General features: G+C 45.7%; 53 protein-coding genes (1 of these 53 running past the window's edge). 20 read left to right on the top strand and 33 right to left on the bottom strand.

Translation table 11 applies throughout. The features are described 5' to 3' along the window. Positions 1-235: 235 nt before the first annotated feature. The 17 genes from FS666_RS06855 to FS666_RS06935 all read right to left on the bottom strand — a co-directional run bounded on the left by FS666_RS06855 (position 236) and on the right by FS666_RS06935 (position 17,370). Positions 236-463, bottom strand: a complete 228-nt coding sequence (locus tag FS666_RS06855; protein WP_144460868.1) for a group-specific protein — start codon at positions 461-463, stop codon at positions 236-238. Positions 464-480: 17 nt separating this feature from the next. Continuing rightward, positions 481-1,458, bottom strand: a complete 978-nt coding sequence (locus FS666_RS06860) for a 5-oxoprolinase subunit C family protein (protein WP_144460867.1) — start codon at positions 1,456-1,458, stop codon at positions 481-483. 1 nt (position 1,459) lies between these two features. Continuing rightward, on the bottom strand, positions 1,460-2,350 hold the full coding sequence (locus FS666_RS06865) for a 5-oxoprolinase subunit B family protein (RefSeq protein WP_235870329.1): 891 nt from the start codon (positions 2,348-2,350) through the stop codon (positions 1,460-1,462). Positions 2,351-2,352: 2 nt separating this feature from the next. Continuing rightward, complete coding sequence (locus FS666_RS06870; protein ID WP_120072179.1) at positions 2,353-4,386, bottom strand: sigma 54-interacting transcriptional regulator; 2,034 nt, start codon at positions 4,384-4,386, stop codon at positions 2,353-2,355. Positions 4,387-4,440: 54 nt separating this feature from the next. Beyond that, entirely contained in the window at positions 4,441-5,061 is a 621-nt protein-coding gene (locus FS666_RS06875; RefSeq protein ID WP_120072176.1) for a nucleotidyltransferase family protein, read from the bottom strand. Beyond that, positions 5,058-6,176, bottom strand: a complete 1,119-nt coding sequence (locus FS666_RS06880; RefSeq protein WP_120072174.1) for an XdhC family protein — start codon at positions 6,174-6,176, stop codon at positions 5,058-5,060. Before FS666_RS06880 ends, FS666_RS06875 begins: the two co-directional genes overlap by 4 nt. 5 nt (positions 6,177-6,181) lie before the next feature. Continuing rightward, positions 6,182-7,375: a vWA domain-containing protein gene (locus FS666_RS06885; RefSeq protein ID WP_186306478.1), complete on the bottom strand. Its 1,194-nt coding sequence runs from the start codon at positions 7,373-7,375 to the stop codon at positions 6,182-6,184. A 13-nt stretch (positions 7,376-7,388) separates the two neighbouring features. Continuing rightward, positions 7,389-8,321, bottom strand: a complete 933-nt coding sequence (locus tag FS666_RS06890) for an AAA family ATPase (protein ID WP_244943861.1) — start codon at positions 8,319-8,321, stop codon at positions 7,389-7,391. A 539-nt stretch (positions 8,322-8,860) separates the two neighbouring features. Next, the gene (locus FS666_RS06895; protein WP_144460865.1) at positions 8,861-9,718 is read right to left on the bottom strand and encodes an FAD binding domain-containing protein; all 858 of its coding nucleotides are present in this window, start codon (positions 9,716-9,718) and stop codon (positions 8,861-8,863) included. Further along, the gene (locus tag FS666_RS06900) at positions 9,715-12,063 is read right to left on the bottom strand and encodes a xanthine dehydrogenase family protein molybdopterin-binding subunit (RefSeq protein ID WP_144460864.1); all 2,349 of its coding nucleotides are present in this window, start codon (positions 12,061-12,063) and stop codon (positions 9,715-9,717) included. The genes FS666_RS06895 and FS666_RS06900 overlap by 4 nt, the downstream gene beginning before the upstream one ends. Continuing rightward, a complete protein-coding gene (locus FS666_RS06905; RefSeq protein WP_144460863.1) occupies positions 12,063-12,590 on the bottom strand; it encodes a (2Fe-2S)-binding protein in 528 nt (175 codons plus the stop codon). Before FS666_RS06905 ends, FS666_RS06900 begins: the two co-directional genes overlap by 1 nt. A gap of 30 nt (positions 12,591-12,620) precedes the next feature. Next, entirely contained in the window at positions 12,621-13,073 is a 453-nt protein-coding gene (locus tag FS666_RS06910; protein ID WP_144460862.1) for an SRPBCC family protein, read from the bottom strand. A gap of 23 nt (positions 13,074-13,096) precedes the next feature. Continuing rightward, entirely contained in the window at positions 13,097-13,864 is a 768-nt protein-coding gene (locus FS666_RS06915; RefSeq protein WP_144460861.1) for a LamB/YcsF family protein, read from the bottom strand. 6 nt (positions 13,865-13,870) lie between these two features. After that, on the bottom strand, positions 13,871-15,220 hold the full coding sequence (locus FS666_RS06920; protein WP_244943862.1) for an acetyl-CoA carboxylase biotin carboxylase subunit: 1,350 nt from the start codon (positions 15,218-15,220) through the stop codon (positions 13,871-13,873). Between the two features lie 34 nt (positions 15,221-15,254). After that, positions 15,255-15,497 (bottom strand): acetyl-CoA carboxylase, encoded by a 243-nt coding sequence (locus FS666_RS06925; protein ID WP_120072156.1) that lies wholly within the window; start codon positions 15,495-15,497, stop codon positions 15,255-15,257. 2 nt (positions 15,498-15,499) lie between these two features. Beyond that, a complete protein-coding gene (locus FS666_RS06930) occupies positions 15,500-16,486 on the bottom strand; it encodes a 5-oxoprolinase subunit C family protein (RefSeq protein WP_120072154.1) in 987 nt (328 codons plus the stop codon). Next, a complete protein-coding gene (locus tag FS666_RS06935; protein ID WP_164876310.1) occupies positions 16,483-17,370 on the bottom strand; it encodes a 5-oxoprolinase subunit B family protein in 888 nt (295 codons plus the stop codon). Before FS666_RS06935 ends, FS666_RS06930 begins: the two co-directional genes overlap by 4 nt. Positions 17,371-17,583: 213 nt before the next feature. Between FS666_RS06935 and FS666_RS06940 the strand changes: the two genes are divergently transcribed. Further along, a complete protein-coding gene (locus FS666_RS06940; RefSeq protein ID WP_144460859.1) occupies positions 17,584-18,111 on the top strand; it encodes an RNA polymerase sigma factor in 528 nt (175 codons plus the stop codon). Beyond that, the gene (locus tag FS666_RS06945) at positions 18,104-19,390 is read left to right on the top strand and encodes a DUF4179 domain-containing protein (RefSeq protein ID WP_144460858.1); all 1,287 of its coding nucleotides are present in this window, start codon (positions 18,104-18,106) and stop codon (positions 19,388-19,390) included. Before FS666_RS06940 ends, FS666_RS06945 begins: the two co-directional genes overlap by 8 nt. Before the next feature lie 77 nt (positions 19,391-19,467). Here the strand turns inward: FS666_RS06945 and FS666_RS06950 are convergent, their stop codons facing one another. Continuing rightward, a complete protein-coding gene (locus FS666_RS06950; RefSeq protein WP_120072148.1) occupies positions 19,468-20,349 on the bottom strand; it encodes a sulfite exporter TauE/SafE family protein in 882 nt (293 codons plus the stop codon). A gap of 149 nt (positions 20,350-20,498) precedes the next feature. On the opposite strand from FS666_RS06950, the gene modA reads away from it, so the two are divergent. From modA to FS666_RS06970, 4 genes are all read left to right on the top strand, one after another. Then, positions 20,499-21,284 carry a molybdate ABC transporter substrate-binding protein gene (modA, locus tag FS666_RS06955; RefSeq protein ID WP_144460857.1) on the top strand — a complete coding sequence of 262 codons (786 nt, stop codon included), beginning with the start codon at positions 20,499-20,501 and terminating at the stop codon, positions 21,282-21,284. Positions 21,285-21,304: 20 nt separating this feature from the next. Beyond that, complete coding sequence (gene modB / locus FS666_RS06960; protein WP_144460856.1) at positions 21,305-21,979, top strand: molybdate ABC transporter permease subunit; 675 nt, start codon at positions 21,305-21,307, stop codon at positions 21,977-21,979. 13 nt (positions 21,980-21,992) lie between these two features. Continuing rightward, on the top strand, positions 21,993-22,646 hold the full coding sequence (locus tag FS666_RS06965) for a sulfate/molybdate ABC transporter ATP-binding protein (protein ID WP_144460855.1): 654 nt from the start codon (positions 21,993-21,995) through the stop codon (positions 22,644-22,646). Between the two features lie 201 nt (positions 22,647-22,847). Next, positions 22,848-23,753, top strand: coding sequence for a LysR family transcriptional regulator (locus FS666_RS06970; protein WP_144460854.1), 906 nt, complete (start codon positions 22,848-22,850; stop codon positions 23,751-23,753). A gap of 32 nt (positions 23,754-23,785) precedes the next feature. On the opposite strand, the gene FS666_RS06975 is transcribed toward FS666_RS06970, so the two are convergent. Continuing rightward, positions 23,786-24,340, bottom strand: a complete 555-nt coding sequence (locus FS666_RS06975) for a thioredoxin family protein (protein WP_144460853.1) — start codon at positions 24,338-24,340, stop codon at positions 23,786-23,788. 127 nt (positions 24,341-24,467) lie between these two features. Between FS666_RS06975 and FS666_RS06980 the strand changes: the two genes are divergently transcribed. The 5 genes from FS666_RS06980 (at position 24,468) to FS666_RS07000 (ending at position 30,431) form a co-directional block, all read left to right on the top strand. After that, positions 24,468-24,944: a PaaI family thioesterase gene (locus tag FS666_RS06980; RefSeq protein WP_120072136.1), complete on the top strand. Its 477-nt coding sequence runs from the start codon at positions 24,468-24,470 to the stop codon at positions 24,942-24,944. Positions 24,945-25,139: 195 nt separating this feature from the next. Further along, a complete protein-coding gene (locus tag FS666_RS06985) occupies positions 25,140-26,057 on the top strand; it encodes a proline dehydrogenase family protein (protein WP_144460852.1) in 918 nt (305 codons plus the stop codon). Positions 26,058-26,086: 29 nt separating this feature from the next. Then, positions 26,087-27,631 (top strand): L-glutamate gamma-semialdehyde dehydrogenase, encoded by a 1,545-nt coding sequence (gene pruA, locus FS666_RS06990; RefSeq protein ID WP_120072131.1) that lies wholly within the window; start codon positions 26,087-26,089, stop codon positions 27,629-27,631. A gap of 24 nt (positions 27,632-27,655) precedes the next feature. Continuing rightward, a complete protein-coding gene (gene putP, locus FS666_RS06995; RefSeq protein WP_120072129.1) occupies positions 27,656-29,122 on the top strand; it encodes a sodium/proline symporter PutP in 1,467 nt (488 codons plus the stop codon). A gap of 79 nt (positions 29,123-29,201) precedes the next feature. Next, entirely contained in the window at positions 29,202-30,431 is a 1,230-nt protein-coding gene (locus tag FS666_RS07000) for a PucR family transcriptional regulator (protein ID WP_120072127.1), read from the top strand. Between the two features lie 96 nt (positions 30,432-30,527). Here the strand turns inward: FS666_RS07000 and FS666_RS07005 are convergent, their stop codons facing one another. Genes FS666_RS07005 through FS666_RS07030 form a run of 6 tightly spaced genes read right to left on the bottom strand, consistent with a single transcriptional unit; the run spans position 30,528 to position 37,619 of the window. Then, positions 30,528-32,024, bottom strand: coding sequence for an aldehyde dehydrogenase family protein (locus FS666_RS07005; RefSeq protein WP_144460851.1), 1,497 nt, complete (start codon positions 32,022-32,024; stop codon positions 30,528-30,530). A gap of 16 nt (positions 32,025-32,040) precedes the next feature. Then, positions 32,041-32,940, bottom strand: a complete 900-nt coding sequence (dapA, locus tag FS666_RS07010) for a 4-hydroxy-tetrahydrodipicolinate synthase (RefSeq protein WP_120072123.1) — start codon at positions 32,938-32,940, stop codon at positions 32,041-32,043. Between the two features lie 44 nt (positions 32,941-32,984). Continuing rightward, positions 32,985-34,454: an alanine/glycine:cation symporter family protein gene (locus tag FS666_RS07015; protein WP_120072121.1), complete on the bottom strand. Its 1,470-nt coding sequence runs from the start codon at positions 34,452-34,454 to the stop codon at positions 32,985-32,987. Between the two features lie 23 nt (positions 34,455-34,477). Beyond that, complete coding sequence (locus FS666_RS07020; protein ID WP_144460850.1) at positions 34,478-35,413, bottom strand: proline racemase family protein; 936 nt, start codon at positions 35,411-35,413, stop codon at positions 34,478-34,480. Further along, positions 35,410-36,447, bottom strand: a complete 1,038-nt coding sequence (locus tag FS666_RS07025; protein ID WP_144460849.1) for a proline racemase family protein — start codon at positions 36,445-36,447, stop codon at positions 35,410-35,412. The genes FS666_RS07020 and FS666_RS07025 overlap by 4 nt, the downstream gene beginning before the upstream one ends. After that, entirely contained in the window at positions 36,447-37,619 is a 1,173-nt protein-coding gene (locus FS666_RS07030) for an NAD(P)/FAD-dependent oxidoreductase (RefSeq protein ID WP_144460848.1), read from the bottom strand. The genes FS666_RS07025 and FS666_RS07030 overlap by 1 nt, the downstream gene beginning before the upstream one ends. Before the next feature lie 165 nt (positions 37,620-37,784). Between FS666_RS07030 and FS666_RS07035 the strand changes: the two genes are divergently transcribed. Genes FS666_RS07035 through FS666_RS07050 form a run of 4 tightly spaced genes read left to right on the top strand, consistent with a single transcriptional unit; the run spans position 37,785 to position 41,295 of the window. Further along, positions 37,785-39,407 (top strand): sigma-54 interaction domain-containing protein, encoded by a 1,623-nt coding sequence (locus tag FS666_RS07035; RefSeq protein WP_144460847.1) that lies wholly within the window; start codon positions 37,785-37,787, stop codon positions 39,405-39,407. 52 nt (positions 39,408-39,459) lie between these two features. Further along, the gene (locus FS666_RS07040) at positions 39,460-39,735 is read left to right on the top strand and encodes a (2Fe-2S)-binding protein (protein WP_144460846.1); all 276 of its coding nucleotides are present in this window, start codon (positions 39,460-39,462) and stop codon (positions 39,733-39,735) included. Continuing rightward, a complete protein-coding gene (locus FS666_RS07045; protein WP_144460845.1) occupies positions 39,728-40,060 on the top strand; it encodes a (2Fe-2S)-binding protein in 333 nt (110 codons plus the stop codon). The genes FS666_RS07040 and FS666_RS07045 overlap by 8 nt, the downstream gene beginning before the upstream one ends. Further along, complete coding sequence (locus FS666_RS07050; protein WP_144460844.1) at positions 40,057-41,295, top strand: NAD(P)/FAD-dependent oxidoreductase; 1,239 nt, start codon at positions 40,057-40,059, stop codon at positions 41,293-41,295. The genes FS666_RS07045 and FS666_RS07050 overlap by 4 nt, the downstream gene beginning before the upstream one ends. 178 nt (positions 41,296-41,473) lie before the next feature. Here FS666_RS07050 and FS666_RS07055 read toward each other — a convergent pair whose 3' ends face one another. Next, positions 41,474-43,801, bottom strand: a complete 2,328-nt coding sequence (locus FS666_RS07055) for a glycerophosphodiester phosphodiesterase family protein (protein WP_144460843.1) — start codon at positions 43,799-43,801, stop codon at positions 41,474-41,476. A gap of 522 nt (positions 43,802-44,323) precedes the next feature. Here FS666_RS07055 and FS666_RS07060 point away from each other — a divergent pair. Genes FS666_RS07060 through FS666_RS07075 form a run of 4 tightly spaced genes read left to right on the top strand, consistent with a single transcriptional unit; the run spans position 44,324 to position 48,989 of the window. Further along, a complete protein-coding gene (locus FS666_RS07060) occupies positions 44,324-45,358 on the top strand; it encodes an ABC transporter substrate-binding protein (RefSeq protein ID WP_144460842.1) in 1,035 nt (344 codons plus the stop codon). A gap of 15 nt (positions 45,359-45,373) precedes the next feature. Beyond that, on the top strand, positions 45,374-46,504 hold the full coding sequence (locus FS666_RS07065) for an ABC transporter ATP-binding protein (protein ID WP_144460841.1): 1,131 nt from the start codon (positions 45,374-45,376) through the stop codon (positions 46,502-46,504). Beyond that, positions 46,501-48,198: an ABC transporter permease gene (locus tag FS666_RS07070; RefSeq protein WP_144460840.1), complete on the top strand. Its 1,698-nt coding sequence runs from the start codon at positions 46,501-46,503 to the stop codon at positions 48,196-48,198. The genes FS666_RS07065 and FS666_RS07070 overlap by 4 nt, the downstream gene beginning before the upstream one ends. 17 nt (positions 48,199-48,215) lie before the next feature. Next, entirely contained in the window at positions 48,216-48,989 is a 774-nt protein-coding gene (locus tag FS666_RS07075) for an HAD-IIA family hydrolase (RefSeq protein ID WP_120072097.1), read from the top strand. A gap of 41 nt (positions 48,990-49,030) precedes the next feature. Here the strand turns inward: FS666_RS07075 and FS666_RS07080 are convergent, their stop codons facing one another. After that, positions 49,031-49,594 (bottom strand): glycerol-3-phosphate responsive antiterminator, encoded by a 564-nt coding sequence (locus tag FS666_RS07080; RefSeq protein ID WP_120072095.1) that lies wholly within the window; start codon positions 49,592-49,594, stop codon positions 49,031-49,033. Between the two features lie 162 nt (positions 49,595-49,756). On the opposite strand from FS666_RS07080, the gene FS666_RS07085 reads away from it, so the two are divergent. Next, positions 49,757-51,340, top strand: a complete 1,584-nt coding sequence (locus tag FS666_RS07085) for a glycerol-3-phosphate dehydrogenase/oxidase (RefSeq protein WP_144460839.1) — start codon at positions 49,757-49,759, stop codon at positions 51,338-51,340. Positions 51,341-51,445: 105 nt separating this feature from the next. Here FS666_RS07085 and FS666_RS07090 read toward each other — a convergent pair whose 3' ends face one another. The 6 genes from FS666_RS07090 to FS666_RS20455 all read right to left on the bottom strand — a co-directional run. Beyond that, positions 51,446-52,027, bottom strand: coding sequence for a TasA family protein (locus FS666_RS07090; protein ID WP_390614911.1), 582 nt, complete (start codon positions 52,025-52,027; stop codon positions 51,446-51,448). A 267-nt stretch (positions 52,028-52,294) separates the two neighbouring features. Continuing rightward, a complete protein-coding gene (locus FS666_RS20450) occupies positions 52,295-53,920 on the bottom strand; it encodes a M28 family peptidase (protein ID WP_120072089.1) in 1,626 nt (541 codons plus the stop codon). 86 nt (positions 53,921-54,006) lie between these two features. Beyond that, the gene (locus tag FS666_RS07100) at positions 54,007-54,594 is read right to left on the bottom strand and encodes a CalY family protein (RefSeq protein ID WP_120072087.1); all 588 of its coding nucleotides are present in this window, start codon (positions 54,592-54,594) and stop codon (positions 54,007-54,009) included. Positions 54,595-54,654: 60 nt separating this feature from the next. Beyond that, positions 54,655-55,221: a signal peptidase I SipW gene (sipW, locus tag FS666_RS07105; RefSeq protein WP_120072085.1), complete on the bottom strand. Its 567-nt coding sequence runs from the start codon at positions 55,219-55,221 to the stop codon at positions 54,655-54,657. Between the two features lie 28 nt (positions 55,222-55,249). After that, positions 55,250-55,723: a hypothetical protein gene (locus tag FS666_RS07110; protein WP_144460837.1), complete on the bottom strand. Its 474-nt coding sequence runs from the start codon at positions 55,721-55,723 to the stop codon at positions 55,250-55,252. An 18-nt stretch (positions 55,724-55,741) separates the two neighbouring features. Then, on the bottom strand, positions 55,742-57,671 hold the 3' end of the coding sequence (locus FS666_RS20455; RefSeq protein ID WP_144460836.1) for a M20/M25/M40 family metallo-hydrolase. It continues 1,943 nt past the right edge of the window; the window shows 1,930 of its 3,873 coding nt (coding positions 1,944-3,873); the start codon falls outside the window, past its right edge — the gene reads right to left on this strand; it ends in the stop codon at positions 55,742-55,744.

The raw sequence follows: 57,671 nt of genomic DNA on the forward strand, positions 1-57,671 counted from the left end.
AATTACGGTAGGTGTCTTTGAGTTACTCTAAAACTTGAAAAAAGTATTTGACATTGTACGCTTTTACTTTGTAAAAATAAACTGAGCGGAAACTTAAACGTTTCCGCCCAGCACTTACTTCCTTATCCTTCATGAGACCCGTAAACTTCTACCTATCCCGCTATAATTTTTGAAAGAACATAAGATTATTTTCCTTTCACTTTTTAACTGTCATTTGGTCTGCATTATACCCTTTTTATTTGATATACTGCTCCAGCTTCCGATCCCTCTCTTTTCTCTCTTCCACAGAAGCCAGATCATATTTCTTCAATAAGTGAAATACTTCATTCAAGGTATCCTGCGGTTGATCACTGCTTAAAAATTGTCCCAGTTCTTCTGCCAGACCCCCAGGCAAAAATTCTGCCTGGCTTTCAAGCTTGGCAACCACACTTTCAAGAGAATGGTCAATATTGCATTTGCTCATTTCAATCACCTTTCTATTTATCTTTTTAACAGTTCTTCCAACCGCGCCAGCTTCTCTTTCCGCTCTCTCCTTACCTCGATAGCCTGGTCAAGTGTGATGGCTGTAAACCTGCATGTAGAAAGCGGACGGGACTGGGCAATCAGATCCAAATCTTGGCTGATGACCGTACCTATCGTAACAAATCCGCCGCCCGTCGTTGCATCATTTTGCAAAACGATCAGCTCTTCTTCATTCGGGAACATAATTCCGCCGATGGGATAGGCAAAGTCTACGACATTTGTAAAACTGCTGCCTGCTCCAAATGGGGGCTCTTCCTCTATAAAAGAAACCTTTGCCCCGGTATACCGATAGGCAACCCGATTTGATTCGGGCAAAACGGTCCATTCCGAATTAAGAAATGCCTTCAATCCCTGGTCGCTGATCATGTGTCCTTTGATCCCCATCGTTACCCTGATTTCCTGTGACCGGCTGAAACCCGGGATAAATTCTTGCGGAACGGATTTGCCAGCCTGTTTGAAAACTCCGGGTAACGGTTCATTCATGCTTACCTTGTCACCTTTCTCCAATTTTCTTCCTTTAAATCCGCCGATTTTACTTAATTCATAGGTCGATCGGCTTCCAAGCACTTCCGGAACATCAATCCCGCCGGACACACATAAAAAAGCTTTTACTCCCTCCCAGCATGCATTCAGGGTAAGGACATCTCCTTCCCGAACCTCCGCAGCTCTCCAAAATTCCATCGGACGCCCATTGATCAAGGCTTCCATCGGAGCCCCGGTCAAAGCGATGACTGTATTTTTGTGAAATACCATTCTCCCGCCGAATAAAGTCATTTCCAGCCCGGCGAAGTCAACCGGATTTCCTATAAGGAGATTTCCGGCCATGAATGAAAATTTATCTGCTGCACCTGATGGCGGCACACCTAAATGATAGTTTCCCAGCCGGCCCAGATCCTGCACGGTGGTCCATAGTCCCGGTTCAATGATTTCTATCATGTTAAAAGTCTCCTGTCAATTCACGGATGTATTCATTTCCTCTTTCAGCATATTCCAAGGGAGACAGGTCTATATTTTTCATCCGGTATTTATACGTCCCTGCCTCCACAGCTTCACGGATCCGCACGTATTCGGACTCGCCGACGGATCTGTATTTCCAAATGTCACCCGGACGTGCCAAAAAATAGGATTCCAGTTCAGGCAAATATTTTTCATGATCCACAACAGGGACAGCGGACATGCCGATAAGCTGGTAGCTTCCCGGTCCGTTAACAGGGTATATGACATTGAATGCTCCTCCGATCCCGATGCTTCTAGCAGGCGTATCCGTTCGGGGACTTGCGTACTTCGGTGCCTGGATCATATCTTCGGGCTGGATGCCAAGCGGAAAATGCCAAGCGGTTCCGGGAAGAAAGCCAACCATCGTAATCAGGTAGGGAGTGCTTGAATGTTTTTCTATAAAAGCCTCCTTACTCTTAAATCCATTTGTCCGCATCACATATTCAAAGTTTGTTATTTCGGGAGAATCATGCCTGCTTTTGAACCGTTCGGAATACTCCCCTGTCACCGGATCATCATACCAGACCGGAATCTCGACGATCCGCACTGACAGGTTCAATTCTTTCGGATCGCTTTTCGTCAAATCGATTTCCCTTAAAAAGTCCAGCAGATCCCGCGCTGAAATGATGTCAGGGTTATAGCGGACCAAATAAGAGGCGTTGGAGGAAACAATGTCCGTAATGCCCGGAATGTTTCTTTTTCTCAGTTCAGCGGTAATGGCCAATGCCTTAAAATTGCTCTCTACCCTCATGTCACGGGAAATCTCGGCATATATATACTCGTCACCGCCAAAATTAAAATTCGTTTCAGGCAATGTAAACAACGTCTCCACCTCTATTTTTTGATCTTTTTCATCCGTCTGCTGATGGTGGCGGGGCTTACCCCTAATATTTCAGACACTTTTGCCGCCGTTCCGTACTTTCTCATCCCCAGTTCAATCAGCTGCGTTTCCAGTTCGGCTACCGCCTCTTTAAGCGGCATCATCTCCAGTACGAGCGGCTGTTTCTTCTTAGCTTCTTCCTCACCATACAGAACCTTCAAAACAACTTCGCGGTCGATCCATTCTTCCTGGCTTAATACAATTAATCTTTCCACAATATTTTCAAGCTCCCTGATGTTTCCCGGCCATCCGTACATTTCCAGCACTGAAATCGCATCGGGAGTAAAGCTCTTTTCGATGTTGTACGTCCGCTTGAACTCCTCCAGGAAATAAACCGCCAGTGGAAAAATATCTTCTTTCCTTTCGCGCAGCGGAGGGATGCAAAAAGGAATGACATTCAATCGGTAGAAGAGATCTTCCCGGAAATCACCCTTTGCCACCATTGCTTTCAAGTCTTTATTCGTGGCTGCGATGATGCGGACATCAATCGGAATGGTTTCCGTGCCGCCAATCCGAGCCATTTCCCGTTCTTGTATGACGCGGAGCAATTTTACCTGCATATTCAGCGGAAGGTCGCCAATTTCATCAAGAAAAATCGTTCCCGTATGAGCCCGCTCAAACAGGCCTGCCTTCCCTCTGCGGTCAGCACCCGTAAAGGCACCTTTTTCATAACCGAACAGTTCGCTTTCGATCAGCTGCTCAGGAATGGCGCCGCAGTTGACCCGAATGAAGGGGCAGTCCTTCCGTTGGCTGGCAAAGTGGATTTCATGCGCGAAAATTTCCTTGCCTACTCCTGATTCGCCTTCAAGAAGAATCGTAGAATTCATCTTGGCGGCTCTCCGAAGGTTATTCAATAAGGAAGCAATTTTGCCTGAACGGTAAACCAACTGTTTTTTCTCCGTTTCAGTTTCAAAGAGCTCCGGATTCAACTCTGTTTCGGCATTAATTGGCGCCGTCGATGTGATATCCCGTGAAAGAATGACCACTTTTTCCAGCTTTCCTTCATGATAAACAGGCGTAGCTACGGACCAAATTCGGGTTTTTCCGGAGGACTGCTGAATGGAAGTGACCTTCTTCCCCTGTTTGACACATAATTCAAATATATTCGGCTGAAAAATATTCCGCCTTGTGAAATCCTCGATTTGCTTTCCGATGATCTGATCGGCTTCCTTCGTTTTCCAAAAGCTGCTCAAAAACTGACCGGCCACACGAAGGATTGTCCCTTTTTCGTCAATGACCAAAATCTGCTCATTGGAGGAATCATACACCGCCTGCAGGTCGGAATACAGATGCCTGACAAAGTCCAATTCCTGGACGGCCTCTTCGAATTCCTCCCGGAGGTAAAACATATGTACAAGTCCTGTGATGTTCCCATCTATTTTCAGCGGATAAAAGTTGCCGCTCATTTGTTTAAAATTGATCGTGCTGTTCACGCTTACAAGCGTTTCCCCATCCAGCACCCTCTGCAAATCTTTTTCCATCGTCAACAGTGCTTTATAATTGCGGGATAATAGAAAAGACCCGGGCAGCCCCAAAAATCTTTCCGCTGTTTCGTTCATAAATTCGATTTTAAATTGGCTGTTCGTCCTGATAATTCCTACACCCGCCCCATGGATGATCTCATTTAAATGGATCAATTGCAGTTCATTGATTTGATGGCGGGCATTCTTGACCGTACTATAACCGGTGACGCCTCCGCTTGAATCAACTCCGATGACCGTCGTCACATTATGAAAAAATTCGACCGGAAGCGAATCGGGAACCTTTAAAATATCTTCCTTATATTGGATCGGTTCATCAAGGCTTTGGCCTGCCCCAATCTGCTCAAGCAAATGGCTGTTTGTTATATAGCCTATCAGTGCGCCTTGCTTTTCAACAAAGGCGATATCGGTCCGCTCACTTGTAATCTTTTGAATGGCCGACTTGATAGAATAGTCGTGTCCGACCACTGCTGTAATCGGTTTCAGGATGTCTTTCCAAAGAATCAAAGGATCCCTCCTGTTCCGCCGAAGAGGTGTTTCATCTATTATATCTCTTTTCCATCAACTTTGCCGATAGTTTTGCAGAGCCGCCTCATATGCTTCAGGCGTATCGATGTCATATAAAACCCCCCGATCCTCAACGGGAACCCGTTTCCTTATTGAGAACCGGCCCATAATCGCTTTTGCACCCTGATCACCCTCAACCTGCTGGAACCATTCCGTTTTTACATGACCGAAAAAAACCGGATGGCCGGCGGTCCCTTGAAAGCTTGGCTGTACAACAAACGGTGCATCCATGTCTTGAAGCATGGCATTTCCCTGCGTATATATATCGTGAATCGTTTTTTGAGAAATAAAAGGAAGATCGGCAAGAAACACCATTACACTGGAATGGCGTTCGCTCATTTGGCTTATGCCCAATTTTAAAGAGGTTCCCTGCCCCTGTCTGTAATCTTCATTCAATATCCAGCGGAACCGATCATCCTTAACGGGAATCGCCCGCCGGATCGCTTCCGCCTCATGCCCGATTACAGCGATGACTTCAGAAAAGTTTTCTGCAAGCACATGTTCAATGACATGCGCCAGGATGGGGCGGTCTCCTAAAGGCAGCAATTGCTTCGCTGTTCCCATTCTGGATGAAGTGCCGGCGGCAAGAATGATGGCACTTGTCTGTTCCATCATAAGTTTACAGTTGCTCCTTGGTGGATCGTATTTGCATCTTGCAAAAATCCTCCATGATGCCCTTTTTGCACCGCGATGATTTCTGCCATGATGCTGATGGCAATTTCCTCAGGCGTTTCCGAACCGATATCAAGGCCAATCGGGCTGTGCATCCGCCGAAGCTGTTCCTCCGTAAAGCGGATCCCTTCCCCTTGAATGGCCTCAAGCATCCGGACACGACGCTTGCGCGGGCCGAGAACCCCGATATATGGAGACGGTGAAGGCAAGACATATTTCAGCGTTTCCCGATCCCTTTCAATATGGTGGTTCATGACGATCACATATGTATGCCCGCCGATTTTTACTTCATCCTTCAATTTGGAAGTGTCGACCAAAATCCTTACCGTTCCCGGAAATCTTTCTTCACTGTTATAGAAGGGCCGCGGATCGACTAAGATTGTTTTCCATCCGAGCGACACTGCGTATTGGGCCACTGGAATGGCGTCATGTCCGGCGCCGAAAATCACAAGCTCAGCCGGCGGCATATACACATCAATAAAAATATCAATCTCCTTGCCGTTCTCCATTGTAAAGGACTGGGAAAGAGACTTCGGATTTTTTTCTTTCATCTTTTGCTGTGCCATCGTGATGACATGCGCTTGAACCGTTGAATCCGAAAAATCCCCGGCCGGCGCTCCTTTTTTCGGAATGAAGATACGCTCGGAGTCGCCTTTTTCCAGTAAAATGGTCGCCAGAACGCAGGGCTGCTCTTCTTTTATAGTGGCCAACCAAAGGTCAAAGGCTGGATCCTTCTTTTGCGGAACCGGCTCGATATAAATATCGACAGTACCAGGACAGCCCAGCCCTAGCCCCCAGACAAGGTCTTCATCCATGTCATATGTTTTTAAAAGGGGAGTGCCGGAGCTGATCACCTGCTTCGCCACTTCTGCAACATCCGCTTCGAGGCAGCCGCCTGAAACCATGCCGATCCGATTTTCATGTTCATCTATCAGCATTTTGGCCCCTTCCCGGCGGTAAGCTGATCCGTACACGCGGACAACCGTTGCAAGGGCAGCTTTGACGCCTTTTACCCGGGTATCTATGACAGCCTGGATGATTTTCTCATTTTCAGTCATACTCTTTACCTCCTAATCTTTATTTTCTTTGCAAGCTTCAGGAATGAATGTGCATCGGAGGCTTCGGCAAAAAGATCGATATATTTAAGTGCCGCCTTCATTCCGCGGGCCGTCGGTTCATAGCCTTCAATTTTCAGCAACGGATTGAGCCAAATGACGGAAGATGTCCTTCTTTGAATCTCTCCCATCGACCACGCCATGCGGCTGATATCCCCGGCATCCAGGCCGTCGCTGGCGATTATGACGACCGTATCTTGATGGAGCATTTGCGGGCCGTAATCCTGTACAAACGAATAGATCGATTCACCGATGCAGGTTCCCCCGCCCCAGGAATTCTCAAGCTTGCTTAAAGCCGGGAGATCCGTACGTTTATCCAGCAGCTGATCCGTCACTCTTTTGATTTTTGTAGAAAAAAGAAACACTTCCACATGCTTCGTACATTTTAACAATGCATAAGCGAACTGCAGGAACCGTTGGGTATAAAGGGACATGGAACGGCTTGCATCGCATAAAAGCACAAACTTGGCACCCTGTTTTTTTCTTTTTTTCCAATATAGATGGACAGGATAGCCGCCTGTCTGAAGATTGGCGCGCATCGTTTTCCGAAAATCGAGCCTGATCCCCTTTTTCGCAGATTGCCAGGAGTGCGCTCTTGTCAGCGCAATTTTTCTCACAAGCATTTTAGCCGCTTTTTCCATATCCCCGAGTTCATCGGGAGGGATATAGGCCTGAAATTCATCGGACTGCTTAAAGGCTGCTCTTGAAGCAACCCATGATAATTTCCGTTCTTCTTTGGCGGTTTCACCGCCTTGTGATTGTATTCCCGGTGATCCTGAGGGAACCGTCCCCTGTTTACCCGCTGTTTCATTTTTGCGTTCATGCGGCTTCTCCTGATCAGATTTTTCTTTTCGTCCATTTTTTTCTTCATCACTTAGATAATGAAGCAATTCTTCACTTAATCTATTTTCTTTTATGTTAAAAAAGAACTCTTTGAACGCATGGTCGAAAATGGGCTGCTCTTCCATGCTGGAGCAGAGAACAAGCCGTAAACACGCCTGAAATTGGTCTCTATTGAAAATATCAATCGTCTGGACGGCGCGGATGCTGTCCATCGTTTCCTGCGGCCCGATCAAAAAACCCCGATCCCGCAAATGAAGGCAGAATTTTAATATATGGTTGGAAAGTGTCCGTGTCAGCATGTTCCAGCCTCCTTTAGACCTTGGCCATGGAAAGAAGATTCCCTTCATTGATCTCTTTTTCAACGGTTTCCCAATCTTCCTGATCCTTGATAAAGCAGCCCAATGTTTGAAGTACTGCCTCTTTGTCCAGCTCACTTTGGTTCAGTGCCATCAAAGCGAAAGCCCAATCAAGGCTTTCGGCTATTCCCGGAATTTTTGCCAGCGGCATCTTGCGGACAAGCTGCATCATATGGACGATCTGCTTTGTCAGCTGATCGTTGATATTTGGAATTCGGGCATGAAGGATGGCGGACTCTTTTTCAACATCCGGATATGTAACCCAATGATACAGACAGCGCCTGCGCAGCGCATCACTCAGTTCCCGGGTCCGATTGGACGTCAAAATGACGTATGGCGGATGCTTCGCCTGAATGGTGCCCAATTCCGGAATGGTGATTTGAAATTCAGCAAGGGCCTCCAGTAAAAAAGCTTCAAATTCCTCATCCGCCCTGTCTACCTCATCAATCAGAAGCACGGGTGAAGAGTGCTCATCTGTCAGAGCATCGAGAATGGGGCGCGTAAGGAGGAATGGTTTGCTGAAAATGGCTGCCTCTTTTTCGGCCAATGAAGTATCGCTGTTTTCAGTCAAACGAATATGGAGCATTTGTTTGGCGTAATTCCATTCATATAAAGCTGAACTGGCGTCAAGCCCTTCATAGCATTGCAGCCGGATCAGCCGCGTATTCAAAGACTTGGCCAGCACCTTTGCAAGCTCCGTCTTTCCGACGCCTGCCGGGCCTTCGATCAACAGGGGCTTGTTCAGCGCTGTTACAAGATGGAGTGCTGTTAATGTTGCCGGGTCGGTGATATACCCTTGTTCCCTGAATGCTTCTTCGATTGTTTGTGCATGACGGCCGATATAAATCACCTCGTTTGGAAAGTTAACTTGAAAATGAAGGGGCCGCACTGTTAAAGCGCAGACCCTGGTTAGAAAAGAAAAACACCTTGATCAAAGCGGGCAAATAGGACAACTCCCCAGGTTGACAGGAAATTGGCTTAATTCTTGTAATTTCCATTCTGATCAGAACAAATCGGCCAATGCCCGGTTTCGGTGAAAAAGCACCCGCGCGGGCGTTGACGGTCTGGACCAGTGACCGCGTTCTTTGAAATAGCGCCTGCGCGGGCATTGGACAGTCGGACCAGTGACCGCGTTTTTTGAAATAGCTCCCGCGCGGGCATTGGAGAGGCGGCCCAGTGACCGCGTCCTTTGAAAGGCACCCGCCCGGGCATTGGACAGTCGGACCAGTGACCGTGTTCTTTGAAATAGCTCCCGCGCGGGCATTGGCTCGCTCTGCCGTTGACCGCGTCTGCCGTTAAAACCCTTCTGCGGGCGTTGGCGGTCCGACCCATTAACTAAGTTCATTGAAAAAGCGGCGAATATTAGGAAATCTGCTCGTGATTATGTGTTGAATTTTTGAATTCATTTTTTATAGACAAAAAGCATTTTTACAGTAAAACGGATTTCAACGCGCGAGCTGTATAAATTTTACATAGCTGTTCCCTATATTCTTCCGATGCAAACAGGTCGCTTCCCATATCCGCGTTTTCCACCGCAAGACCGGCAGCCGAGTCGATGACGGATTCGGAAGGAACTTGCCCCATCAGCGCTTCTTCTACAGCTTCCGCCCGGAATACCATATCTCCTGCCCCGGTGATTCCCACCCTGACATAATCGATTTTCCCGTTACTATCTGTTCCGGCAACTGCGGCAACCCCTACGACAGGATAGCCTGATGCCGGGTGAAAATATTTCAAATACGCCGATTTTGTATGTGAAGGAGGAATAGCAAAAGATATACTTGTAACGATGCTGTTCTCAGGCATCATCGTGATCAACGGTCCGATGATGAAGCTGTCAAGGCTCATCGTTTCTTCGCCTTCTTCCCCTTGGATTGTCAGCTCTGCATCGAGAACAATCGCAGCTGCAGGCAGGTCTGCGGCCGGATCCGCATGCGCGATATTGCCTCCGACCGTTCCGCGGTTCCTGATTTGAATATCCCCGACTTGGCGTGCAGCTTCTGCCAATATTGGAATATGTTCTTTAATGACCGGATCAGTGGCCGCCTCGCGATGGGTGGTCATTGCTCCGACAACGACGCGGTCCCCATCTTTGTGCACTCCTTTTAATTCGGAAATCCGGCTGATATCAATCAAAGTCCCGGGTTCAGTCAGCCTGAACTTCATCAGGGGGAGCAAACTGTGCCCGCCGGCGATCAGCTTGCCTTCCCCATCGCTCTCCTGTAATAATTGAATGGCCTGTTCAATGGAATCGGCGCGAACATAATCAAATTTAGCAGGAATCATGCTTGTTCCCTCCCTTTTTGAATTACCCGCCATACTTTTTCAGGGGTAAGCGGCATATCAATATCGGTGATGCCAAACGGTGCGAGTGCATCTACCACCGCGTTCATAACGGCTGGAATGGAAGCGGTCGTTCCCGTTTCTCCCACACCTTTGGAGCCCAATGGATTGACAGGCGACAAGGTTTCCGTAAAAGAATTTTCAATTTCGGGGAAGAACCGTGCTTTTGGCATTGTATAGTCCATAAACGTACCGGACATAAGCTGTCCCTCATCGTTGTAGACAATGCCTTCCCACATGGCCTGTCCTACACCCTGGGCTATGCCGCCATGTACCTGCCCTGATGCTGTAAGCGGGTTAATGACACGTCCGACATCATCGACAGCTATATACCGTTTAAGCTCAATCTCTCCTGTATCCTGATCAATTTCGACCACAACAATATGCGTGCCGAACGGATAAACGAAGTTCTCCGGATCGAAGAAGGCTTGCCCTTCCAAGGATGGCTCCATTCCTTCCGGGAGATTCCAGGCATAGTTCGCCGATCTGGCGATTTCCTGGAACGTGCGCTCGCGGCCTGGAACGCCTTTTACTTTAAATACGCCATTTTCAAAATCAATGTCTTCGGCAGAAACCTCGAGTTCATGGGCAGCAATCTTTTTGGCTTTTTCAACGACGCGCTCAGCGGCAAATGCAACAGCGCCTCCACCCACAGCGGTTGAACGCGATCCATAAGTTCCCCAGCCCATGGAAACAGCTTTTGTATCATTGAAAACGAATTCAATATCGTCCATTGGGATGCCCAGCTTGTCTGCTACCACCTGTCCGAATGTTGTTGCATGTCCCTGCCCGTGCGGAGAAGTTCCGGCAAAAACAGTCACTTTTCCCGAAGGATGTACACGGACGGTGGAGTTTTCCCAGACGCCTCCCTGGAATCCGATGGCGCCGGCGACCGCCGATGGACCAAAACCGCACAGTTCCACGTATGTAGACAACCCGATGCCGATCAGCTTTCCTTCTTTGCGCAAGTTTTCCTGCTCTTTGCGGAGCTTTTCATAATCGATGATTTCCAAAGCTTTCTTCAATGGCTTCTCATAGTCTCCGCTGTCATATACAAGCCCTTGGGCATTCGTATATGGAAAAGCTTCCTTTGGAGCGAAATTCTTTTTCCGGAGTTCAAGCGGATCCATGCCGATTTCCCTTGCAAACAGATCGATGATCCGTTCAATCTGGTAGGTTGCTTCCGGCTTTCCGGCTCCGCGGTACGCATCCGTAGGCGTCGTGTTCGTATAGACTCCGAACGTTTCGCATGAAGCATGCGGGATATCATAGGCGCCTGTAATCATGAGGCCGAAATCAATGGTTGGAACCCCCGGGCCCATTGTAGAGAGGTATGCTCCCATGTTGGCTGTATTTTTCACCCGGATAGCCGATAATTTTCCATCGCGGCTCCCTGCAAGCTCCACCTCAATGATTTCATCCCGGCCATGATTCGATGCCATGAAATGTTCGTTGCGCTGTTCGATCCATTTGACAGGCTGCTGCAGATCGCGTGCGGCATAGCCGACGAGGGCTTCATCCGGATACACGCCGATTTTCCCGCCAAAACCTCCGCCCATATCAGGCACAATGATCTGAAGCTTGGTTTCCGAAATTCCAAGAACTCCTGAAAGAACCATCCGGTGGATATGCGGGTTTTGCGATGTACAATAAAGTGTCAATTCTCCCGTAGCCGGGTGATATTGTCCTACCGCTGCGCGTGTTTCCATCGGGCTTGGCGCGACCCGCTGAACATGGAAGCTCTCCTTGACGACCGCTTCCGCCGATTGAAAAACTTCTTCAGGGATCTCGCCGGCCTTCCAATGGAAAGCGATATTGTTTTCAATATCATCATGGACAAGCGGTGCACCATCTTCCATCGCCTTTTTCTGATGAACAGCAGGAGGCAGCACCTCGTATTCAACATCAATCAGATCAAGCGCATCGCGGGCAGCATACCTGTCTTCAGCAATCAGCATGGCGACACCGTCACCTACGTAACGGACACGGTCAATGGCAAGCGGATATTGGGGCGCTTCTTTTAAATTGCTGTCCGGAACAAGCCACGATGAAGGGATTCTTCCGATTTTTCCTTCCAAATCCTTGCCGGTATAAATTTTTACAACACCCGGTAATTTCAATGCTTCTTCCACATTGATGCTTTTGATTTTTGCATGGGCATGGGGGCTTCTTAATATGACGGCATGCAGCATGCCGGGCAATTTGATATCATCAGAGAAATATCCGGTCCCTGTAAGCAGCTTGGGATCCTCTTTTCTTTTCACACTGGTTCCAACTACAGTCGCCATTACGAGCGCACCTCCCCAACAGCTTCTTTTGCCGGTATCGGCCGATCGGTTTCCGCCATGATTTGTATCGCTTTTTGAACAGCCTTCACGATAAACTGATAGCCTGTACATCTGCAGATAACGCCTTCCAGCCCTTCCCGGATCTCTTTCTCAGTCGGATTGGGATTTTCGTTTAACAGGCCGATCATCGCCATCATGACCCCCGAAGTACAGTAACCGCACTGAAGCCCATGTTCCTCCCAAAATCCTTGCTGCATGGGGTGCAGATTGTCAACCGTGCCGATTCCTTCCACAGTCGTCACTTCTGCTCCGTCCGCCTGAACGGCAAGCATCGTGCAGGATTTCACGGCAGCACCGTCCACCATCACTGTGCACGCTCCGCATTGGCTCGTATCACAGCCGATATGTGTACCGGTCAAACCAAGCTCATCACGCAAAAAATGGGCAAGCAGCATCCGTGGTTCAGCTTCTGCACTCCGCTCCCGGCCATTGACGGTCATATTCACCTTCATTTTTTCGTTTGTCATGAACCGCGCCTCCTCATTTAGATATGATCATTACAGGTTTGCGATTTTTTTCGTTTCTTTTTCAATATCTTTGAAAAATTGTCCCAACAACAGCTTGGCTACGCCTCCCATGACACGCTGTCCGACAGAAGCAAGAATACCGGTCACTTTTACATCTGCGCTGCAAGTAAGAACCGCCCCTGCCTCTGAATCTTTCAATCCCATTTCAGCCACTGCATCGATTTCACCAGGTTTCCCTTTCCCATGGACTAGCAGCTTATAAAACTCCGGCTCCCTTTTTTCCACTTGCCGGACTTCCGCCGTGAACACTCCTTTAACTGGACCCACGTTGATGCCAAGCTCGGCATCATATACGTCATCTTCCACTTCATCAAACGATTTGCATCCCGGCAAAGCCCCTCGCAACACCTCCTTATTTTGCAGTGTATTCCAAAGTGTTTCGACAGAAATGCCTTTAAACGTATGAGAGTTTTCTATTTTCACAGTTGATCACTCCTAGTTCTCTATTAACCGATGACTTCCTTGACAGGTACAATATCCACATCATTTGCCTTCAATGCGGAAACAATCGCTTTGGCAAGCTCAGGGGCACCCGGTGTATCTCCGTGGATGCAAATTGTTTGCGCCTTGACGGAAGCCTCTTTTCCGTCGTGGGTAGTGACTTTCCCCTCTTTGACCATGCGGACAACCCGCTGGGCCATTTCATCATAATCCTGGATAGCCTGCCCCTTCCTCGTCAGCACGATCGACCCATTTTCTGTATGCTCACGGTCCGAATAAGTTTCAAGCGCAACCGGAATCCCCATTTTATTCGCTTCTTCCCATACTTCGGAATTATTTAGGGCAAAAACGACCGTTTCCGGATTCACGGCGTGGATTGCCTCCAAAACTGCCCGCGCAAGCTCTCTGTCTTCCATTGCTTTCATGAACAATGCGCCATGCGGCTTGCAATGCTGGATGTCGACGTCGGCTGCCCGGGCAAATTCCCTTAACGCCCCTGTCTGATACGTGATGTAGTCCTTCACTTCCTGAGCCGTGCACATCATATAGCGGCGTCCGAATCCAAGCAGATCAGGGAAGCCAGGATGGGCTCCGATGCCCACTCCGTGCGCTTTTGCCATTTCAACCGTCCGTCTCATCACCTGCGGATCTCCCGCATGGAATCCGCATGCAATATTTGCAGAGGTAATGTACTTCATCATTTCTTCGTCATTTCCCATCTCATAAAGAGCAAAACTCTCACCCATATCACAGTTCAAATCAACTTTGTACATTATCTATCACCTCACCTGGCGTTCCTTCTGGAATTCATCCAAAAATTTTGTTGTATACTCACCTTTTTTAAAAGTGGCATTTTCCATAATGTCATATAGAAGCGGAAGGTTTGTTGTAATGCCTTCAACTTCCAACTTTTCGAGTGCTGCCTGCATTTTTCCAATGGCTTGATGCCGATCGTCTCCATGGACAATGATTTTCCCGATCATCGGATCGTAAAACGGCGATACTTGGCTCCCTTCTTCAACGGCAAAATCGAGCCTTGCCCCGCCTGGCAAAATCAATCGCTTGATGGTGCCCGGTGACGGAAAATAGGTGTTCGGATCTTCTGCATACAGGCGGCATTCGATGGAGTGGCCGTGCTTTTTGATGTTTTGCTGCCCAAAAGGAAGCTTTTCGCCTGCAGCCAGCTGAAACTGCAGCTCCACAAGGTCCAAACCGGTAATCTCCTCGGTAACAGGGTGTTCGACCTGAAGGCGCGTATTCATTTCAAGGAAGTAGAAGTTTTTCTCACCATCGAAAATGAATTCCATCGTCCCGACATTCGTATACCCGATATGCTGGACACCGCGGATCGCCGTCTGCAGCAGCTCTTTCCTTAATTTTTCATCTAAAAACGGGGAAGGGCTCTCCTCCACCACTTTCTGGTTTCTCCTTTGGACGGAGCATTCCCGCTCGTACAGGTGGATGACGTTTCCATGTTCGTCTGCTGCGATCTGAACTTCGATATGACGGGGTTCATTAATCCATTTTTCCAGGAATAAATCCCCGTCCCCAAAGAAAGACTCGGCTCTTTGTTTCGTGGAATCGAAGGCTTTTTCCAGTTCTTCGGCATTATGGACAAGCTGCATGCCGATCCCGCCTCCGCCCGCGCTGGCCTTCAGCATGAGCGGATAACCAATTTCACCGGCAAGGCTCACGGCTTCTTCAACAGACTCCAACCGCCCTTCCGATCCAGGGACAACCGGAACTCCTGCCTCCTGCATCTGGGCGCGGGCTTCGAGCTTGCTCCCCATCAGTTCAATCGCTTTTGCTGCCGGCCCGATAAACGTGATCCCTTCTTCCTCACAGCGTCGCACAAATGCAGGGTTCTCTGATAAAAATCCGTATCCCGGGTGGATGGCATCCGCATCTGTCTCTTTGGCCGCCTGGATGATGTTGTCTATGTCAAGATAGCTTTTCTTGGCTTGAGTCGGGCCTACACAGACTGCGGCCGTCGCCTCTTTGACGAACGGCATTGCGGCATCCGCCTCGGAATAAACAGCAACGGATTCAATTCCGAGGCGGTTGCATGTACGTATAATCCTGCGGGCAATCTCTCCTCTGTTTGCTATTAATATTCGTTTAAAAAACACAGGCATTTCTCCTTTGTAAAAACAGGTTAATGGTTTATTTTAAAATGGCAATTTCCTGTCCGGCGTCCAAAAGCTGCTCATTATCCGCTAAAAAACGATCGATCACACCGTCCGCTTCCGCTTTGATTTCATAGTAATTTTTCATGACCTCGACCAAACCGATGACATCACCCGCTTTGACTGAATCTCCTTCATTGACGTACACCTCTTTGTCCGGGGCCGGCTTCCGGTAAAACACTCCCGGAATCGGTGAAATAATTGTTTTGTTCTCTTCCATGATTAAACCTCCTGTTGTGATTGGATTTGCTCTCTTATTTGTTCAATCTTGTCTTTTTCTGCCTTTCTTGCTTCAAGCGCCTCATCAATATTGACGGAGATGAAGCGTACCTTTTCATTCGTCTTTGCCTGGGCCATCTTATTCAGGTCTGTGCTGATGATCGTGGCAATTGTCGCATATCCGCCTCCTGTGACAGCATCATTCAGCAAAGCGATCGGCTCGACACCGTCCGGTACCTGAATGGAACCGATCGGGTAACCCAGATCCACAACATTGGAAGGGTTGCTCCCGGCGCCAAACGGCTGCTCTCTTTCCACGAAATTCAAGCGCTCCCCTTTAAAGCGGTAGCCGACCCGGTTCGCTTCAGGAGTGACCGTCCAGTCCAAAGAAAAGAAACGCTCCTTGCTTTCTTCTGTCAGACGGTAGCTGCATAGGCCCATGATGACCCGAATTTCATGCTCCTTCGAAAATTTGGGTATTATTCCGTCCGGAATGCGGGTCCCGATTTTCACCTGCTGTATGACATCATTTCCGACTTTCAGTTCGTCGCCTTCTTGCAGCGCACGTCCGTCCAAGCCCCCGATTCCGCATAATGTATAGGTTGATCTCGATTCCATGACCGGGGGAACGTCGATCCCGCCCTGTACGGCAAGATAGACCCTGGCTCCTCCTTTGACAAAGTCGAATGACAATGTATCGCCGGCCTTGAGCGATAATGTCTCCCACATGGGAACGGATTCCCCGTTGATCTTTGGAGGGATTTCCCCTCCTGTCAGCGCAATGACCGCGTCCTGTTCAAATTCAAGGACAGGCCCCATATATGTAATTTCCAGCGATGCCGCTCCATCATCATTTCCGACAAGAAGGTTGCCCACTTTGTATGAAAACTGGTCCATTGCCCCTGAAGGAGGCATTCCCACTTCATAATGTCCAATCCGCCCAACATCCTGAACGGTTGTTTGCAAACCGGGATTTTTCACTTTGATCATGAGTATAACCTCCTTAACACTTCTTCGGAAAACGCTTTCGGATTATCGAGCACTTGCTTCGGGGTAAAAGTGATCTCCTTCGTCAGATAGCGGAAGGTCCCATCTTCCACTTCTTTTCTGATTGAATCATATTCTTCCCTTGTCACACTCCGGTATCTGAAGATGTCACCCTGTTTAGGGAATGTCATCGTATCCTGGAAGTCGTATAACTTGCTGTCTTTTTCAAAAATCGGAGCAGCGGCAATTCCGAATAATTGGTATCCCCCGGCTCCATCTACCGGATAGATGACAGTGAATGCTCCGCCAAGTCCGAAAGCCCTTTCAGGTGTAAAAGTCCTGGGCCGGACATATTTCGGCGCTTCGATCTGCTGCTCTCTCGGAACCATCTGATAGCACCACGGAAGCCCGGGAACAAAGCCGATCATCGTGACAAGATACGGAGATCCTGTCATGGCATCGATCAAGGCATCCGTTGAATCGAAGCCATTGATCCGAGCGGTGTATTCCAAATCGGTCGAGTTTGGATCCTGGTGCCGTTCCCTAAACCTCATCACCGTTTCATGTGTCCACGGATCTTCAAACAAAACGGGAACATCGACCATTCTTGACGATAATTCAAAGTCATCGATGGAAATCGTTTGCTCCAAATCTTTCAATTTTGAAATCAGCTTGTCCGGATGGATTTTCTCAGGTTCAAATCGAACCATGTAGGAAGCGTTCGAAGGGCAAATATCCAGGATGCCCGGAATCTGTTCTTCCTTTAATTGTTTCGTGATCGCCATCGCCTGAAAGTTCACTTCAAGGCTCATCTCTTCTGCCAGTTCGACAAAAATAAACTCATCTCCGCCGTATTCGTAACGGGCCATAAACACTTCACCTCTCATTTACTCTATCTGCCATTCTTATGTTGCAATATCCATGCCAATGATTAAAAAGTGTTATTCATTCGTATTTTCAGTTTCCTCCGCCTATTAATATTTCAAAAATGAAATGTTACCTTTCGTTTTTGAAATTCAAATGAACCTTACCAAAAAATTTTATATAAAAATGAACTTTTTTCATCTATGATTACTCTTATAAGTAAGTGAGGTGAGGGCATGGATGCAGGTCGGTTGGTAAAAAGGGCAAAAAAGGGGGACAAAGAAGCATTGCTTCAGTTGGTCATGGCAGAAAAGGATGCTTATTATAGACTTGCTTTGACATACATGAAAAATGAGCATGATGCGATGGACGTCATGGAGGATATGATTCTTACATTGTACCAAAAAATTGATCAACTCAAAAAAGCCGAAGCTTTTTACAGCTGGAGTAAAACAATCTTAGTGAACATGTGTAAATCCACCTTCATTAAGCAACAGAAAATAATCCCGCTGGAAAGCGCATCGGATGCCCAACATTCATACCTGGCTCCTTTTTTAAGCAGTGAACAGCGTTTGGATATTCAGAACATGCTGATCCATCTGAATGATCATCAAAGGGAAGCCATCGAACTAAAATATTTTCATGATTTGGATTACAAAACAATAGCTAAAATAACCGGTGTTTCAATTGGGACGGCCAAATCGAGGATTTTCGTGGGTTTGAAGAAACTGAGGGAAATTTTTGGGGGTGATTCGAATGAATGATGTTGAAAAGCTGTTGAATGAAGAAAAGAGACGCCTGAACTCCATCACAGCACCAGAGGAATTAGAATCAAGGCTAAAAGACGTCCTGCAATCCGCACCTCCAAAAAGGTTGAAGCGCTCCCCAGTTTTATTGAAATTGGCGGCCATCGTCCTCGTATTCATAGTTGCTGCCGGGTACCAATATAATGCCTTGGCCTACTATGGAAAGAAACTGCTTGGCTTCGATGAAATCATGAACAGCACCTTACAAGAGCTGAACGACAACGGCTCGGGCCAAACCGTTGATAAGAAGGCAGCCCTTAAAGACGGAACTCAACTTACTATTGACGGAATCATAGCAGACTCAAATCAAATGATCATGTATTATACATTAAGGAATCCAAAAGGATTGGATGAAAAGACTATTGACTTTTTTCAACCACTTAGAATTACCGGGTTTTTAACGAATGCAAAATTCGAAAGCGGCCAATATATGTCCAATAATGAAAACACCGAAATCAAAGGAACGATGTATTTCGAGCCTGTCAGTCCTTTTTCAAAAAAACTGACCTTTCATTATTGGGAAGCTGAGGACGGTCCAATGGAAGTTGAAAGTATCACTTTCCCTTATGATCCGAACAAAGCCATGCAGACTGAGCTTAAACAAAAGATTAATAAGACCGTGAAAGTGGATAAAGGAACAATTACCTTCAAATCCATTACAGCTACCCCAACATTGACGGTTATAGACGGTAAACTTAATGTTGGAAATTTTGACAGGGTTCCTTTTCCATTTGACGGCATTGAATTGATCGTCAATGGCGTGCCGGTCGATTCAATCGGGAGCGGCTCTGAGTCGGGACCTAACGGCACAAAGTTTGACCTGCGCTTCGATGCATTACCGAAGAAGCTTGATTCACTTAAGCTTGTGGTAAACCAATTCGCCGGATATAAGAAACTTGGGAAGAAGATAAAGCTTGATACCGTGAAAAATAAACCTTTTATAATTGGCGGAAGGGATTTATTCGTCAAAAAAATCTCCTCGACTCCACAAGGTTTGGAAATTACGATCGCGACAGATGACGATGTCATGCTTGATGAAGTATCCGTAGAAACTATTAGCGGAGAGGTACCTTTATCAACCACCGTAAAACAAACCGAAGAGGAACAAAAAGATGGACGGATCATAAAAAAGCGTACCCTGCTATTCGAAACAAAGGCCGAACCTGAGTCGTTATTGATAGAAGGAATGCATTATATAAAGCACTATAGTAAAAAAATTGATATCCCCGTAAAGTAGATGCACGAAAACCTGTCTGTGGGCAGGTTTTTTTCGCCAGAAACAAAATGCTGGTTTGTTTTATGATTCGTGCAATGCTAATTAACATTTCCCTTATTGGTTTTCACACTGATTTTATTCAAACTAAAAATAAGCCATATGAATAACGCTGACATCGCCAATGCAACCGCCACAACAACCGGGATACCCACCATTAATGAATCCGCCAGGAATACAACGATCGTCTGGACGGCAATAGCTGCTATGATCAGGCACATCAAGAGGTTCAGCCATTTTTCGCTGATCAATGATGTTAACTTTCCTCCGATCAGAGCACCGATAATGCCGCTGATTGCGAGTGGTGCTATGACGTCCATCCGGATATATTCCCAGTTCAGTTTTCCCAAAATTGTTCCTACACAAAGCATCCCGCCCACAACCATGCCGGTGCCCACAGCCTGCCTTATCGTTAAACGAAACAACCGCAGGAATATCGGCATGTACAGAAATCCGGCTGCAACACCGATCATGCCTCCAATCGATCCGACGATGATGCTGAGAAAAATGGCAGTGAAATACGGAAATCCGCCTTCCGCTTCAAGTTCTTTTCCGCTGTTCGGTAAAAAGGTCGCCACCGCGGCCAACAGCGCAAAAAAGGAAAAAATCCCTTGCAGCACATTGTCGTTGAATGAGTTGGCCAGCAAGGATGAAATTAAGCTGGAAATCACTGCAGGGATACCAAAGTATATGACAATTTTACTGACAACCAGTTTTTGCAGCCAAAAATAGACTGCTCCGGAAATTGTTGTAAAAAGTGTATAAAAAGCAGTTGTCGTCACAATCTGTTTCATATTCAGTTTCAATTGAAAAACGGCTGATATCAAGATCAGCATGCTCGTAGCGATAATGCTTCCTCCAACCGATACCATGCCGGAAATCATTCCTGAAAATAAGCCGATCAAAAATGCTAAAATCCACATAAAACCACCCCAACCTATTGCATTTTCCCGGAGTTGCCTTGCCCCTGCATTATTTCAACATATTTCGGGGAGTGACAGGCACCATCGAACCAACTATAATTGGAAATAACAATTGCTGCTGTTGTAATCAGGCAAAAGGGGACCCCACGATGAAAAAGTTCACAATCTTAATCTTTATGTCTCTTATTTTCTCACTGCCTCTGGCAGGATGCAACAGCCAGGCAGGGGAAACAGATCTAAAAGAAGAAAAAATACCATTGACTGTTTCCGCCGCAGTTAGTCTTACTGACGCGCTGGAAGAAATCAAAGAACTATATGAAAAAGACCATCCAGTAGATTTGACATTTAATCTTGGCGGATCAGGCACACTGGCCCAGCAGATCCAGCAGGGAGCTCCGGTGGATATTTTCATTTCGGCCAACCGGGAATGGATGGATAAACTGGAAGAAGATGACCTTGTCAATACCTCAACCAGAGAGGATGTCACAGGCAATAAAATCGTTTTGATCACAGGAGAGGCCTCCAAAATCGATTACAAATCAGCCGATGAAATATCTGCTGCGGATGTGGATCAAATTGCTGTCGGAAATCCGGAAAGCGTTCCTGCCGGAAAGTATACGGAGGAAATTTTACATAACTTAAAAAAATGGGATGAGCTGGAAGGAAAACTCGTCCGGGCAAAGGACGTTCGCCAAGTGTTGACATATGTTGAAACCGGAAACGCTGACATCGGATTTGTCTATGAAAGTGATGCGATGACTTCCGATAAAATCAGGATTTTATCGACTGTCGATGAATCGCTTCACGATCCGATCATCTATCCGGGCGCTGTCCTTGCGGATACAAAGCACGAAAAAGAAGCGTCAGACTTCCTGAAATTCCTGAAGACTGAAGAAGCACAGAGCATTTTGGAAAAATACGGATTCAAGCCATAATTGTTGTAAGGTAGGATGTTATGAACTATTCTCCGCTTGTACTATCATTTAAAACAGCTGCCATCGCAACGGTCATCGTCTTTATCACGGGTGTTGTCCTGGCAAGGATCATCGGGCGCAACTCTTTTTATGGGAAAAGTGTTGTGGAAGCCATCATTTTGCTTCCGCTCGTACTGCCCCCGACCGTTGTCGGCTTTGGGCTCTTATATGTTTTTGGAAAAAACGGGTTCATAGGGAAGCTATTGCTCGACTGGTTCGACTTCCAGATCGTATTCACATGGTACGGAGTTCTCATCGCCGCGGTTGTTGTTTCTTTTCCATTGATGTACCAAAGTGCTGCCGCCGCATTTCAACAATATGACCTGAACGTTGAGAACGCGGCCTATACGATGGGCGCCTCGAAATGGAAAGTATTTTGGACCATCTCCTTTCCCCTTGCCTGGCCGGGGCTGCTGGCAGGAACCGTCCTTTCATTCGCCCGCGCCCTGGGTGAATTCGGCGCCACGCTGATGATTGCCGGCTATATCCCGAATGTGACGGACACGATTCCGCTCGCCATCTACTTCGCAGTGGAATCCGGAAATATGGATCTGGCCAAATTTTGGGTCATCATTATTGTTGCACTCGGATTCAGTGCTATCCTATGGCTGAACTGGTGGAGCAAAAGGAATATGATGAAACATTCGAAGTCCTGATGGAGGGTTGACTGTGCTCACCGTAGATATTCAAAAACAACTGTCTCATTTTGAACTGAATATACAATTCTCGGCCGCCAATGAAATTGTCGTCCTTTCCGGTCCTTCCGGTTCTGGTAAAACGACTATCCTTAATAGTATCGCAGGACTGAGCCATCCGGATTCCGGGATCATCCGTTTAAACGGAACAGATTTTTTTGACGACAAGCCCCTTGTACCTATCCAAAAAAGAAATATAGGATATCTTTTTCAAGATTACGCCCTTTTCCCGCACATGACTGTCTGGAAAAATATCGCCTACGGCATGAAAAATGAAAAATTTGCCAAATACTTGATGAAAGAGCTTCGGATCGAACACCTGGCAGCCAAGTATCCATCCGAAATTTCCGGAGGGGAAAAACAGCGCACAGCCATTGCGAGAGCGATCGCCACTGAACCTGACGCTCTTTTGTTGGACGAGCCATTCTCAGCTCTTGATGATGAAACAAGAGAAAAAAGCCATGAAGAACTGCTCCGTGTTCATCAGTTATGGCGGATTCCCATTGTTATGGTCACCCATAACCGTGAGGAAGCGAAAAAATTGGGGAATCGGATTTTATTTTTAAGAGCAGGCAAGATTGTAGAGAAGAAGCCAAGAAAAGATTCAGTCACCATTGCATCCCCATAAAGTTTCCAAACAAAAAGCCTCTTGGATTCGGGAGGCTTTTCTTATTTCAGTTTATCCCTTAGAAAAAGTATATTTTATAAAATTATTATTGAAAGCCCTTGCAAACCAACTGCAAATTTTCGTATTATTAAAAATATATAACACATATGAATTTAATATACATTATATATAGTTTTATCAATCAACCAGAGGAGAAGTTATATGGATTTGCATCGATTGCGCTGCTTCATAAAAATAGTGGAAGAGGGAAGTGTTTCCAAAGCCGCTGAAGCGCTAAATATGACGCAGCCGCCATTAAGCATCATGATGGCCAAGCTGGAAAAAGAATTGAAAGTTTCATTGTTTGACCGGTCTGGAAGGCGGCTGACTTTGACAAGGGACGGGGAATTTTTATATGTGCGGGGGAAAGAGCTGATTGCATCTGCTGAAAATATGGTGAAGGAGCTGATGGAACACAATGACGGAATGCGCGGGACAGTCACCGCGGGATGCATTACCTCTGCTAATCTATTCATCATTCCTGATGCAGTAAAAAAACTCCGGGAAGAAGCGCCGAACATCATCATGCGTGTAAAGGAAGGGAATTCTTCGTTCGTGCTGAATGAATTGAGAAATCATAGAATAGACATCGGTATCGTCCGCACAATATTCGAGGCGGAGGATCTCCATATATCCACTTTAATGACGGAACCTTTACTGCTGGCATTGCCCCCCGGCCACCCATTATTGGATAAGCCGTCGGTCAGCATTGCCGACCTTCGGGATGAAAAGTTCATTCTTCCCACCTCTTCGCACGGTTCGGGAATTGCCGAAGAGATCGTGGAAGCCTGTCATAACAGCGGCTTTGCCCCAGATGTGGTTTATTGGGGAACGGAAGTTTTTCCAATGCTCTTCATGGTGATGAAAGGAGTGGGAATCAGTTTTGCGCCTTATAATTTCAGCCGGTTCCATTGGCCCGGGCTGCCGGAACTCGTTCCTTTGGCGGAACCCAAACTGGAAACGAAATTAAGCTTGGTGACACTGCAACATCATTACCAACCGTCGATAGTCGAACGGTTTTTGGACATTACGAGAGATGTAGCCAAGGAACTGCAGCCCGATATTTAAATGGGCGGGATCGTTGGCCCGCCCATAAAAAATTATTTTACTTCATTTAAGGTTTCTTTCATGCTTTCATAGGAGTTGCTCCAGAAGTCAGGTTTTTCCTTGAATGTTTTTGCGACTATTTTAACCATCTCTTTGAATTTCTCATCATAGCTGTCATCGTCTTTCGGCGGCAGGTCTTTTTTGTGCTCATCGACAAACGCTTTCGTCGATTCAGTGATCGGTCCCCACTTGGCCACTTGATCGCCATTTTCATCGATGAAAATGAAAATGGGGATTACCCTTTTCCCGTTTGTCAAGTATTGGTCCATCAAATCCAGATGCTGATCACGCGGCAGAAGCCGGACGTCCATTTCTGTTTTTTCCGCCAGACGCAGCAAAACGGGGACATTTAACATGCAATGGCCGCACCAGACTTCAGCCAATGCCACAACACGCAGGTTCTTCCCCTTGATTTTACCGAAAAATTCGTCGTCAGCAGGCGGCTGGAAATTTTCATAGATATGTAAAAAGGCGTCTTTATGGTACTCCAGGTCATCCATATATTGCTCGGGCGTCAGCCCTTTTTCAAACCAATTGTTTAAATTCATTTCTCTCACTCCTTCGCTATTCTTATAAAAAAGCTTATCGAATCATGATTATTCTGTAAACAAAACTGCTCGTCTACTATAATATAGATAGAGATAGAAAAGTATGGAATTAGAGAGGAAGGTAAAGATGGAAAAAATCACTCATGCCATTCAAGATGAATATCCGGACGAATTTGCCCACTGTTTTGGATGCGGGAGGCTGAATGAAGCAGGACATCATTTCCGGACAGGCTGGGACGGCGACAAAACCATCACCATCTATGAACCGAAGGAAGAACACAAGGCGATTCCGGGGTTTGTTTACGGCGGATTGCTCGCTTCACTGGTCGACTGCCACGGAACAGGCTCGGCTGCACTTGCCCTACATAGGAAAAATGGCCACGAACCTGGCAGCGGGCACGCACCTCCCCGTTTCGTTACAGCATCATTGCATGTCGATTATTTGAAACCTACACCCCAAGGAACAGCACTAAAAGCGATCGGCACCGTCGAAGAGATCCACCCTAAGAAATGGAAAACCTCAGTAGAAGTCTTTGCCGGAGATACCCTGTGTGCAAAGGGCGAAGTGGTCGCTGTCGTCATGCCTGATACTTTTAAAATTTGAAAAAGCATCCTCCCGCGGGATGCTTTTTCAAATGTCAAATGTGCTCCTTCCAACGCGTATATATACCGTTTCCATCCCCCTTTGTCCCAAACCAACAACAAAAGCAGCCAAAGTTTGGTTTCTTCAGACGATGCCAGACATTATTAAAATTTATACAATAAAGTTAAGTCTAATATTCCTAAGGTGGTGAATAAAATGGAAGCGGTAACAAGAAATTTCTTTTTATTACTTTCCAAAAGCAATTGGCTGAATGAAATGGCAAGGAAAAGAGGCGGCAGTATCGTTACGGGAAAAATCATCGCCGGAACTGATTTTCCAAGCTCGGTCCAAATCATCAAAGATCTGAACAGTAAAGGACTGGCTACCACTGTTGACCATTTGGGGGAGTTTGTCAATTCAAAAGAGACAGCCATCGAAAGGACGAAAGAGGCCATTGAAACGATCGAAACGATTGGCAGGGAAAAGCTTGATTCCCACATGTCTGTCAAAATGACGTCGCTCGGCCTTGATATTGACCGAGATCTTGTCATCAGCAACATGACAAGCATTTTAGATACAGCGGAAAAGCATGGCGTTATGGTGACGATCGATATGGAAGATGAACCCCGCTGCGAGAAAACGCTGGAGCTTTTTAAACAGTTCAAGGAATCCTACAGCTGTGTCAGTACAGTCCTTCAAGCCTACTTGTACCGCACGGAAAAGGACCTGCAAAACTTAAGTTCTTTGAAACCGTTTTTACGGCTTGTAAAAGGAGCCTACAAAGAGCCGGCAGCCGTCGCCTATCCGGATAAAAAAGATGTTGACGCCAATTATAAAAAATTGATTGAGCAAAGTCTGAAATACGGGTTGTATACAGCTGTCGCCACTCATGATGACAACATGATCAATTATACAAAGGAACTGGCTGCAAAACTGCAGATTCCAAAAGATCAGTTTGAGTTCCAGATGCTGTACGGCATGCGGACTAAAACACAATTAGATCTTGTGGAGCAGGGATATAAGATGAGAGTCTACGTTCCGTACGGCCGCGATTGGTATGGATATTTTATGAGGAGACTGGCTGAAAGGCCTGCAAATATTTCATTTGCCTTTAAAGGGTTGGTAAAAAATTAATCATTTATTATGATAAGGAGTTGTGTCGGATGATCACTTATAAACACGAACCATTCACTGATTTTTCCAAAGAGGAGAACAAGCAGGCATTCAAAGCAGGGCTGGATTTGGTAGAAAGCTATCTTGGCAAGGATTATCCTTTAGTCATCGGCGGGGAGAAAATTACGACAGATGAAAAAATCGTTTCGATCAACCCTGCCAATAAAGAAGAAATCGTCGGACGGGTATCGAAAGCTGACCGCGAATTGGCCCAACAGGCAATGGACAGTGCGCTTGCAGCCTTTGAATCTTGGAAAAAAGTAAAACCGGAAATTCGGGCGGATGTCCTCTTCAAAGCGGCTGCCATTATTCGCAGAAGAAAGCATGAATTCTCCGCATTGCTTGTCAAAGAAGCGGGAAAGCCGTGGAATGAAGCGGATGCCGATACGGCAGAAGGCATTGACTTCCTGGAATACTATGGAAGACAAATGCTTGAACTGAAGGACGGCAAAAAAGTGGAAAGCAGGCCGGGAGAATACAATCGCTATGATTATATCCCGCTTGGCGTCGGCGTGATCATTTCCCCATGGAATTTCGCCTTTGCCATCATGGCCGGAACGACGGTGGCTGCCATCGTTTCAGGCAATACAGTCCTTTTGAAGCCGGCATCCACGACACCTGTCATCGCAGCGAAATTTGTTGAAGTGATGGAAGAAGCCGGATTGCCAAAAGGCGTGCTCAACTATATTCCGGGAAGCGGTTCCGAAGTCGGCGACTTCCTCGTCGACCATCCGAAAACACGTTTCATCAGCTTCACAGGATCCAGGGAAGTCGGAACTCGCATCTATGAACGTGCCGCCATTGTGAACGAAGGCCAAATCTGGCTGAAGCGCGTAATCGCCGAAATGGGCGGAAAAGACACAATTGTCGTGGATAAGGAAGCGGATCTGGAACTGGCAGCCCAATCGATCGTCCGCTCGGCTTTCGGGTTTTCTGGGCAAAAATGCTCCGCTTGTTCCCGTGCGGTCATCGTTGAAGACGTATACGATGAAGTGTTGAATCGTGCAGTTGAATTGACAAAAGAGCTGACCATCGGCGATCCTGCCGATCAGAACAATTTCATGGGACCGGTGAACGACCAAAACGCATTTGATAAAATCATGAAATATATTGAAATCGGCAAAGGCGAAGGTGAATTGATGATCGGCGGAGAAGGCGATGACTCTAAAGGATACTTCATCAAACCGACCATTTTTGCCGGGCTTGCCCCTGAAGCACGCCTTATGCAGGAAGAAATTTTTGGCCCGGTTGTGGCTTTTGCAAAGGCGAAAGATTTTACAGAGGCGCTGGAAATTGCCAATAATACAGAATACGGGCTGACTGGAGCAGTCATTACGAACAACCGCATGAACATGGAAAAAGCCCGCGAGGAATTTCATGTCGGCAACCTGTATTTCAACCGCGGCTGTACAGGAGCGATTGTAGGCTATCAGCCTTTTGGAGGCTTCAATATGTCCGGGACCGATTCCAAGGCAGGAGGTCCTGATTATCTGCTGCTTCATATGCAGGCGAAGACGACATCCGAGATGCTGTAGTCATCAGAACGGAGATGAGCTTTTATGACAGATGAAACTTTGAAACTTATAACGATTATTGTATATATGATTCTCATGCTTGTAATCGGCTGGGTCGCCTACAGGAAGACAGGCGACCTGAACGACTATATGCTAGGCGGGCGGTCTCTTGGACCGGCAGTCACCGCACTCAGCGCCGGTGCAGCGGATATGAGCGGATGGCTGCTTATGGGTCTGCCCGGAGCTGTCTATGCAAGCGGATTGACCAGTGTCTGGATTGCCATCGGCTTGACATTAGGTGCTTATTTAAACTGGATTTTTGTCGCACCGAGGCTGCGCACCTATACCCAGGTGAGCAATGATTCGATTACAATTCCGTCTTTCTTTGAAAACCGGCTGAAAGATAACACAAAATTGCTGCGTATCGTTTCTGCCCTTGTCATTTTGGTCTTTTTTACCTTTTACGTTTCTTCGGGTCTTGTCGCAGGGGCGGTTTTCTTTGAAAGCTCGTTCGGATTCGGCTATCAGAAAGGACTGCTTATCATTGCACTCGTTGTCGTAGCCTACACACTTTTCGGCGGGTTCCTCGCTGTAAGCTGGACAGACTTTGCACAGGGCCTGATCATGTTGATTGCACTTTTGATTGTACCGGCGTTGGCCGTCATGAAAACCGGAGGTCCCGCACAAACAGTGGAAACGATCCAATCCATTGACCCTGCCCTTTTCTCGTTTTTCAGGGATACGACGTTTATCGGGATTGTCTCCCTGCTGGCCTGGGGACTTGGTTATGTCGGACAGCCGCATATTATCGTAAGGTTCATGGCCATCAGTTCAGTGAAGGAAACAAAAGTGGCACGCCGGATCGGAATGGGGTGGATGATCCTATCATTGTTGGGAGCTGTTTTAACAGCCTTGATCGGAATCGCCTATTTCCACACGACGAATCACACGCTGCATGATCCGGAAGCCGTCTTCATCGAGCTCGGTCAAATTCTATTCCACCCATTGTTTGCAGGATTTGTCTTGGCTGCAATTCTTGCCGCCATCATGAGTACGATCTCATCTCAGTTGATCGTCACTTCAAGTGCCCTTACAGAAGACTTATACAAATTACTTTTCCGCCGAGATGCAAGCGACAAAGAACTTGTCTTTTTCGGAAGGATGGCCGTTTTGGCCGTTGCATTGGTCGCTTACATTCTCAGCTCCAATAAAACGGAGTCCATCCTGAACCTTGTAGCCCACGCATGGGCCGGATTTGGAGCTTCATTCGGGCCGGTCGTTGTTTTAAGCCTCTATTGGAGGAAGCTGACAAACTGGGGTGCAATCGCCGGAATGGTTGCCGGAGCGGTTACCGTGCTTGTATGGCAAAGCCTGGATTTCGCCCTTTACGAGATTGTACCGGGCTTTCTCATCAACCTTCTCGTAGCAGTTGTTGTCAGCCTGATCACCTATAAACCAAATGAAGAAATCGAAAAGGAATTTGATGAAAGCTTGCGTTTATTGAAAGAATAGAGTGTTTTTTCTGATGCGGTCAATGAAAAGTATGATAAACTTTTCATTGACCGCTTCTTTATGGATGGGGGGAATTTGAATGGACCGTCTTTTGGAAAAAATCCACTCTTTAACGAATATCGAAGAAATAACAGAGATGATCAGTGAATATTTAAAAAAACCGGTTGTCATAGAAGATGAGCAATTTTCCCTTTTGGCGTACAGCTCTTTTTATATTGACCAGTTTGACGAAGCCAACAGGCAAACCATTTTTAAAAAACGCTGGACGATTCCCATCCTGGAGAAATTTATGGATGAAGGCATTGTCGATCAGCTAAAAACAATTCCCGAACCCTTCAGAGTGGAAAAAATAGAGGAAATCGGATTGAACCAGCGCGTTGTTGTAAGCGCTAAATATAAAGAGCGCGTTTTGGGCTTCATCTGGGTGCAGGAAACGGACCGTCTGCTGACTGAAGACGAGCTCTCCTTTCTGTTGGATGTTTCCTTTCATGTGGGCAAACTCCTTTATCAAAATAAACAATTGAAGCTGAAGAAAGACGAAGAAAAGAATAATTTTTATAAAAAAATCTTGGAGGACGCTTTCCAAACGGAAGCTCAAATCAAATGGGAAGCCGCCAACGTCAAAATTTCCCTGCCGGATTCCTTTATTTCCATCGTCTTTACAGTCGGCCCCTCCAGTGAAGAAGCTTTTGGAGAACTGCTTGAAAAAGTGGGACTTTTCGCAAATGCACTGAAAATGCCTACCCACCTTTTTATTGATCAGCTGACGGTAATTGTCATGATCGGCAGCAGTATCTCATCCCCGAAAGATCTGTCCATACACGCAAACGCATTGGCATCGTCCGTGTTGGCACAGTTCAGCGGGGAGCAGGTATATGCGGGAATCAGCCGGGAACATACATCTGTCACCCAGCTTAGAAAAAGTTATCTTGAATCCATTGAGGTCATAAAGACAGCCAAATTCATCGGGCTGAAGGAACTCCCATCACTTGAGTATAAAAAGCTTGGGCTGTTCCGGTATTTGGAGGCGATTGCACAGCAGCAGAAAAAAATGGGTGACATGAATGAGGACCTGCTGAAACTGAAACAAAAAGATGAGGAAAGCCAAACGAACCTCCTTCAAACACTTGAAGTCTACTTAGAGGAAAATTGCCGGCTGAAGCAGGCGGCGGAAAAGCTGTTCATTCATACAAACACACTGAAATACCGATTGAATCAAATCAGTGAACTGACCGAGATCAGTTTTGATGATTTTCATGCTAATTGCCAGTTGTATATTGATTTGCAGATTTTGAAGGTGAAAGAGTAAGAAGCTGTTCTTCTTATGCTTTGCTTAATCAATTATACCGATAAGACTTAAAAAACTCTTGGAAAGCAAAAACAGCTTTCCAAGAGTTTGCTTTTATTATTTTTGTTTAATATTTACAAAGACGCTTTTTACCTCGGTATAGTTCGCAAGCCCATACTCCCCGCCCATTTCGCGGCCAATTCCGGATTGTTTATAACCGCCGAACGGCATTGTTTCCCATTCGAGGCCAAAGTCATTGATCCATACTGTTCCGGATTGAAGTTTGCTCGCGATGTAGTGGGCTTTTTTGACATTCTCCGTCCAGATGCTGGCTGCCAGTCCATAGTCGCTGTCATTTGCCCGACGGATAACTTCTTCCACTGTATCAAACGGAAAGACAGCCATAACCGGTCCAAAGATTTCCTCGCGGGCAATCGTCATATCATCTGTGACGTCGGCAAAAATAGTCGGCTGTACAAAGTATCCCTTGTCATAGGCACGTTCTCCTCCGGCTACAAGGCGCGCACCTTCTTTCTTTCCTTTTTCAATATAAGAAAGGACCGTTTCCAGTTGTTTTTTCGAAACAAGTGGACCCATTTCCGTATCTTCTTCAAGTCCAGGTCCAATTTTTAGTGAATTTGCCCGTTCTGCCAATCCCTGTAGCACTTCGTTGTACAAGGACCGGTGAACGTAAACCCTTGTGCAGGCGCTGCAATTTTGACCATGGTTATACATCGTTCCGGCAAAAGCACCGTCAATCGCTTCGCTTAAATCCGCATCTTCCAAAATAATCGCCGGGGATTTGCCGCCAAGTTCCAGTGTCACTCCCTTGATTTGATCCGCTGCCTGTTTCATGACCGTTCTGCCCACTGCCGTCGACCCTGTAAAAGCTACTTTATCGACATGTTTATGGCGGATAATCGCTTCTCCCGCTACCCGGCCGGATCCCGGCACAACATTCACCACACCGTCCGGGAAGCCGGCTTCCTTGAACAACTGTGCAGCATACAAAAGGGAAAGCGGTGTTTCGGTTGCCGGTTTGATCACGACTGTACAACCGACCGCCAGTGCCGAGCCCAGCTTCCATGCCGCCATGGCAAGCGGAAAGTTCCATGGGATAATTTGCCCGACTACCCCAACAGGTTCATGGACGATATAATTCAAATAATCCGGCGAGACTTGTACTGTTTTTCCCTCTATCTTCGTCGCCCAGCCCGCATAGTAGCGGAAATGCTGAACAGTGCCGTCCACGTCATCAGCCAATGCAACAGCATAGGGCTTCCCATTGTCCAGTGTCTCCAGTTGTGCCAGCTCTTCCCTGTGTTCTTCGAGCAAATCTGCAAATTTGTAGATCAGCCGTGAACGCGAAGCAGCATCCATCCTGGTCCATTCTCCTTCATCAAAAGCATGGCGGGCAGCGGCGACCGCTGAGTCGATGTCTTCTTCGCCCGCCTCATAGACTTCCGCAATTTTCTCCTCCGTCGCCGGATTCAGTACATCGAACGTCTTTCCACTTTTGGAAGGTACATATTCCCCATTCATATAAAGTCCCAATTTCTCTTTCAAAAAGGCCGAAACTCTCGGTTTTAACTCCACCGCCTTAACATTCGTCATTTTCTTACCCCTCCATTTATCTTGATACTTCTAAAACATCCAACTGTTCCATCAGTTTCTTTAGCGTTTCTTGTTCTTCGTGGCTCAATCCGAGACGCGGCCTGCGAGCTGGGCCTCCGGCGAGCCCTTTCAAATCCATCGCGTGCTTGGTAATTTGTACATATTTCCCGGAACCTTCAAGGAAATTGCAAAGCGGAAGCAGCTTATCATATAATTCCCACGCCCGGCTGATATCACCTTCCACATAAGCATCATACATTTCCTTGGAAGTTCGGGGAGCAATATTTCCTGCCACTGAAATCCACCCTTCTGCCCCGACCGTGAACGACTCAAGAACCATATCATCAGCTCCGCAGAAAGTTTTGATGAATCCCTTGCCTTGACGGGATATGTCGCGGACGTTCCGGATTTCTCCGCTGGATTCTTTGACATGGGTAATATTCTCTACATCTCGGCCAGTTCGCAGTATTGTTTCAACTGAAATGTTCACCCCGGAAGTGAAAGGGTTGTTATAAATCATGATCGGAAAGGAAACCGATTCAGCAACCGCCTTAAAATGCTCATAGATCTCTTCTTCCTTCGGATGTGCATAGTACGAGTTGATAAGAAGTGCGGCATCCGCCCCTGCCTTTTCAGCCTGCTGTGTATATTCGATCGCTTCCTCCGTTGTTTCGGCTGCTGTTCCGACGATAAGAGGAATTCTTCCCGCAACCTGTTTGACCGCCTCTTCGACCGCCTTAAACCGCTCCTCTTTTGTCAAGCTTACGAACTCCCCGGTGCTCCCATTAATGGCAAGGCCATCGACACCCTGGTTAATGAAATACTCAATATTGTTTTTAAGTCCATCCCAATTGACCGTTTCGTCATTGTGCATCGGTGTAACGAGCACCGGATATACGCCTTTTAAGTTTGTCACAATAAATTCCTCCTCGTCTTGATAGGTTTATAGTTCATATGTCATTATCCAATGGAACTTTTTTCATTAGCAGTACGATACTCTCTGCTTTTTTCCTCCCAAAAGTCAGCACCGCTTATGCCGGCTTGAATCGGATCGAAAACAGGATCCTTACCGGCTTTTTTCTGGATTTCATAATCTCTTAACACTTTCATAGTTGGTTTGGTAAGGAGCAGAATCGCCAGAAGGCTGAGCCATGCCATCGATCCAAACCCAATATCACCTAGGGCCCACATCATGGATGCTGATTTGACGCTGCCAATAAAAATCATCGTGAGCATGACAATCTTCAAAACTGTTTTCAGCCAAGGCAGTTCCCGTTTGCCGCTTAAATAGACGAGCGTTGTTTCAGCAATATAGTAATAGGCCATTAAAGTCGTAAAGGCAAAGAAGAAGATGGCAATGGATACAAACCCCGGTCCAAAGCCGGGCAGCGCTGTTTCAACCGCCATTTGAGTGTAGGCAGGGCCTGGTTCAATATTTGCCAATGATTGGACGATAGGGGCTTTCCCCTCCGGCGTAACGTTATACATTCCCGTTACGAGAATCATCAAGGCTGTTGCCGTACAAACGACAATCGTATCAATATAGACGGAAAAAGCTTGCACTAATCCTTGTTTGGCAGGATGGCTCACTTCAGCTGCTGCGGAACTATAAGTCGCTTCACCACAGCCGGCAACATTGGAGAAAATAGCCCTTCTGACGCCCCAGGCAATCGCTGTTCCCACGATGCCGCCAAAAATTTGATTGGTTCCGAAAGCACTGGTAAAAATCAAAGAAAACATTGCAGGCACTTTATCATAATTCAGCCCCAAGACAATGAAAGTAACGACAACATAGCCAATAGCCATGAATGGGACAACCGCTTGCGATACACCGGCTATACGTTTTACACCGCCGAAAATGACAGCTCCAAGTAAAACCACCAGAAATATTGCTGTAACTGTCTTGCTTAAACCAAAGGCGTTTTCCATCCCGGCCGCAATGTTATTGGCCTGTACCCCAGGTGTCAAAAATCCGTAGGAAATTGTAACAACCACAGCCATGATGACAGCAAACCATTTCATCCTTAAGCCTTTTTCAATAAAATAAGGAGTTCCTCCGCGGTATTCATTTCCCACCTTGCTCTTGAATACCTGTGCAAGCGTCGATTCAATAAAAGCACTCGCCCCGCCTAACAGTGCCATAATCCACATCCAGAAAACCGCTCCCGGACCGCCGTAGGCAATAGCGGTTGCCACACCTGCGATATTCCCTACCCCTACACGGCCTGATAAAGCCAAACAAAATGCCTGGAAGGAAGAGATTCCGTTCTCGGAACTTTTACCTTCGAACAACAACAAAATCATTTCCTTAATATACCGAATTTGCACGAAGCGGGTCATAATGGAGAAAAACAAACCTGCCCCAAGTGCAAAAACGACAAGACCGGTGCCCCATACTTGATCGACCAACCAATTAATGATTCCTTCCACAGACGGGTTCCCCCTATCATTTTTTATTTAATCAAAAAGCCCCCCGGCAACGGGTCCGTTGGATCAAGTACAAACGTTTGCATTCCAGTAATGAATCCTTTTGCACACATACTGAATTGATACTTTCCGTTTATATACTGTGCCTTTGATTCCAGAAAGCTTTCGAAAACGCTTTCATTGATCAGAGTAAGGTCCGGTTTCACCCGCCCTTTTGATAAAAGATAAGCAAAACAAGCCACCGTGGAACCAAAGCCCGGCGAGCGAACAATCCAGCCATCTTCCCGGAATGTAACCGTTTTGATTTTTCCTTGTGCAAGCGCAGCTTCGTCCATAAGTATGACCCCTTCAATTTCAGTGGATTTAAGAGCCTGAATGGTGTTTATTCCCCACTTTTTTAATGCCGAAAGATCACTGAGCCCAATGTCTGCCTCCGCTGCGCTTTTATCAAATACAGCATAGCGATGATCCGCCTGTACAACTGCATACGATGAATCAAGCAAGGGAACGCCTGTCTGAAGGACTGAACAATCTTCGATTTCCACACTTACAGAGACAACCTGTTCTTTTTTCTTGAAGGCCACAACCGGAATCACACCGTGTACCGTTTCAATCAAATACGTACCGTTCGATTTCTCCTTCAATTTGCCGCTTTCAAGCAAAGCGGTAACTACGGCAACGACCCCTCCGTAATGAATAGGCAGCGTTTTCTCATGGTTGAAAAATACGGCTGCAGCATCACTGTTCCTGCTAATGGGCGGAACAACGAGACATCCGTTGATCCCCGCAAACCCCCGCGGCTCATTAAGCAAGAGTGCGATTTCTTTTGAAAAAACATTCGGCAGCTGCTCATCCAGCTCTTTTAAGCTTTCATATTGTATAAAAGGAATATCATCAAATAAACGGAACACTTCACCCGCTACATGTACATCTGTTGTGGAATAGAATTCCTGTAGAATCATTTTACCTCCTCCATTTCATGCTCCATCGGCGGAATCAGGAGAAAGCCTTCTTTCAACGGATCTTCTTCATTGTAAAAAAACCGATGCATCCCCATCAGCCAGGCGGATCCTGTGATTCTGGTTACAACCGCTTCCAGCCCATTCACACACGTCGTTTCCAGAACCCGGCCTTTAAATAAGGAACCAACGATGCTTTCATGGACAAACTCCTCCCCTTTGGCAATTTCCTGATTAGCATAAAGAACCGCCAACTTCGCCGAAGTCCCTGTGCCGCAAGGTGACCGGTCAATTCCTCCTGGCGGAACGACAACGGTATTTTTTACGTGAGCCTTTTCATGGGTCGGGTCCGTAAAAAACTCCACGTGGGTCAAGCCCTTGATAAAAGGATATTCCGGATGAACAACCTTTGTCCGTTCGTTGATGGCATTTCGAATGGTGATTGCCTTATCAATAATTGTGGATGCATTTTCAGGTATCAGCTCCAGCCCGATTGATTTTGCATCAATAATGGCGTAAAAATTTCCGCCATAAGCAATGTCAGCTTCAACCTGCCCGATGCCTTCCACGTTGACAGAAACTCTTTTTAATAAAAAGGCCGGTACATTGCAAAATGACACTTCTTTTGCTTTCCCATTTTCAACTGTAATATCGACTTCCACCAATCCTGCGGGCGTATCCAGCTTCAAGATAGTGACAGGCTCCTGACCCTTAATAATTCCCGCCTCAACCAGAGCGGTACAGACACCGATCGTATCGTGGCCGCACATCGGCAAATAGCCGCCCGTCTCAATATAAATCACACCCAAATCAGCATCAGGATGGCAAGGATCCGTGAGAAGCACCCCCGACATGACATCATGACCCCTCGGTTCATTCATGAGCAGCTTGCGAATCCAGTCGTATTCTTTTTTCATATGGAGCATTTTCTCTGACATGGTGTTTCCTTTTAATTCAGGAAGGCCGCTGATCAATGTTCTTGTCGGATTCCCTCCCGTATGTGTGTCAATCGTCGTAAACATTTTATCCGCCTTCATCAACTAACCACCTCTCTTGAAAACCGGTTATAGCGGAGCGGATCAATGGGAATGGAGGTTTCTTTCTCATTGATCATCTCTTCAATCACCTTCCCGGTAACTGCCGAAAGACTAATGCCATCCCCCTCGTGTCCTGCGGCTATGTAAAACCCGGGAACCTCGTCCACATGGGAAACGATCGGCAGATGATCTTCTGTGTATGGCCGCAGGCCGGCGTAGGAACGGATCATCATCATATCTGCCATTTTCGGATAAAACCGAATGGCTCTTCTTGCTATGCACTTAATGACTTCATTTCTTACTCTCATATCAAAACCGGCAAACTCCCTGCTGCTTCCGATTAAGAAATTTTGGCTCTCCGTCGGCTCAAATACAAGGGCAACCCCATATTTTTCAGTGAGCGGGTCGACTCGGCGTTTTCCGCCAAATTTTGAAATCAAATAGCCAAATTCCATCACCTTGCGGGAACCGACGTGCTCCTGTCTGGAAGCTACAATAATATGTCCTTTTCTTGGTTGTATCGGAATGGAAAGCCCCACCATTTCTCCGATTCGCGGAGCCCAAACGCCGCAAGCATTTACCACTTGGCTGGCGGTAAAAACTCCATTGGAAGTTTCCACTCTAAATTGTCCGTCCAGTCCTTTTTGAATGCTTTTTACTTCCGTCTGCTTCCAAGCGTCAGCCCCGTTGTTCTGGGCGCTTTCTAATAAAGCAAAGGCCAGCATATAGGGGTTGATCGTCGAGTCTGTGGCGCATTCCAAACCTCCTAACAGATCTTCGGCGAAAAATTTTGACTCCTGCCGGATATCCTGGCGGTCGAGCATCCGAAAAGGAAGCCCTGCCTCCTTTTGCCTGTCCACCCATTGTCGGGCCGCCTCCATTTCCTCCTCGGTTTCACAGACGAGGATACTTCCCGGCGCGCGATATTCAAAAGGATATTTCAATTCTTTTGCCAGCCGATCGACCAAATTTTGACTGACCAAAGACATTTGGCTGTCAAATCCGGGATCTTTATCAATTGCCAAGATATTGCCGTCACACTTGGAGGAAGTTCCGCTTACAAACTCCCCTTTTTCAAGAATCGTCACTTGCCGGCCTGATTTGGATACGTAATACGCAATCGCACAGCCGATTATCCCTCCTCCAATGACCAAAACATCGCAATGTTTCAAAGCTTTCCCTCCTTTAGGCCGCTTGCTTATCTATAATGCAAGGAGCATGCCACCTTAAATGTTTGTAAACAAAACAAATTTATAAGAGTATTTCAAAAAAATAAACACTACGTGTATAATAAATTAGACACTGTATAACAACTTTTACAATTGGGAGGCAAAGAAATGGCGTTTTCGCTCACCATTGATAAGATTTTAAAAGAAGCTTTGAAAAATGGCTCAAATTCTTTACATGAAGCAGTGGAACCATCGTATAAAACTGTCCATATCAACGACTCAGTGGAAACCTTGATTCAATCCCTCCAAGAGTCTGAGCCGATCGTCATTGTAAATCAGCAGCAACAGCCGGCAGCGGTCTTGACGGCTTCTGATATGATTCAAACCCTCTATTCCCTGTACAGACAATTAAGAGCTTTTTACAATACTGTCACTCAAACAACGGACTCCTCAGTGACTGTCATTGATGAGAATGAGGTGGTTCAGACTTGGACAGAAGGTGCGGAGAAAATATTTTCAATCAAGCAAAGCGAGATATTGGGCAGAAAAATAACCGACTTTTTCGACACCGATAAACTAGAATTACTGAAGTCGCTTTATAAAGGCAAAAGCATCACCCACCATCAACATCAGCCCAGATCCGACCTGTTTGTGCTGATTAATTCCAATCCCGTTTTTTGCGATCGAAAAATTATCGGAGCGGTCGTATCCGAAATGGATGTAACGAGCCAGGTCATGCTGAATGAGAAACTATTCAACATGTCAACAGAAGTCCACCGCCTGGAACAGGAGGTTGCAAAATACAGAAAAACCCGTGATCCATTCAGTCCCATCAAAGGAAAAAGCACCTCCCTTCAGCAAACGGTTGAATTGGCCAGAAAAGTTTGTACTGTAAAGTCCACCGTATTGATTTTGGGTGAAAGCGGCGTGGGCAAGGAGGTCTTTGCCAAGGCAATCCATGAGGCTAGCGAGCCAGAAGATGCCCCATTCATTTCTGTCAACTGCGGAGCTATTCCCGAATCACTATTTGAAAGCGAAATGTTTGGCTATGAAAAAGGGGCCTTCTCCGGAGCAAACCAAAAAGGAAAAAAAGGAAAGGTTGAACTTGCCCGGGGAGGGACACTTTTTCTCGACGAAATTGGAGAAATGCCCCTTGATATGCAAGTGAAGCTTTTAAGGGTTTTACAGGAGCAAAAATTTTACCGAATTGGCGGAGAAAAAGAGATTGATATAGATTTTCGGATTATCGCCGCGACTAACCGCGACTTGGCGGAACTTGTCAGAGAGGGGAAATTCCGCGACGATTTATTTTACAGATTGAACGTCGTCAGCATACAAATACCCCCGTTAAGAGAAAGAAAAGAAGATATCATTGAACTGACAAGCCATTTTTTACAAGAATTATCGATCCGTTATGAGCGCCCTATTCAAAAGTTCCCTGCCGATGTGATGCATGCAATGCTTCATTATGACTGGCCGGGCAATATTCGGGAGCTGCGAAATGTCGTTGAGCGCTTGGTCGTTTTTTCGGCAGATGGCTTGATAAAAAAAGAATATTTGCCCTTCGTTTCTAATGCTTCCGCAATAAATCCGGCTCATCAAACGATGGAAATACAAAAAGATGAAGAGGAGACTGTACTTCCTCTACAGGAAGAGATGGACTCATATGAAAGGAAAGTTCTTGAACGGGCTTTAAGAATAACCGATGGAAATAAAGCACAATGTGCGAAACAACTTGGAATCACCCGGGCCACTCTGTACAATCGAATGAAGCGCCTCGGATTATCTTAATATGGCATGTTTCTTGCATTTATATTGAGCAAGGATTTGAGGAGGCGATCAAGTGAATAGACTCAAAGATATGGTTGTTTGCCGGTGCGAGGAAGTGACTTTTGGACAGATTCAAGAAACAGCTGAAAAACACCAATGCACGGCAAGAGAGCTAAAATTGCGAACGAGAGCCGGAATGGGCTTTTGCGGGGGGCGGACATGCCGGGTATCCGTAGATCAAATGATTGCAAGTGCCGTAAAGAATGTAAAAATGTCGGAAATTCCTTTAAAGTATCAACCCCCTGTTCGTCCCATCACTTTCGGTTCAGCAGGTGAAATGAATGACTAGGATTATGAACCACCCAATCCTTGGGAAACTGGATAATAATAAAACAATCCCTTTTCAATTTGATGGAAAGCTATATTATGCGCGGGAAGGGGAAACAATAGCTGCGGCCTTGTTGGCAAACGGCGTCCGCCGGCTCCGGGTCCATGAAGAAAGCGGGACACCGAGAGGCTTTTACTGCAATATCGGCCACTGTATGGAGTGCCGCGTTACCGTTAATGGCCAGCCGAATAAGAGGGCTTGTCTAACCATTGTGGAAGAAGATATGTTGATTGAAAGCGGAAAGCGGCTTCCGAACATTGTCAAAAGGATGGTGGAAGAACAGTGACGGATGTAATTGTAATTGGGGCAGGGCCTGCAGGTTTGGCGGGAGCTATCTCATCGGCTGAGCACGGATTGAGTGTTACTGTACTCGATGAATTCATCAAGCCCGGCGGAAGGCTGCTCGGACAGCTGCATCAGGAGCCATCCGGCCAATGGTGGAATGGAATCGAAGAATCAAAACGGCTTCAAGAAGAAGCGGAAGGACTGGGCGTGGATATACGCTGCGGCGTATCCGTTTATAACCTCTATAAAGAGGGTGCCCTCTGGAACGTTTATACAAATGAAGGTTCCTTTCAAGCCCCTTTTGTTCTACTTGCGACTGGTGCAGCCGAATATCCGATACCTCTTCCGGGCTGGACCCTTCCCGGAGTCATGTCAATCGGCGCTGCCCAAGTCATGACCAATGTGCACAGAGTGGAAGTCGGAAAAAAAGGGATCATTATTGGAGCGAATATTTTGGCCTTTGCCATCTTAAATGAACTCCAGTTGGCGGGAATTCATGTAGACAGAATTTTTCTGCCTGAAAAGACCTCATTAAGCAATGATGCAGCTGTACCGGAAAAAGTGATAAAATCCCTGTTAAACGCTGCACATCTTGCCCCTTCCCCTCTTCTCAGAGCAGGAAGCCGCTTGATGAAAAATGATTGGATAAGGAAGGCTGGATTATGCTTTTTCCCTAAAGATGGGATTAAGGTAAACGGAACACCGCTGCAATTAAAGAAAGCGGCAGTTGAGATCGTAGGCAAAGAGCAAGTGGAAGGTGTTCGCGCCGTAGATATCGATTCTTCCGGAAACAGGATATCCGACTTGGAGATAGAGTATGAGGCGGATTTTGTTTGCATTGCCGGCGGTTTGTACCCTCTGGCTGAACTGGCTGCTGTCGCCGGCTGTCCGTTTAAATACGTACCTGCGCTCGGCGGGCATGTGCCAATCCATTCAGAAGAGATGGAAACACCTCTTCAGGGACTCTTTGTCGCCGGAAATATCACGGGAATTGAAAGCGGTAAAATTGCGATGGCCCAAGGATCTGTAGCTGGGCTGTCGATTGCCGTGCAGGCGAAAAGTGGAGGACAATCATTAGATGAAATACTGAAGGAGGGGATCCATCGGGTTCAGGCTTTACGGAGGCAAACCGCCATTCAATTTAATCCTGATATAGAGAAGGGCAGAGAGCAAATGAAAGATTATTGGGGAAATATGGAACAAGATAACAAGGTCAATGCCAAAAGGATTGGATAAAAACCAGGCCCGAGGGCCCGGTTTTTTGTTTAAGCGAGCTTCAGAAATCTTAATGTTCAACAATGATAAGGCTAAAAAAATTGCTTACTAAAGGGGCTTAATGTCAATCCAGACGAGGAAGAAAAATCCGGATTGAGGTATTTCCCCCCTCTTCCCTGACATTACTTTATTATAGGTTTTACTCCTTTACATGGACTTCAATTGGCTCACCAACAACATTCCACTCCTGTCCTAACATTGAGAATGTATGTTTTACGAAGACTTGGGCAGTTCCGGGAGAAACTGCTTCGATTGTATTGCCATTAACTCGGACAACATCGGTATTATCTGTAACGAATAACTCAGTTGGGATGTTCTCCTTTTTTGCAGTCCGGTAGTCTACGAAAGCTTTTGCACGAATCGTAGACGTCTTGCCTGGTTTTAGATTTACTTTTTTGATAGGTGTTTCCAGGTTGATGGGTGAGTCCGTCAGCCATTGCATGTAATCGGTGATTGGTCCAATAAGACCTTCTGCAAGCTTATCACGGAACGGTGCTTCCTCGCGGAAAGTCCAATGCATGGTAAGCATGCCGCGTTGCCGCATGTATTGGATAAATTCCTTGTATGTGCTTCCGTAGCTTGCATTAAGCGTAACGTTGTAGTTTGTTCCATAATCCATCATTTTTTGTGCGTTTTTAATTTTGGCACTTTGCGTTCCTGGAACTGCCGCGGAATAGAGGTATCCGACCGGAATTTCAGGATGTAACTCGAAAGATTTTACCATGCTGCCAAGATCGAAGCTTTGAAGGACGACTTGGTCGACCATGCCCGCTTCCTTGATTTTTCTTATCGCTTGTTCTTCAATGTCTACATCTTTTAATTCAATGAGTAGAATTACATCTTTCCCTTTGAATTCCTGCAAAAACTCTTTGAAGGTCGGAACCTTTTCGCCTGCGAATTCTTCACCAAACTTGCTTCCGGCATCAAGTTGGCGGATTTCTTCCAGGGTAAGGTCACGAACAGCGCCTTTGCCATTTGTAGTTCGGTCCACAGTTGTATCATGCATGATGATAATGTGCCCGTCTTTAGTGAGTTGTAAATCCGTTTCAATTTGATCCGCGCCCAAATCGTAAGCAAGTCGATAACCAGCCATTGTGTTTTCAGGAGCCATAGACGGAACTCCTCTATGTGCCGCGACGATCGGCCGCTGAACAATCGTATTCTTTGGATACTTTGCAAGTGCCTCAACAGAAGCAGCAGGATTGTTTGTAATCATGCCATCCACACCGGTATGGATAAGTTCATGTGAGGCATTTTCCGTTCCGGCACCCACTCCCCACACAGCGACCATTCTTGTGTGCAGGTAGTGAACAGTTTCTACTGTAAGTATTTTTTGGGGAATCAACGCAACCTTGGCATTACTTGAATGGACAGTCCGGACCAATTGGTTAAGATCATGTTTGTTAAATGATTGTTTCGTATAGATGATCCCGCCTCGTGCTGTTGGCATCAGCGTGGTAATTGCTTTTACAATAGCCGGGTTGGAGGAAACAATATGAACATCAGTTGATTGGGTTTCATCTAGTGTATGAACGACCTCCTCTTCGAGCCCTCTCTGTTCAATTTTTAGAATTGGAATATGTTTATTTTTTACTTTGGCAAGCGCTTCTGAAAGAGGCAGTCCGCCCGTCACCAAGTGACCTGCGGCATTCCTTTCAACATCAAGAAGGACGGATGCTGTATTTGCATCGGCTGCGGCTGAAAGTGAACTGCCGATAAGTGTCGGTGCATTGATAATATTGGTCTTAACCTCTTCAGGAAGGAAAGCACCTGAGTTATCAACAGGCGGCAAGTCCTGGTCAAATGTCGATACTTTCACATTGTCAAAAAGGACGGTTGATCCGCTTGCTTGAAATCCGACGTCCCCATTTTTCATATTCATTGCCTGGTCGCTATTGATGACAAGTTTATTATTAATAAATTGCTGCACTCGGTTTTTGCTGACGATAACTTTCAAACGGTAAGGCTTATTATACTCAAAGTTTTCCGTAAAAAAAGTAGCTTCCGGTACAACCCACTTGTTTTGAGCGTCACGCTCAGCGAATTCAACTCCATTTAATGCCGTTGTTCCTCTCCGGATTGCAAACTGATAGTACGGATAATCCTCAGATTGAACTCTGTACATCAAAGATGCCCAACGAGTGTCTTCAACAGCGGAAACAAAGGTCATATCTGCTTCAAAAACGATATCTCTACTTTCATCCGGGAGAGGCACCAATACTCTAGCCGGGGATGCAGTGGAAGGTGAGGTTAACTTTAATTTCCCGTTCTCGACCGCAGCTTGCCCTTCAATTACCTTCCACCCATCTGGCAAGCGGTCATCCAACCGATCAAAATTCTCTTCGACCAATACTGATTGTTCTGCACGAACGATGTGGCTTGCTTCAAAAGGAAAGCTGGCAGCAGTTATAACGATAATAGTGAAAATCATGGCAAGCTTCATCACAATGTTTCTCCTCTTTCTCATTCCGACTCCTCCTTGTATGTAGATTTTCTCACTAACCCAGACAGCAATTGGTTAGCAGTATATATTATTGTTAATTTTCTGGAAAGTAAAAATTTTGTTTTTCGCCAAAAATCGTCCTTTTTTACCTGAGACATGATAGTTTCTAATACACTTGGACTAAATGCATGATAGGGCTAAGTAACTGAATTGCTTATTTTTACCGGTGAATTGCATACTTTAATTTGATAGAATATTGCTAAATCAAGTTGCATAGAGCTTTACATTCATTGGGCCAATAGTTTCCTCTTGAAATTAGATAGGAAAAAAATTTGATTGGTTATCATGTTGAGGGAAAAATAATATTTTTTCTGAATTTAAGCTTGTAGTTTTTTAAAAGTTTAGTATAATGGAATTAATTCCAAAAATAAGGCAGAGATGTTGAGATGAACGCCTGAAATGTAAGCCCTTGCAAATGATAGGGTTTCTTTCGGTCGGCCATCTCATTTTTGTCTTTATTAACAACAACTTTAAAGGGGGATTTTTGTGAAAAAGTTAGCGGGATTAGCAGCCAGTATTGTACTGGTATTAGGTGTTTTGGCAGGATGTGCAGGAGATTCTTCAGGATCTGGAGATGACGGAAAGAACAGTGGCCGCATTACGCTTTATTCTCCCGAAACTCCTGACATGACGAAGGAATTAAAGCAAAAGTATGAAGAATTGAATGATGAAACAGTAGATGTGCACTATGCGGGTACGAACGTTCTTGTCAATCAAATGATGGCGGAAAAAGACAACCCGAAAGCGGACGTTTGGTACGGCGGAGGCGGCATCCTTCCGTTCGAAGCGGCTGTTGATAAAGGAATCATCGGTTCTTATATCCCGGATTTTGCAGCTGATTGGGATGTCGTTGAAAACGGAATCAAAGTTAAACACGAAGACGGGAAATATGTCGGTGTAGAAATCTTTGTTCTTGGATTTGCGTACAACACTGAGCTTGTATCCGAAGAAGAAGCGCCAAAAACATGGGAAGATTTGCTTGATCCAAAATGGAAAGGAAAAATTCAGTTTTCCAACCCTGCTGCTTCTGGAACAGCTACTTTAATGGTTATGAGCCAAATGATGCAAAAGGGCGAAGATGAGGCCTGGAAATATTTTGACAAACTTGCTGAACAGGCAAACTCCACACCGGACTCCGGATCAGCTCCAACAAAAGCTGTTTCCATGGGAGAAGCGCATATCGGTGTTGGCTTTGATTTCATGGCATACGAACTAAAAGCAAAAGGCGAAAGCGTTGATTTTGTCGTACCTGATAAGACACCTATTCTCGTTAATCCTGCCTCCATCGTAGAAGGCGGACCAAATCAGGAGGGCGGCAAAAAATTCATCGATTTCTTGCTTTCAAAAGAAGGTCAGCAAGTACTGGCAAACTGGTACCATATTCCAATAAACCCTGAGGTTGAATCAAAAACACCACTTTCATTGGAGAGTGTAAAATCACACGCAGTTGATCTGGATATTGATTGGGTGAATGAGAACTACGATCGTATCCGGAATGAATGGAAAGAAAAATTTCAGTAATAAAGGATGAACACTATGGGCTCGGTAAAAATCGAAAAATTAACGAAAAAGTTCGGAGATGTCACAGCCTTGCACGACATCAATCTCGATATTCAAGAGGGCGAGTTTTTCGCCCTTCTTGGACCGTCGGGTTGTGGAAAGACGACAACGATGCGGTGTATCGCGGGTTTCGAGAGTCCGACGACTGGCGCAATCTATATAGGTGATCGCGAAATGAAAGGGATTTCAGCAAACAGGCGGAATTGTGGAATGGTGTTCCAAAGCTATGCGCTTTTCCCGCATATGGATGTGTTTGATAATGTAGCATACAGCCTGAATATTAAACAGCTTAACTCAAGCAATTTTTTCGCAAAGTTCCCAATCTACACCCGTCTCTTATCAAAGCGGCTGGGAAAGACACCGAAAAATATTGAAAACAAAGTAATGGAAATGCTTCGCTATGTTGAGCTAGAACAGTATTCGGATCGTTTGACGAGTGAGCTCTCAGGTGGACAACAGCAACGTGTAGCATTGGCGCGTGCACTTGTCATGGAGCCGGCGGTGCTCCTGATGGATGAGCCGCTTTCCAACCTTGATCAAAAGCTTCGTCACTCGATGAGAAATACAATCCGGTCAATCCAACAGGACCTGGGGATAACGACCATTTTTGTTACACATGATCAGGAGGAAGCGATGAGCATGGCTGACCGAATTGCGGTTATGGATCATGGAAAGGTGGTCCAGGTTGGAACGCCGACAGATTTATACAGTAATCCGGCCACTCCATTCATTGCTGACTTCGTTGGAACATCTAATATTCTTAAAGCCTCAGTTGAGGGGGAAGAAAACAGCTTGACCGTTGTAAAAGGAGACGGATTCGTATTGCGGTCTGCGAACAAGACGGACAAAACTGAAGTTGATGTCATCATTAGACCAGAGCATGTGAAGGTAGTAGATGCAGACAAAGCAGTGAATGGAGCAGATACGAATGTAATTCAAGGAAAGGTCCTCATGTCAACATACCTTGGTTCAATAGTTCGATATGATGTTCAAGTTGGTAGCTACCAGCTCATCGTTGATACCACGTATTCCAGCGGAACAGGGATTTTCGAAGAGGGTAAGAAGGTAAAGCTTACGGTTGAACATGAAAGGGTGCTTTTGATTTGAAAATTAAAGGAGAATTTAATGGCCTTACGGTCGTAAAAGTTCTGATCTACATATTTTTTGGCCTGTTCCTGATTCTTCCGCTTATTTCAGTTTTCCTCGTCAGCTTTACTGGACAACCGATTAGCCTGCTCGGTTCGATTACTGACCCGGCAATCTTCAGTTCAACTATGGAAAAATTCAAAGCGGCATCATTTGATAATTATAAAAAGATTTTTACGGCAAAGAGCTACTTCTCAGCTTTAAAAAATAGCTTATTGCTCTCATTTTTAGTAACAATTATTGTTACTCTTGTCTGCATTCCGCTGGCTTATGGAATTGCACGCACAAAAATGCCGTTCAAGAAAACAATATCAGCACTATGCATGGTACCGCTCATCGTACCAACCTTCATTTCTGCATATGCATTCATTATCATGCTTGGCCGTTCAGGCTGGGTTACACAGATTTACAATGCTCTTGGCGGAGAAGGGATGTTCATCAATCCATATTCCATGTCAGGCATTGTGCTTGTTCAAGTCTTCTTCTTCTTTCCATATGCACTTTGGCCGCTAGTTGCCGCATTTAAAGTGAGTGACTTGAGCTTGGAAGAGGCATCACAAAACCTTGGGGCGAAAAACTTCTTTACGTTTGTATTTATCACCTTTCCACTTGCATTGCCAGGCATCATTTCAAGCGCCCTACTCATATTTACGGTAAGTTTCTCTGATTTTGGTACGCCGATCATATTGGCACCAAAAGAAACGAATTTGCTCGTTGTTGAGGCTTACCGTGAAATGTCAGGGTTCTTCAACTGGGGTGGGGCTGCAATCCTAACTGTTGTTATGGTATTGGTTGCCGGATTTTTCTTCTGGCTGCAACATTTATTCACAAAAGGAAGGAATTATGGAACAGTGTCCGGAAAGCCAAAGCAGCAGAAACTCAGTGAAAACAGGCCTTTGAATTGGACGCTTTCAATCTATTCCCTTTTCGTTGTTCTTATTCCATTGCTGGCAATGATGTCAATAGCGATTCAATCATTCGCGACAACTTGGGGAAAAGATCCGTTGCCAAACGGGTATACACTTCAGCACTATAAAACTATCTTTTCTACGTCGATCGGGAATATTCAAAACAGTATTATTCTTGCGCTTGGCGCTTTAGTTCTGAGTGTCATTATTTCAACATTCGTATCTTATTTTGTTGTCCGTCAGAAGTCTTCTGCAATGGACTTTATCGTATCCATTCCGTTGGTCGTGCCCGGGATTGCTTTCGGTATCGCGCTTATCCAAACATTTAATACCGCCCCGCTTCAATTGACGGGAACAGCAATCCTGCTTATCATCGCGTATACCATCAGACGGCTTCCATACATGATACGGTCAACGATGGGGACAATGCGTGCCATCAAGCAGGACATCGAGGAGGCCGCCATCAACCTGGGCGCTACACAACTTACAGCTGCAATGACCATCATAGGTCCACTTATGCTTCCAGGGATAGCAGCGGGATCTGTTCTTGTATTTGTTACGGTGATTAAGGAAGCGAGTGTATCAATCCTTCTCGCTCCGGCGGAATGGGCACCTATGAGTTTAGCCATCTTTCAAAATATCCTGCGGGGTGAATATTATACAGCCGCAGCCATGTCCGTGGTTTTGGTGGTCCTTGTACTACTATTGCAAGCCCTTGCAAATCGATTGGGACAAAAGCAGATGTAACTACAGGAGTGACAGTTATGAAAGGGTTCATATTCGACCTGGATGGAACAATCTATGTCGATGATGAAATTATTGAAGGCGCAGCCGACACAATCGCCAGGTTGAAATCACGAGGTGACCGTGTAATCTTTCTGACGAACAAGTCAATAGCACGTCGGGCTGATTATGTGGAAAAATTGATTTCGCTAGGGGTAGATGTATCGTTGGATGAAGTGATCAATTCGAATTTTATTACGGCAAAATATTTAAAAGATAGCATGGGACCTAACGATACTGCATATGTCATTGGGGAGGAGCCGCTTTTTGACGAATTGGCGGAAGAGCAGATCAGAATTGCGGATAATCCCGAACAGGCTTCCTATGTTGTTCTAGGATGGGACCGAAGGTTCGATTACAATAAATTAAATACTGCTTTCCAGGCATGGAGAAACGGTGCAAAGATCATCGCAACGAACCCCGACCGGACGTGTCCCATAAAAGAGGGAGAAATTCCTGACTGTGGTGCGATGATCGGAGCAGTCGAAGGAGCAACTGGAGAAACAATAACAATGGTAACAGGAAAACCATCATCACTTATGGCAACCTATGTATTGGATAAAGTCCTTCAGCTGCCCGTTGAAAACGTATATATGGTTGGGGACCGGCTCGAGACTGATATCCGGATGGCAAATGAAACAGGGATGAATTCCGTTCTTGTCATGACAGGAATCACGAACTCATCTATGCTGAAAACCGCCATTGACCGTCCCAAATATACACTTCAAAGCGTAAAGGAAATTGATCAAATATAGAAGAAGCTATTTTGCTTAGGGCTCAAAGTTGATGCCGGATATTAAATTTCATAATTCCACATGGCAGGATTACCTGAAGAAACAGCAAGTGCACCGGCTTTTAGTGCATCGTAAACTTCCTGAATTTCTGAAACCAGCCCCCCAACAATAATTGGGTAATGAAGTTCGGATGCAAGCTGATCAATGATTTTCGGCATGATCCCCGGCATGATTTCGACTGCATCAGGATTGCATGATTTGACCATCTCAATCCCTTTATAGAGGGCACTTCGATCAAGCAGGAAAATTCGTTGAATAGTCATGAGATTCATTTCCTTGGCGAATTTGATCATGTTCCCTTTTGTCGTAATGATTCCTGTCGGCTTCCATACTTCTGCAATAAAGCTGATGGTGCTGCGGGAATTTGAAAGTCCCTCGATGAAGTCAAGATGGAGAAAGACGTATTTCCCTGATTCTCTTAGCTGGGAAATGTATCGTTCAGCAGTTAAAAGGTTGCCTGTGAGCAAGAAAACGATATTTACGTTGCTCTTTAACGCGCTATCCAAGTCTTCCTCACTTTTGACTGATGCGATAATCTGCGATTCTACCATGTCTTCGATTCTCATATTTGCTAAATCACATCCTTTTCTTCTGTATTTTTAGTTTATCACAGAAGTGCTTTGTTAAAAATATAATATAAGGTCGGAGATCGCGAGAAAAGGCCATTACAATCCCCTGTTTTCTAACAGGGAAATTGTGGTGGCTTTTATTATTGGAGGAATGACAATATGAGAACCTTTTCTTTTATAGAGCGAAAACGATTGTTGAAGCGTCTCGGTGAAAAGCACTACGATGTCATTATTATTGGAGGCGGTATAACCGGAACGGGGATTGCGCTGGATTGTGTAACGAGAGGTCTAAAAACACTTCTTGTGGAAATGCAGGACTTTGCTGCCGGAACGTCAAGCCGATCAACAAAACTTGTCCACGGCGGGCTCAGATATCTCAAGCAGTTTGAAATAAATATGGTTGCAGAGGTCGGGAAAGAGCGTGCAATTGTATATGAAAATGCTCCGCACGTAACACATCCTGAGTGGATGCTGCTTCCAATCTATAAGAAAGGTACGTTTGGAAAGCTCTCCACTTCTGCAGGACTGCGTGTGTATGATTTTTTAGCAGGTGTAAAAAAGAATGAGAAGCGCCAAATGCTGTCACGCGAAGAAACCTTGGCAAAGGAGCCGCTCTTAAAGAAGGATGGTTTGATCGGCGGCGGCTATTATGTTGAATACCGGACGGACGATGCCCGGCTGACAATAGAGGTCGCTAAAAAGGCATTCGAAAAGGGCGCTGATCTTCTGAATTATACGAAGGCAGAAGGCTTCCTCTATGAAGGCGGCAAAATTTCAGGTGTTAAGGTTCGAGACGTTTTTACAGACAAATTATATGAAGCAACGTGTCAAAAGGTTGTAAACGCGACAGGGCCTTGGGTAGAGAAAATTATTGAAAAGGACAAAAAAATAAAAGGGAAAGGTCTCATTCATACAAAGGGTGTTCATATTGTTATTGATAATGAAAGGTTCCCGCTAAAGCAGGCCGTTTATTTTGATACACCGGATGGCCGGATGGTATTTGCCATTCCAAGAGACGGCAAGACATATGTAGGAACTACGGATACTTTTTTTGAGGGAGACTTAAGCAATCCTCCCATTTTAGAGGAAGACAAAGAATATTTGATATCATGCATCCAATACATGTTTCCGGATTTAGGGATTAACATCGACGACATAGAGTCGGGATGGTCCGGAGTTCGTCCTTTAATTCAAGAAGAGGGAAAAGGGCCTTCTGAGATATCACGCAAAGATGAAATATGGGTTTCCGAATCCGGTTTGATTACCATTGCAGGAGGAAAGCTGACCGGCTACAGGAAAATGGCCGAAACGGTGACAGATATGCTGGCAAAATTACTGGATGAAGACGGAATAAAAAGTAGTCCATGCATAACAAGAAAGCTGCGGCTTTCCGGCGGAGAATTTGAGAGCCCAAAAGAATATGAACTCTTTATTGGCCGAAAAAGCAAGGAATTACAGGAAATTGGCTTATGTGAAGAGGATGCGAGAAGAATTGCGGCAGTGTATGGAACGAACGCGGATATTGTTGCATCAATGGAGAGTCTACTATTGCCGGACGTCGAACTGCCTTTGACGATTAAATTACTTGTTCACTATTCAATCATGCACGAAATGGCTATAACACCTGAAGACTTGTTCATACGCAGAACTGGAGCCAGCCTTTTTAATGTCAATTGGGTGAGAAAATGGGAAGAGCCGGTTACTCTGTATATGAAAAAGTGCATTGATATAATTACAGAATGAAGATATTTGTGTTGATATAGTATTTACTGAAAACCCATTCCAGGAACTCCCACTAACTATGATGTACAATAAAACAGGGCAGGAATCCCCCTGCCCGCATCAACATCATTCGCCTTTTGCCTGCATCGCAACAAACTTCCATTCCAGCTTGAGTGAATCCCCCTGGAATTGGTTCTGGTCTTCTCCATTGTCAACAAAGGTGAATTTTACAACAAGACGGTCACTGGCACCTTTGGGGAGCCCTTCTTTACCGATTGCCGGAATGGTGATATTTTTTGCTACGGCATCCGGTGACATATTTTTCAGGCTTGCCAGTGTAGTCTTATAGATTGGCTGATTATGCTTGTCCATATTCATCAAAAACTCCACCGCAATATGTTCCCCGAAATCCTCCGTGTTATCGCCTTTTGCATCGTTCACTGTATAATTGGTCTCTATAATGACTTTTCCAATGTCCAGTGAACCGTTGTTTTTAAGGGTGAAATTCCGAAGAAAGGAGTCTCCCGGTTTTATATTCTTTACATCAATCAATGTATTCGGATTGACAGACAAATCCAAGGTTCCGGATGCGAATGTATTATCCGTTATTTTATTATCGCTGAAATAAGCGTATGTTCCACCGCTGATTAGGGCGATACCAAGCATGATTGACAACAAGCCGGCCTTGAATTTTTTTATTAAGTCCACCATTCACACCCCCTTATATCAGATGAAGTCTACAACTTTATATAATTTGAACCAAATAAAATACGTTTGTAAACAGAGAATGTCTCTTAAAAGCAGTTATCCAGCATCTACTCTAGGGTCTGTTATTTCCCTCTGAAGAAAAGGCCTGTGAAGCGGTAACCAATCCTGGATATTTGTGCCCGTTATTGCGATAAACTACGAGCTTGGGCAGGAAAGCGTGGGATTCCAAGAGCGAATCCCTCTATAAATCATGAGTACAATATTTATTTAGGAAGCTTCATCTAAAACTTTTCCCTGACTATTGTGGTCTGCCAGAAAATCAAATATGGCTTTGCTTATAATGTCTCCTGCGAATTGAATTCTTTCAGGGCTGACATTTTCGATTGTGTCATGATAAGTGTGGTATTCGGGTTCCAATCCGCCGTCTGACGTTCCCATGTTAAAACAAGCTGCTGTTATACCCGCATTATGGAATGGAACATGGTCAGACGACCCTCTTCTGAAAAGAATCAGTTTTTCCTTATCCTTCCCTAGCTTGTCAAATGCAGCATTTGTGTAATCCCATGCAGTGTTGGCTTTCCCATCGACAGTGTTGACCGCAAGATAAGAAGCGGGTTCATATTTTGCTCCGAGCATTTCCATCTGGAAATTGATCAGGCTTCTGTCAATATCTTCCTTAGGAAGATTGTTCACATAGTAATTCGAGCCGACCAGCCCGATTTCTTCCGCACCAAAAGCTATGAATCTTAGTTCCTTGTCAGTCGGGAAGTTCTTTAAAGTTCTTGCCAGTTCAACAATTGTACTGGTCCCCGATCCATCATCATTCGCTCCCGGAGAATAAGGTACACTGTCATAATGAGACGTAATATACACAATTTCAGGGTTTACAACGTTCTTAGGTTTCTTCACAGCGATAACGTTTTGGGATGTTTGATTTGTGTGTGTATGAATAACCAGGTTCGCTTTCACTTCCCCTTTGGAAAGCTGTGCAAGGATAGATTCTCCCAACTCCTTGGTTGTTCCAACTACAGGAATCGAACTATTGTTATTCAATGTTGGACGAAGCGGGGAAAGGCTGTCCACATTATCGTAAATGACAACGCCAATCGCTCCGGCATCCGTCGCATTCTGGACCTTTTCCCAGAAGGAGTTCTCTCCCCTTTGGACCAAAGCAATTTTCCCTTTTGCATCATCCGAGAAATCGCCCGGCTGGCCAAGGCCTGCATGATAAATAGCACCTGTAACCCCTTTTTCGCCGGTGACAGCAGATCCTGTTGCAGCACCCAAAGCTATTTCCTTATTATTGGTCAGGATTCTCAATGTCCGTTCTGTACGGTTGTTAATCGCAAACTCCTGAATGGACGTATCGTATCCTAAGCTCTGGAATTGGCTCTTCAAATACTCCGCGGCTTTCTTTTCACCTTCCGTGCCGGCAACTCTCGGCCCGATCTCCACACTTAATTGATGCAAGTAATCCATCACTCTACCAGAATCAAAAATGACATCCCACTTGCTGATCAGCGCATCCGCATAATCTCTTAAAAGATTGGCGGCATTCTCGGAAACCATCCTTTTGCTTTCATAGCTGTTTAATAGGACATGAAAGCTTTCCATGTGTTTGATCGCTTTTTTGTACGATTTGCTGTTTTCATAATGCCCCACCGCCGTGACATGGGTTTTCAAAGTTCGGGCGACTGCCGGACTTGCAATGTCCCCATCTTTCTCCATCCTGTCAAGAAGCGCCTGCAAATTGACTATACTGGCTTCCAGCTGCTCCTCGGCTATAGCCGCAGTGCCAGGATTATTGTACTCTATGTTTTTGGGCGAAAACCCGACCAGCGTAGAACTGATCAATACCGCCGACATAAAAGCGCCAAACCGGCGTATTTTCATATAAAAGCCCCCTCGTATTCAGTTTTTAAAAGAAAAAATATTCCGTTAAATCGGAGCAGGATGATCACCTGCTCCGAGCTTGTCCCCTATTTTTGTTCGCCTGGCTTTTGCGTCGCATTAAACGTCCATGTCAACTCCAGAGAATCTCCCTGGAACTGGTTTTGATCTTCTCCGTCATCAAGGAAGTTAAATTTGACTATAAGGTCATGGGTTTTTCCGGCCGGAAGTCCCTTATCACCAAGTTCGGGATAAAAAACATTTTGATTGACCGCTTCCGGAGTCATATCTTTTAGTTCCGCTAGAGTAGTTTCAAAAATGACTTCATCAAAATTATCTACGTTATACAAGAACTCGACCTGAATATGCTCTGCCATATCTTCCGTATTATCTCCCTTGGGATCATTGACGGTATAATCTGTTTCCAGCAATACCTTATCAATGTCCAAAGTTCCTCCGTTTCCTAATTCAAAGTCACGGATAAATGAATCGCCAGGAGCAATATTTTCAACATTAATAATTTCCGTCGGAGATAGAGTCAAATCAAGAGTACCCGCTGCGAAGGTGTTGTTCGTTGTTTCGGCATCGCTGAAATAAGCGTATGTACCTCCGCCGATCAAAGCAGCTCCCAGCGCCACGGACATCATACCCATACCAAACTTTTTCTTCATTGACATTTTTTATTCCCCCAATAATTTATTTTTGCTATCTCAATGAGATAGGTATTGCCAATTTTTTCATTTGGCGTCTACGCCTTTCGCATCCTTGTAGGTTTCAGGCATGCGTACCGTTCGCCAAATACTGAACAACCCATAGAACACAAGCATGATTCCCGGTAAAAACAGAAGAAGCGCTCCTCCCAGCTGCGATTCGGTGATTTTAAATATATAACCGACATACGGAATGGTAATATCCGTATATTTGCCGACTATATTATTGATATGGACAGGTTCCAGATCAGGCCCATTATTATTGTCGCCTTTTGTGATATAACGTTGTCCTCCGTCTTTCACTTCGGCAATCCTATGCGTTACGAGGATTTTTTCCTCTGTAATAAAAGTGATGACATCACCTTTTTTAAATTGATCCCCATTAGCCGTCTGCTTGATCAAAATAAGGGATCCGGTTTTTATGCCAGGTTCCATCGACCCGGACAGAACAGCCTTCATTTGATAGCCGAAGATGCTGGGAGGTTCCCCTGCCATTTTGGAAGTGACGACATTGAACAAGATCACAGCCAGGATGATATACATGAAAGTGGATCCGATACTTCCCACGATTTTTTTTGTCTTTTGCCAGTTCATTGTAAAATCACTCCAGCCTTTGTTTGGATTAAGGGGCTTTTTCGCCACTTTCCTGTCCCTCGGCATTGCTGCTGTCACCGGATTGATCGGAAGCCTCATTTTGATCTTCAGGCTGGGATTCATTTGTCTCGTTTTTTTCACTTTGACCGCTAGAATCACTCTCGGCCTGCTGCTCTGCCTGGCCTGTTTCCGGCTTTTCCTCTTTTTCATTGATCGGCTTTTCAGCCTCATTTTGTTTCAATCGATGATCCTCTGGTTCATTTGTCTCGTCTGTTTCCTTTTCTACCTCATCATCCTCTGTAACGAATTCTTCAGCTTCCTCCAGTTGGCCGCTGACAGACATTTCCCCTGGAACACTTTCCTCATGGGTGTAATGTGCAGTTGTGGGAGTAGTCAGAAGAGAGGCGATACAAATCAACAAATATAATATGGCAAGCCGCTTGACTACTAGATTGCTATTCAAGTAAACTGCTGCTTTTTTTACTGTTTGAAAGCCTCTCATCGTACTGACTCCTTTCAATTAAGATGCTTTTTTCGTTTGATCCGCCTTTTCTTGGGCCATGAGGTCCGCTACAGCCTGGTTAATAATGCTTCCGATAATGCCCATTCTTTCCGGGCTGACCTTTTCAATCACGTCACCAGGTGTGTGATACCATGGCTCCAAGCGATGAACGACCGGCTCTTCCCAGATGAAAAGTGCTGCATCAATACCGGCTTCATAGAACGGAATGTGATCCGATCCGCCTGAGCGGTACATATGCATGATTTTCTGGTCGATTCCCAGCTTGCCGGCTGCCGCTTTTCCGGCCTCCCATGCAAGGTTGGAGTTGCCATCGCCGGTATTCACAGACAATTGGGTAGCCTTGTCCCAATTCGTTCCAACCATATCCAGATTGAAGTTGACTAAGCTTCTGTCAACCTCTTCTTTCGGCAGCTGGCCGACGTAATATCTGGAGCCGACCAATCCAATCTCTTCCGCGCCAAACGCGATGAATCTGATTTCTTTATTGGTTGGCATGTCCTTGAAGTTTCTCGCCAACTCCAGGATGGAGGCAGTTCCCGATCCATTGTCGTTAGCTCCCGGAGAACCGGGTACACTGTCATAATGCGCCGTAACATAAACGATTTCCGGATTTTCAATGCCTTTTGGCTTTTTAACCGCAATGACATTTTGTGATTTTTGATTTGTCAGTGTGCGTACTGTCAAATTTACTTTCGCTTCACCCGAGGAAATCATCGAAAGCAGCGCTTTTCCATCCGCCTGCGTAATTCCCATCACAGGAATTGTGCTTTTGTTGTCTCCCAAGCTCGGGTTGATAGGGGCAAGGCTTTCCGTATTGTCATAAATGATGACGCCGGCTGCTCCCGCCTTTGTCGCATTATCCACCTTTTCCCAGAATGAGATCTCCCCTCTTTGTATGAGAGCGATCTTCCCTTCCGCTTCACCTGTAAAATTCTCCGGTTTGCCCAATTCTGCATGGAAGACATCACCAGTCACACCCGTTTCATCCGTCTGGGCGGAACCGGCTGACACCGCCGAATGAAGCTTTTTGTTGTTATCAGAGACAATTTTCAGTTCACCGCTGACCCTGTCCCTAATACTGAATTCCTGAGCAGAAACGTCATAACCGAGTCTTTCGAACTCATTTTGAATATATTGGGCAGCCTGCCTTTCTTCATCCGTACCTGTAACCCTTGGACCGATATCAACACTTAAGTGTTTTAGATGCTGCATCGCCTTTTCAGGATTAAAACTCGTATCCCATTTTTCTATCAAATCGTCCGCGTAGCCTTTTAGAATACGTGCAGCTTTCCCGGAAATAAGCTTGCCCTTTTCCTGCTGATCTATCAAGGTCTTGAAGCTGCCCATATGCTTGATGACTTTTTCCGCTTCCTTTTTCTGCTCGTAGAGTTCTACAGCAGTCAAGTGGGTTTTTAATGCACGTGCCGCAACAGCGCCATTAAATTCATCTTCAGATTCGAAGCGCTCAACAAGCTTCTTCATTGCTTTGGCGCTTATATTTCCTTCCAAGTAATCGATGACAATTTTAGCTTCGTTGTAGTTGTTTTTGTCTCCGTCAGGATTGTATCCGTTTTCAATATTGCCTGCCGCATCCACTGAGAACCATTTGAGGGTTGTCGTTTCATCAATCTTTATTGTTTCTGCAGCTTCCCTTGTACCCCCAACTCCAATCACTTTGGATTTAAGCGTTGGTCTTGAACCGTCCAGCGTATAATAGACTGTCGCCGGTTCACTCGTCTCAAATTTGATTTCTACAGGATTATTGTACGTTCCCGCTCCAGGAACAATTTTTGATTCGGGATTGACATCGTCGTTGGCATTTTCATAAGCCACTTCAAACATCCCGATCAAACCATTGGCGAATTCCATCGCTTCAGCGTGCCCTTCACTGAATGCCGGCTGGAAACCAACGGCTGTCCAACGCTTC

This window comes from Siminovitchia fortis (assembly GCF_007681465.1).
Classification (GTDB): Bacteria; Bacillota; Bacilli; order Bacillales; family Bacillaceae_C; genus Siminovitchia; species Siminovitchia fortis.

Excerpts from the sequence above, each read along its gene's own strand:
- FS666_RS06855 (WP_144460868.1), bottom strand. The coding sequence starts at position 463 with ATGAGCAAATGCAATATTGACCATTCTCTTGAAAGTGTGGTTGCCAAG.
- FS666_RS06860 (WP_144460867.1), bottom strand. The coding sequence starts at position 1,458 with ATGATAGAAATCATTGAACCGGGACTATGGACCACCGTGCAGGATCTG.
- FS666_RS06875 (WP_120072176.1), bottom strand. The coding sequence starts at position 5,061 with ATGATGGAACAGACAAGTGCCATCATTCTTGCCGCCGGCACTTCATCC.
- FS666_RS06880 (WP_120072174.1), bottom strand. The coding sequence starts at position 6,176 with ATGACTGAAAATGAGAAAATCATCCAGGCTGTCATAGATACCCGGGTA.
- FS666_RS06885 (WP_186306478.1), bottom strand. The coding sequence starts at position 7,375 with ATGCTGACACGGACACTTTCCAACCATATATTAAAATTCTGCCTTCAT.
- FS666_RS06895 (WP_144460865.1), bottom strand. The coding sequence starts at position 9,718 with ATGATTCCTGCTAAATTTGATTATGTTCGCGCCGATTCCATTGAACAG.
- FS666_RS06900 (WP_144460864.1), bottom strand. The coding sequence starts at position 12,063 with ATGGCGACTGTAGTTGGAACCAGTGTGAAAAGAAAAGAGGATCCCAAG.
- FS666_RS06905 (WP_144460863.1), bottom strand. The coding sequence starts at position 12,590 with ATGACAAACGAAAAAATGAAGGTGAATATGACCGTCAATGGCCGGGAG.
- FS666_RS06915 (WP_144460861.1), bottom strand. The coding sequence starts at position 13,864 with ATGTACAAAGTTGATTTGAACTGTGATATGGGTGAGAGTTTTGCTCTT.
- FS666_RS06925 (WP_120072156.1), bottom strand. The coding sequence starts at position 15,497 with ATGGAAGAGAACAAAACAATTATTTCACCGATTCCGGGAGTGTTTTAC.
- FS666_RS06930 (WP_120072154.1), bottom strand. The coding sequence starts at position 16,486 with ATGATCAAAGTGAAAAATCCCGGTTTGCAAACAACCGTTCAGGATGTT.
- FS666_RS06935 (WP_164876310.1), bottom strand. The coding sequence starts at position 17,370 with ATGAGAGGTGAAGTGTTTATGGCCCGTTACGAATACGGCGGAGATGAG.
- FS666_RS06940 (WP_144460859.1), top strand. The coding sequence starts at position 17,584 with ATGGATGCAGGTCGGTTGGTAAAAAGGGCAAAAAAGGGGGACAAAGAA.
- FS666_RS06945 (WP_144460858.1), top strand. The coding sequence starts at position 18,104 with ATGAATGATGTTGAAAAGCTGTTGAATGAAGAAAAGAGACGCCTGAAC.
- FS666_RS06950 (WP_120072148.1), bottom strand. The coding sequence starts at position 20,349 with ATGTGGATTTTAGCATTTTTGATCGGCTTATTTTCAGGAATGATTTCC.
- modA (WP_144460857.1), top strand. The coding sequence starts at position 20,499 with ATGAAAAAGTTCACAATCTTAATCTTTATGTCTCTTATTTTCTCACTG.
- modB (WP_144460856.1), top strand. The coding sequence starts at position 21,305 with ATGAACTATTCTCCGCTTGTACTATCATTTAAAACAGCTGCCATCGCA.
- FS666_RS06970 (WP_144460854.1), top strand. The coding sequence starts at position 22,848 with ATGGATTTGCATCGATTGCGCTGCTTCATAAAAATAGTGGAAGAGGGA.
- FS666_RS06975 (WP_144460853.1), bottom strand. The coding sequence starts at position 24,340 with ATGAATTTAAACAATTGGTTTGAAAAAGGGCTGACGCCCGAGCAATAT.
- FS666_RS06980 (WP_120072136.1), top strand. The coding sequence starts at position 24,468 with ATGGAAAAAATCACTCATGCCATTCAAGATGAATATCCGGACGAATTT.
- FS666_RS06985 (WP_144460852.1), top strand. The coding sequence starts at position 25,140 with ATGGAAGCGGTAACAAGAAATTTCTTTTTATTACTTTCCAAAAGCAAT.
- pruA (WP_120072131.1), top strand. The coding sequence starts at position 26,087 with ATGATCACTTATAAACACGAACCATTCACTGATTTTTCCAAAGAGGAG.
- putP (WP_120072129.1), top strand. The coding sequence starts at position 27,656 with ATGACAGATGAAACTTTGAAACTTATAACGATTATTGTATATATGATT.
- FS666_RS07000 (WP_120072127.1), top strand. The coding sequence starts at position 29,202 with ATGGACCGTCTTTTGGAAAAAATCCACTCTTTAACGAATATCGAAGAA.
- FS666_RS07005 (WP_144460851.1), bottom strand. The coding sequence starts at position 32,024 with ATGACGAATGTTAAGGCGGTGGAGTTAAAACCGAGAGTTTCGGCCTTT.
- FS666_RS07020 (WP_144460850.1), bottom strand. The coding sequence starts at position 35,413 with ATGATTCTACAGGAATTCTATTCCACAACAGATGTACATGTAGCGGGT.
- FS666_RS07025 (WP_144460849.1), bottom strand. The coding sequence starts at position 36,447 with ATGAAGGCGGATAAAATGTTTACGACGATTGACACACATACGGGAGGG.
- FS666_RS07035 (WP_144460847.1), top strand. The coding sequence starts at position 37,785 with ATGGCGTTTTCGCTCACCATTGATAAGATTTTAAAAGAAGCTTTGAAA.
- FS666_RS07045 (WP_144460845.1), top strand. The coding sequence starts at position 39,728 with ATGACTAGGATTATGAACCACCCAATCCTTGGGAAACTGGATAATAAT.
- FS666_RS07055 (WP_144460843.1), bottom strand. The coding sequence starts at position 43,801 with ATGAGAAAGAGGAGAAACATTGTGATGAAGCTTGCCATGATTTTCACT.
- FS666_RS07065 (WP_144460841.1), top strand. The coding sequence starts at position 45,374 with ATGGGCTCGGTAAAAATCGAAAAATTAACGAAAAAGTTCGGAGATGTC.
- FS666_RS07075 (WP_120072097.1), top strand. The coding sequence starts at position 48,216 with ATGAAAGGGTTCATATTCGACCTGGATGGAACAATCTATGTCGATGAT.
- FS666_RS07080 (WP_120072095.1), bottom strand. The coding sequence starts at position 49,594 with ATGAGAATCGAAGACATGGTAGAATCGCAGATTATCGCATCAGTCAAA.
- FS666_RS07085 (WP_144460839.1), top strand. The coding sequence starts at position 49,757 with ATGAGAACCTTTTCTTTTATAGAGCGAAAACGATTGTTGAAGCGTCTC.
- FS666_RS20450 (WP_120072089.1), bottom strand. The coding sequence starts at position 53,920 with ATGAAAATACGCCGGTTTGGCGCTTTTATGTCGGCGGTATTGATCAGT.
- FS666_RS07100 (WP_120072087.1), bottom strand. The coding sequence starts at position 54,594 with ATGTCAATGAAGAAAAAGTTTGGTATGGGTATGATGTCCGTGGCGCTG.
- sipW (WP_120072085.1), bottom strand. The coding sequence starts at position 55,221 with ATGAACTGGCAAAAGACAAAAAAAATCGTGGGAAGTATCGGATCCACT.
- FS666_RS07110 (WP_144460837.1), bottom strand. The coding sequence starts at position 55,723 with ATGAGAGGCTTTCAAACAGTAAAAAAAGCAGCAGTTTACTTGAATAGC.